Origin of the sequence: Pantoea latae (assembly GCF_002077695.1) — a bacterium.
Lineage (GTDB): Bacteria > Pseudomonadota > Gammaproteobacteria > Enterobacterales > Enterobacteriaceae > Pantoea > Pantoea latae.
On the sequence record NZ_MWUE01000016.1, the window covers coordinates 167,277 to 215,529 of the forward strand.

The 48,253-nt window shown below is 59.5% G+C and carries 49 protein-coding genes (1 of these 49 running past the window's edge); 20 read left to right on the forward strand and 29 right to left on the reverse strand.

The genetic code is table 11. The annotated features are described in order from the left end of the window. Positions 1–79, forward strand: partial view of a LysR family transcriptional regulator gene (locus tag B2J69_RS11245; protein WP_081139426.1) — the 3' portion only. Its footprint begins 839 nt before the window's first position; 79 of the gene's 918 nt are visible here — the last part of the coding sequence; its start codon lies beyond the left edge, outside the window; it ends in the stop codon at positions 77–79. Here B2J69_RS11245 and tcuC read toward each other — a convergent pair. Beyond that, positions 61–1,389, reverse strand: coding sequence for an MFS transporter (gene tcuC / locus B2J69_RS11250; protein ID WP_081139374.1), 1,329 nt, complete (start codon positions 1,387–1,389; stop codon positions 61–63). The genes B2J69_RS11245 and tcuC overlap by 19 nt on opposite strands. A 384-nt stretch (positions 1,390–1,773) precedes the next feature. Between tcuC and B2J69_RS11255 the strand changes: the two genes are divergently transcribed. Beyond that, positions 1,774–2,340, forward strand: a complete 567-nt coding sequence (locus tag B2J69_RS11255; RefSeq protein WP_081139375.1) for a UPF0149 family protein — start codon at positions 1,774–1,776, stop codon at positions 2,338–2,340. Between the two features lie 89 nt (positions 2,341–2,429). On the opposite strand, the gene B2J69_RS11260 is transcribed toward B2J69_RS11255, so the two are convergent. Continuing rightward, on the reverse strand, positions 2,430–3,554 hold the full coding sequence (locus B2J69_RS11260; RefSeq protein ID WP_081139376.1) for an AI-2E family transporter: 1,125 nt from the start codon (positions 3,552–3,554) through the stop codon (positions 2,430–2,432). A 358-nt stretch (positions 3,555–3,912) separates the two neighbouring features. Between B2J69_RS11260 and B2J69_RS11265 the strand changes: the two genes are divergently transcribed. From B2J69_RS11265 to B2J69_RS11285, 5 genes are all read left to right on the forward strand, one after another. After that, positions 3,913–5,208, forward strand: a complete 1,296-nt coding sequence (locus B2J69_RS11265) for an HAAAP family serine/threonine permease (RefSeq protein WP_081139377.1) — start codon at positions 3,913–3,915, stop codon at positions 5,206–5,208. Between the two features lie 107 nt (positions 5,209–5,315). After that, the gene (locus B2J69_RS11270; RefSeq protein WP_081139378.1) at positions 5,316–6,410 is read left to right on the forward strand and encodes an ABC transporter substrate-binding protein; all 1,095 of its coding nucleotides are present in this window, start codon (positions 5,316–5,318) and stop codon (positions 6,408–6,410) included. A 316-nt stretch (positions 6,411–6,726) separates the two neighbouring features. Beyond that, positions 6,727–7,443: an EAL domain-containing protein gene (locus tag B2J69_RS11275; RefSeq protein ID WP_158083429.1), complete on the forward strand. Its 717-nt coding sequence runs from the start codon at positions 6,727–6,729 to the stop codon at positions 7,441–7,443. 828 nt (positions 7,444–8,271) lie between these two features. Further along, positions 8,272–8,724: an RcnB family protein gene (locus B2J69_RS11280; protein ID WP_081139380.1), complete on the forward strand. Its 453-nt coding sequence runs from the start codon at positions 8,272–8,274 to the stop codon at positions 8,722–8,724. Between the two features lie 144 nt (positions 8,725–8,868). Beyond that, the gene (locus B2J69_RS11285) at positions 8,869–9,696 is read left to right on the forward strand and encodes a Cof-type HAD-IIB family hydrolase (RefSeq protein ID WP_081139381.1); all 828 of its coding nucleotides are present in this window, start codon (positions 8,869–8,871) and stop codon (positions 9,694–9,696) included. 16 nt (positions 9,697–9,712) lie between these two features. Here B2J69_RS11285 and B2J69_RS11290 read toward each other — a convergent pair whose 3' ends face one another. Further along, a complete protein-coding gene (locus B2J69_RS11290; protein WP_081139382.1) occupies positions 9,713–10,861 on the reverse strand; it encodes an iron-containing alcohol dehydrogenase in 1,149 nt (382 codons plus the stop codon). A gap of 291 nt (positions 10,862–11,152) precedes the next feature. On the opposite strand from B2J69_RS11290, the gene gntT reads away from it, so the two are divergent. Beyond that, positions 11,153–12,469 (forward strand): gluconate transporter, encoded by a 1,317-nt coding sequence (gntT, locus tag B2J69_RS11295; protein WP_081139383.1) that lies wholly within the window; start codon positions 11,153–11,155, stop codon positions 12,467–12,469. Positions 12,470–12,504: 35 nt separating this feature from the next. On the opposite strand, the gene B2J69_RS11300 is transcribed toward gntT, so the two are convergent. Next, positions 12,505–13,587, reverse strand: coding sequence for a malate/lactate/ureidoglycolate dehydrogenase (locus tag B2J69_RS11300; RefSeq protein ID WP_081139384.1), 1,083 nt, complete (start codon positions 13,585–13,587; stop codon positions 12,505–12,507). 112 nt (positions 13,588–13,699) lie between these two features. Continuing rightward, the gene (locus B2J69_RS11305; protein WP_081139385.1) at positions 13,700–13,945 is read right to left on the reverse strand and encodes a hypothetical protein; all 246 of its coding nucleotides are present in this window, start codon (positions 13,943–13,945) and stop codon (positions 13,700–13,702) included. A gap of 258 nt (positions 13,946–14,203) precedes the next feature. Here B2J69_RS11305 and B2J69_RS24600 point away from each other — a divergent pair, with 258 nt between their 5' ends. After that, on the forward strand, positions 14,204–14,287 hold the full coding sequence (locus B2J69_RS24600) for a small membrane protein YohP (protein WP_019105993.1): 84 nt from the start codon (positions 14,204–14,206) through the stop codon (positions 14,285–14,287). Between the two features lie 17 nt (positions 14,288–14,304). Here B2J69_RS24600 and B2J69_RS24605 read toward each other — a convergent pair whose 3' ends face one another. Continuing rightward, a complete protein-coding gene (locus tag B2J69_RS24605) occupies positions 14,305–14,514 on the reverse strand; it encodes an ECs_2282 family putative zinc-binding protein (protein ID WP_081139386.1) in 210 nt (69 codons plus the stop codon). 385 nt (positions 14,515–14,899) lie between these two features. On the opposite strand from B2J69_RS24605, the gene pagP reads away from it, so the two are divergent. The 3 genes from pagP (at position 14,900) to B2J69_RS11325 (ending at position 16,614) form a co-directional block, all read left to right on the forward strand. Next, entirely contained in the window at positions 14,900–15,472 is a 573-nt protein-coding gene (pagP, locus tag B2J69_RS11315; protein WP_081139387.1) for a lipid IV(A) palmitoyltransferase PagP, read from the forward strand. Positions 15,473–15,623: 151 nt separating this feature from the next. After that, positions 15,624–15,833 carry a transcription antiterminator/RNA stability regulator CspE gene (gene cspE / locus B2J69_RS11320; protein WP_033751857.1) on the forward strand — a complete coding sequence of 70 codons (210 nt, stop codon included), beginning with the start codon at positions 15,624–15,626 and terminating at the stop codon, positions 15,831–15,833. 355 nt (positions 15,834–16,188) lie between these two features. Next, the gene (locus tag B2J69_RS11325) at positions 16,189–16,614 is read left to right on the forward strand and encodes a GNAT family N-acetyltransferase (protein ID WP_081139388.1); all 426 of its coding nucleotides are present in this window, start codon (positions 16,189–16,191) and stop codon (positions 16,612–16,614) included. On the opposite strand, the gene B2J69_RS11330 is transcribed toward B2J69_RS11325, so the two are convergent. After that, positions 16,598–17,953, reverse strand: coding sequence for an aminotransferase class I/II-fold pyridoxal phosphate-dependent enzyme (locus B2J69_RS11330; protein ID WP_081139389.1), 1,356 nt, complete (start codon positions 17,951–17,953; stop codon positions 16,598–16,600). The genes B2J69_RS11325 and B2J69_RS11330 overlap by 17 nt on opposite strands. A 130-nt stretch (positions 17,954–18,083) precedes the next feature. Between B2J69_RS11330 and B2J69_RS11335 the strand changes: the two genes are divergently transcribed. The 6 genes from B2J69_RS11335 (at position 18,084) to tatE (ending at position 22,782) form a co-directional block, all read left to right on the forward strand. Then, positions 18,084–19,052, forward strand: coding sequence for a substrate-binding domain-containing protein (locus B2J69_RS11335; RefSeq protein ID WP_081139390.1), 969 nt, complete (start codon positions 18,084–18,086; stop codon positions 19,050–19,052). Further along, positions 19,052–19,846 (forward strand): deaminated glutathione amidase, encoded by a 795-nt coding sequence (locus B2J69_RS11340; protein ID WP_081139391.1) that lies wholly within the window; start codon positions 19,052–19,054, stop codon positions 19,844–19,846. Before B2J69_RS11335 ends, B2J69_RS11340 begins: the two co-directional genes overlap by 1 nt. A 20-nt stretch (positions 19,847–19,866) precedes the next feature. Then, positions 19,867–20,754: an ABC transporter substrate-binding protein gene (locus tag B2J69_RS11345; protein WP_081139392.1), complete on the forward strand. Its 888-nt coding sequence runs from the start codon at positions 19,867–19,869 to the stop codon at positions 20,752–20,754. Next, complete coding sequence (locus B2J69_RS11350; RefSeq protein ID WP_081139393.1) at positions 20,751–21,707, forward strand: amino acid ABC transporter permease; 957 nt, start codon at positions 20,751–20,753, stop codon at positions 21,705–21,707. The genes B2J69_RS11345 and B2J69_RS11350 overlap by 4 nt, the downstream gene beginning before the upstream one ends. Next, on the forward strand, positions 21,704–22,474 hold the full coding sequence (locus B2J69_RS11355) for an amino acid ABC transporter ATP-binding protein (RefSeq protein ID WP_081139394.1): 771 nt from the start codon (positions 21,704–21,706) through the stop codon (positions 22,472–22,474). The genes B2J69_RS11350 and B2J69_RS11355 overlap by 4 nt, the downstream gene beginning before the upstream one ends. A gap of 104 nt (positions 22,475–22,578) precedes the next feature. Beyond that, positions 22,579–22,782, forward strand: a complete 204-nt coding sequence (gene tatE, locus B2J69_RS11360; RefSeq protein ID WP_081139395.1) for a twin-arginine translocase subunit TatE — start codon at positions 22,579–22,581, stop codon at positions 22,780–22,782. 102 nt (positions 22,783–22,884) lie between these two features. On the opposite strand, the gene lipA is transcribed toward tatE, so the two are convergent. The 13 genes from lipA to leuS all read right to left on the reverse strand — a co-directional run bounded on the left by lipA (position 22,885) and on the right by leuS (position 36,379). Further along, the gene (lipA, locus tag B2J69_RS11365; protein ID WP_081139396.1) at positions 22,885–23,850 is read right to left on the reverse strand and encodes a lipoyl synthase; all 966 of its coding nucleotides are present in this window, start codon (positions 23,848–23,850) and stop codon (positions 22,885–22,887) included. A gap of 169 nt (positions 23,851–24,019) precedes the next feature. Next, positions 24,020–24,679, reverse strand: a complete 660-nt coding sequence (lipB, locus tag B2J69_RS11370) for a lipoyl(octanoyl) transferase LipB (protein WP_081139397.1) — start codon at positions 24,677–24,679, stop codon at positions 24,020–24,022. An 80-nt stretch (positions 24,680–24,759) separates the two neighbouring features. Beyond that, positions 24,760–25,023, reverse strand: coding sequence for a DUF493 family protein YbeD (ybeD, locus tag B2J69_RS11375; RefSeq protein WP_033751835.1), 264 nt, complete (start codon positions 25,021–25,023; stop codon positions 24,760–24,762). Between the two features lie 100 nt (positions 25,024–25,123). Next, positions 25,124–26,335 carry a D-alanyl-D-alanine carboxypeptidase DacA gene (gene dacA / locus B2J69_RS11380; RefSeq protein ID WP_081139398.1) on the reverse strand — a complete coding sequence of 404 codons (1,212 nt, stop codon included), beginning with the start codon at positions 26,333–26,335 and terminating at the stop codon, positions 25,124–25,126. Between the two features lie 118 nt (positions 26,336–26,453). Beyond that, a complete protein-coding gene (gene rlpA, locus B2J69_RS11385) occupies positions 26,454–27,545 on the reverse strand; it encodes an endolytic peptidoglycan transglycosylase RlpA (protein ID WP_081139399.1) in 1,092 nt (363 codons plus the stop codon). Between the two features lie 10 nt (positions 27,546–27,555). Further along, the gene (gene mrdB, locus B2J69_RS11390) at positions 27,556–28,668 is read right to left on the reverse strand and encodes a peptidoglycan glycosyltransferase MrdB (protein WP_048783134.1); all 1,113 of its coding nucleotides are present in this window, start codon (positions 28,666–28,668) and stop codon (positions 27,556–27,558) included. Between the two features lie 8 nt (positions 28,669–28,676). Next, positions 28,677–30,581, reverse strand: a complete 1,905-nt coding sequence (mrdA, locus tag B2J69_RS11395; protein WP_081139400.1) for a peptidoglycan DD-transpeptidase MrdA — start codon at positions 30,579–30,581, stop codon at positions 28,677–28,679. A 34-nt stretch (positions 30,582–30,615) separates the two neighbouring features. Beyond that, positions 30,616–31,086, reverse strand: a complete 471-nt coding sequence (rlmH, locus tag B2J69_RS11400) for a 23S rRNA (pseudouridine(1915)-N(3))-methyltransferase RlmH (protein ID WP_081139401.1) — start codon at positions 31,084–31,086, stop codon at positions 30,616–30,618. Positions 31,087–31,089: 3 nt separating this feature from the next. Next, the gene (rsfS, locus tag B2J69_RS11405; protein ID WP_081139402.1) at positions 31,090–31,407 is read right to left on the reverse strand and encodes a ribosome silencing factor; all 318 of its coding nucleotides are present in this window, start codon (positions 31,405–31,407) and stop codon (positions 31,090–31,092) included. Positions 31,408–31,526: 119 nt separating this feature from the next. Further along, positions 31,527–32,171 carry a nicotinate-nucleotide adenylyltransferase gene (gene nadD / locus B2J69_RS11410; protein WP_081139403.1) on the reverse strand — a complete coding sequence of 215 codons (645 nt, stop codon included), beginning with the start codon at positions 32,169–32,171 and terminating at the stop codon, positions 31,527–31,529. Continuing rightward, positions 32,164–33,195 (reverse strand): DNA polymerase III subunit delta, encoded by a 1,032-nt coding sequence (holA, locus tag B2J69_RS11415; RefSeq protein WP_081139404.1) that lies wholly within the window; start codon positions 33,193–33,195, stop codon positions 32,164–32,166. Before holA ends, nadD begins: the two co-directional genes overlap by 8 nt. Beyond that, positions 33,192–33,782: an LPS assembly lipoprotein LptE gene (gene lptE, locus B2J69_RS11420; RefSeq protein WP_081139405.1), complete on the reverse strand. Its 591-nt coding sequence runs from the start codon at positions 33,780–33,782 to the stop codon at positions 33,192–33,194. Before lptE ends, holA begins: the two co-directional genes overlap by 4 nt. Before the next feature lie 14 nt (positions 33,783–33,796). Continuing rightward, complete coding sequence (gene leuS, locus B2J69_RS11425; RefSeq protein WP_081139406.1) at positions 33,797–36,379, reverse strand: leucine--tRNA ligase; 2,583 nt, start codon at positions 36,377–36,379, stop codon at positions 33,797–33,799. A 224-nt stretch (positions 36,380–36,603) separates the two neighbouring features. On the opposite strand from leuS, the gene B2J69_RS11430 reads away from it, so the two are divergent. Continuing rightward, positions 36,604–37,092: a zinc ribbon-containing protein gene (locus tag B2J69_RS11430; protein ID WP_081139407.1), complete on the forward strand. Its 489-nt coding sequence runs from the start codon at positions 36,604–36,606 to the stop codon at positions 37,090–37,092. Positions 37,093–37,221: 129 nt separating this feature from the next. Here the strand turns inward: B2J69_RS11430 and B2J69_RS23615 are convergent, their stop codons facing one another. From B2J69_RS23615 to miaB, 9 genes are all read right to left on the reverse strand, one after another. Next, the gene (locus B2J69_RS23615; protein WP_033788919.1) at positions 37,222–37,947 is read right to left on the reverse strand and encodes an amino acid ABC transporter ATP-binding protein; all 726 of its coding nucleotides are present in this window, start codon (positions 37,945–37,947) and stop codon (positions 37,222–37,224) included. Next, complete coding sequence (gene gltK / locus B2J69_RS23620; RefSeq protein WP_094078502.1) at positions 37,948–38,625, reverse strand: glutamate/aspartate ABC transporter permease GltK; 678 nt, start codon at positions 38,623–38,625, stop codon at positions 37,948–37,950. It lies immediately after the preceding gene. After that, positions 38,625–39,365, reverse strand: coding sequence for an amino acid ABC transporter permease (locus B2J69_RS11440; protein ID WP_081139408.1), 741 nt, complete (start codon positions 39,363–39,365; stop codon positions 38,625–38,627). The genes gltK and B2J69_RS11440 overlap by 1 nt, the downstream gene beginning before the upstream one ends. A gap of 155 nt (positions 39,366–39,520) precedes the next feature. After that, the gene (locus B2J69_RS11445; protein WP_081139409.1) at positions 39,521–40,420 is read right to left on the reverse strand and encodes a glutamate/aspartate ABC transporter substrate-binding protein; all 900 of its coding nucleotides are present in this window, start codon (positions 40,418–40,420) and stop codon (positions 39,521–39,523) included. Between the two features lie 417 nt (positions 40,421–40,837). Then, complete coding sequence (gene lnt / locus B2J69_RS11450) at positions 40,838–42,361, reverse strand: apolipoprotein N-acyltransferase (RefSeq protein WP_081139410.1); 1,524 nt, start codon at positions 42,359–42,361, stop codon at positions 40,838–40,840. Between the two features lie 4 nt (positions 42,362–42,365). Next, entirely contained in the window at positions 42,366–43,247 is an 882-nt protein-coding gene (gene corC / locus B2J69_RS11455) for a CNNM family magnesium/cobalt transport protein CorC (protein WP_081139411.1), read from the reverse strand. Positions 43,248–43,329: 82 nt separating this feature from the next. Further along, the gene (ybeY, locus tag B2J69_RS11460) at positions 43,330–43,803 is read right to left on the reverse strand and encodes an rRNA maturation RNase YbeY (RefSeq protein ID WP_081139412.1); all 474 of its coding nucleotides are present in this window, start codon (positions 43,801–43,803) and stop codon (positions 43,330–43,332) included. Further along, on the reverse strand, positions 43,800–44,849 hold the full coding sequence (locus B2J69_RS11465) for a PhoH family protein (protein WP_081139413.1): 1,050 nt from the start codon (positions 44,847–44,849) through the stop codon (positions 43,800–43,802). Before B2J69_RS11465 ends, ybeY begins: the two co-directional genes overlap by 4 nt. Positions 44,850–45,054: 205 nt before the next feature. Continuing rightward, complete coding sequence (gene miaB, locus B2J69_RS11470) at positions 45,055–46,491, reverse strand: tRNA (N6-isopentenyl adenosine(37)-C2)-methylthiotransferase MiaB (RefSeq protein WP_081139414.1); 1,437 nt, start codon at positions 46,489–46,491, stop codon at positions 45,055–45,057. A 212-nt stretch (positions 46,492–46,703) separates the two neighbouring features. On the opposite strand from miaB, the gene ubiF reads away from it, so the two are divergent. Next, entirely contained in the window at positions 46,704–47,876 is a 1,173-nt protein-coding gene (ubiF, locus tag B2J69_RS11475) for a 3-demethoxyubiquinol 3-hydroxylase (RefSeq protein WP_081139415.1), read from the forward strand. Positions 47,877–48,253 lie beyond the last annotated feature (377 nt).

The window sequence follows — 48,253 nt, forward strand, 5'->3', positions numbered from 1 at the left end:
ACTGCCGCATCTTGCCGGTGAGCTGGAGCAGATGATTATCGCGGCCAACGCCGCGGAAGGTCAGGCGCTCTGCCTGTGACCCTCTGGGCCAGGCCTGGTCGCGTGACGAGGACGGGCCTCCTGCTTATAGAGAAACAGGGTCGCCAGCAGCGCGCACACGGCGGCGAAGCTCATCCACAACCCTGGCGCGGCTTTGTCGCCGGTCACTTCAATCAGCGCCGTAGAGATCGCGGGCGTGAAACCGCCGAACAGCGCCGTGGCCAGGCTGTACGCCAGCGAAAATCCCGCCACCCTGACCGATACCGGCATGATTTCGGTCAACGCCGGGATCATGGCGCCGTTATACAGGCCGTAGATAAATGACAGCCAGAGCAGCACGCCCAGCATGGTGTAAAAGCTCGCATCGGCCGCCAGATATTTCAGGGCAGGGTAGGAGGTGGCGATAGCGATCAGCGCCATGGCGATCAGCACCGGCTTGCGGCCGATACGATCGGACAACGCTCCGCCAATCGGCAGCCAGATAAAGTTAGATACCGCCACCAGCAAGGTTACCAGCAGGCTGTCCGACGCGCTTAACATCAGCACTTTTTTGCCGAAGGTCGGCGCGTAGACGGTAATGAGGTAGAACGCGGTAGTGGTCATCGCCACCATCAACATGCCGGCGATCACGATGCGCCAGTTGCCGAGTAGCGTATGGAATACCTGTTTCATATCCGGATGCTGACGGCGTTCGCTAAAGGCTTGCGTCTCTTCAAGCTTACGGCGCAGGAAAAAGATAAAGGGAACGATAAGGCAGCCGAAGACAAAGGGAATGCGCCAGCCCCATTCGCGAATAGTGCTCTCTTCCATTAATGCATTCAGCGCGAATCCCATCGCCGCCGCCACCATTATCGCCACCTGCTGGCTGCCCGATTGCCAGCTGGTATAGAAGCCTTTTCTGCCCGGCGTGGCGATTTCAGACAGGTAAACCGATACGCCGCCTAACTCCGCGCCGGCCGAAAAGCCCTGCAGCAGGCGTCCCAGCAGCACGATCAGCGGCGCCCAGTAGCCAATTGCCTCATAAGACGGGATCAATACGATAAGAAAGGTGCCCGTCGCCATAATCGAGAGCGTGACGATCAACCCTTTTCGTCTGCCGACTTTATCGATATAGGCACCCAGCACCACCGCGCCGATGGGCCGCATCAGAAAGCCGGCGCCAAAGGCGGCAAAGGTCATCATCAGCGAGGCGAACTCACTACTCGCCGGAAAGAAGGTGTGGGCGATATAGGTGGCGTAAAAGCCAAAGAGAAAAAAATCGAACTGCTCGAGAAAGTTTCCCGAGGTGACGCGCAAGATAGCGCCCGCGCGGGCGCGCAGCGTGTTAGCAGGTACAGAGGTTGTTTGCATAAAAGGCTCCAGCTGATACGTAATGTTAATGATTCATTACTTTGTTGTGATGCAAGACTGGAACAGGAAGGCGCAGTTAATAAGTGCTATTTCCGTATTGATTAATGCATAACACGCATCAATCTGCTCGCTGGATGCAGCGATCCCTGACAACGGCTGGCGAGCGGCGCCCAAAGCTCTGCGACAAGGCGCCGCCGCCGTTGATCAAATTCGTGACCGGCTTCATAGCGCGCGGGTTTTGTTGGCATCCCGGCCGCTCTCAGGCACACTACCCGCAGCTAAACTTACGCCTTACCGAGATTCTGTTCTCTCACCCAACTTTCTCGTGGGTCAGCCCGACAGCGCGACCACCCACATCTTCGACACACCACAAGAGGAATTACCATGGCTACAGGCCCACTGAACGCAGACGAAATCGAGTGGATGGAAGACGTGTTGATGGAGCACGACAGCGAAGACGGCTTGATCGACATCAGCGAGCTGGACGGTCTTTTTACCGCCGCGCTCTCCAGTCCGTCGCCGCTGGCGCTGGACGCGCTGAAGCCGGTTATCTGGGGCGAAACCGCGCCGGAGTGGGACGATCCGGCAGACGAGCAGCGCTTTAATTCGCTGGCGGCGCAGATGATGAATGATATCGCCGAGCGCCTCAGCCGCTATCCGGAACAGTTTGAACCGCTGTTCGGCTACCGCGAGATGGATGGTCGCGAGCTGCTGGTGGTGGAAGAGTGGTGTTTCGGCTATATGACGGGCGTGGCGCTGGCGGAGTGGCCCGCGCTGCCTGCCGAGCTGCAGCCGTCGCTGCAGGCGATTGCGCTGCATGGCGATGTCGACGAGGTGGAAAAACTCGACGGCATGGATGAGATCGCCTATCTGCAAAGCACCGATGAGATTCAGCCGGCGGCGCTGCGCCTCTATAACCACTGGCATGGCAACACCAGCGCGATTCACTAATAAGCAGGGCCGCTTACGCGGCCCTGAGTATGTCAGTGCGGGAGAGAGGGCAGGCATGAATGCCATTTGAGAGAATTCAGCTTCCCGCGCTACTTCTCGACCGCCGCCTCGTCCGACAGCTTTTTCCCTTCTTCGATAAACTCTTCGTCAATCTCTTCGACATTATCGCGGTTATCCTTGCCCGACAGCAGGTTCCAGCAGGCGATAAACAGCGCGGCGATCAGCGGACCAATCACAAAACCGTTAATGCCGTAGATCTCCATGCCGCCTAAGGTGGCGATCAGGATCAGGTAGTCAGGCATCTTGGTATCTTTGCCCACCAGCAGCGGACGCAGAATATTGTCCACCAGCCCGACGATCACCACAAAGAAGCCGACAAGAAATAGCCCTTTCCACAGCGCGCCGGTGGCGAAGAAAAACACCGCCGCAGGCACCCAGATAATCGCCGAACCCACCGCCGGGATCAGCGACAGAAAGGCCATCAGCGCGCCCCACAGCAGGCTGCCGTCGATATCCACAAACCAGAACGCCAGCCCGCCGAGAACGCCCTGCACCAGCGCCACCACCACCGTGCCTTTCACCGTGGCACGCGAGACGGCGGCGAATTTCATAAACAGGTGATGCTTAACGTAGGTCGAGAGCGGCAGCGCCTCCAGGATGAGATGCACCAGGTAAGAGCCATCTTTCAGCAGGAAAAAGAGCAGATAGAGCATAACGCCGAAGCCGACGGTAAAGGTAAAGGTCCCTTTGCCGATCAGGAAGACGCTGCCCGCCATGTACTGACCGCCTTTCAGCGCGAAAGAGGAGAGTTTCTGCTGGATCTGCGTCGCGTTATTCAGCTGATGCTCGGAGAGGAAGCTGCGCAGCCAGCCAGGCAGATGCTGCAGCAGATCGGCGAACACCGTCGGGAACTGCGCCGAATTGGTCTGCAGCTTGAGATAAACGGTGTTGATCTCGACTACCAGCGACGAGGCGATAATCGCCAGCGGCGTAAAGACGATCAGGCAGATAATCAGCAGCGTCACCAGCGACGCCAGACCATTGCGATCGCCCATCTTGTGGCGTAGCCAGGTTTTTAGCGGCGCAAAAATCACCGCCAGAATGGCAGCCCACAAAATAGGCGAGAAGTAGGGCGCCAGCACATCGAAAAACGCCACGGTGACTATCGCCAGGATCAGGATAAAGAAACCGAGTTTTAATCCTTTAACACGCATGCATAAACCTCAGGGTTAAGTGTTGCGGATGAACTATAGAACGCCCGACGAGGTTTGTAATGCCGAACCGTGGTTTCGTTTAAAAATTTAAGCCAGCCGCGTGCGGCAAAGGCGGCGTAGCGTTGTGATAACGGATTTTGCCTGAAATATGCACGATTAACGCATGCTGGTTGAAGCCTGTCGTCAAGGTGTGTAAAAATCCTGCGCAATCGTTTACACCCGCTGCGGTTAGGCGAATTTTTGCTGCGGCCGCCACTCCGCGCTGCCGCTCCGCGGCGAAGCAGGGCGGCGCGGCAATCTGGCCGTCGACGCCATCTCACCGTCGACGGCGTTGACGTACTCAAGACAGGACGGGCAGATGAAAACCACGCAAACCGGTACGCTCACCGCGGCCGCAGAGGCGCCAGCAGAACGCGGCTGGCGCAAAACCGACACCATCTGGATGCTGGGGCTCTACGGCACCGCTATCGGCGCAGGCGTGCTGTTTCTGCCGATTAACGCCGGCGTCGGCGGACTGCTGCCGCTGCTTGTTATGGCGCTGCTCGCCTTTCCGTTGACCTATTACTCCCATCGCGCGCTGACGCGCTTCGTGCTCTCCGGCAAGCAGGCAGGCGGCGATATCACCGACGTGGTCGAAGAGCACTTCGGCGCGGGCGCCGGCAAAATCATTACGCTGCTCTACTTCTTCGCTATCTTTCCCATTCTGCTGATGTACAGCGTGGCGATCACCAACACGGTAGAGAGTTTTATTACCCATCAGCTGGGGCTGGTCGCGCCGCCGCGCGTGCTGCTGTCGCTGATGCTGATTATCGGCCTGATGACGGTGGTGCGCTTCGGCGAACAGATGATCGTCAGGGCGATGAGCATTCTGGTTTTCCCGTTTGTCGCGGTGCTGATGCTGCTGGCGGTGTACCTGATCCCGCACTGGCACGGCGCGGCGTTGCATACCCTGTCGCTGCACCCTGACGGCGGCGGCAAAGGGCTGTGGATGACGCTGTGGCTGGCGATCCCGGTGATGGTGTTCTCGTTTAACCATTCGCCGATTATCTCCTCTTTCGCCGTGGCGAAGCGCGCGGAATATGGCGACGACGCGGAGCGGAAATGCTCGCGCATTTTGGCCTGTTCCCACCTGCTGATGGTGGCGACGGTGATGTTCTTCGTCTTTAGCTGCGTGCTCAGCCTGTCGCCTGCGGACCTGGCGGCGGCGAAGGCGCAGAACATCTCGATTCTCTCTTATCTCGCCAACCACTTTCAGGTGCCGGTTATCGCCTGGCTCGGCCCGCTGATCGCCATTGTCGCCATCACCAAATCGTTCCTCGGCCACTATCTTGGCGCGCGCGAAGGCTTTAACGGGCTGGTGAATAAAATGCTGCACAGCCGCGGCAAAACCCTGGCGCCGGCCACGCTGAACCGCGCCACGGCGCTGTTTATGCTGCTCAGCACCTGGCTGGTGGCGAGCTGGAACCCCGGCATTCTCGATATGATCGAAACCCTGGGCGGGCCGGTCATCGCCATTATTCTGTTTCTGATGCCGATGTACGCCATTCATAAAGTGCCCGCGATGCGCAAATACAGCGGGCAGCTCAGCAATCTGTTTGTGGTGCTGATTGGGCTGGTGGCAATCTCCGCCATTTTCTACTCTCTGGTCAGCTAAGCGTGACGGCCCGTTAAGCGCGGGCCGTTTAGCTTTTGTTTGGTTTTCTTTGCTGGCCGCGTGCTACCGTTGTTGAGAATACGTATTAGTTACCTGAGATCCCTCGCATGAAAAAAACGCTTTTGCTGGCTGGGCTGCTGCTGTCGACGGCGTGCGGCGCCACGCAATACCCGCTGCAGGTCACCGATTTGGACGGCAACGTTATCCGACTCGACCACGAGCCGCAGCATCTGATCCTGCAGGATGGCCGCGACGTGCTGGCGCTGGCGCTGCTGGATCGCGACAATCCCTTTCAGCGCGTCGTCGCCTGGAACAATCTGCCGAAAAAGCAGGACACCCAGACCTGGGATCTGCTGAAGCAGCGCTGGCCGCAGGCGGCGAACATCGTTGATATGGGGTTCAACGATCAGGGGCAGGTCAATCTTGAGAGCGTGCTGGCGCAGAAGCCGGACCTGATGATCGCGCAGCTGCGCGCAAAGTCGGCGCTGCAGCAGTCCGGCGTGCTGGAGACGCTAAAGGGGCTGCATATTCCGGTGCTGTTTATCGATTATGAGCTGCATCCGAAAGAGAACACCGCGCGCAGCGTGGCGCTGCTGGGCAAGGTGCTGAACCGTGAGCAAGAAGCGGGCGACTATACCGCCTTCTATCAGCAGCGCTTACAGCAGCTTGATGCGGCCATCGCGCAGGTGGCGCAGAAGCCGACGGTGTTTATCGAACCGATCGCCGGCAACAGCGATAACTGCTGCTTTACCCATGGCCACAACGGCTGGGGCGGGCTGGTGGAAGCGGTGGGCGGAAAGAATATCGGATCCGCGCTGCTGCCGGGCAACGCGGGCTTCGTCTCGCTGGAGAAGATTATCGCCATGAAGCCGGACGTCTATATTATGACCGGCTCAAAGCGGCCAAATGCAGGCGTGCTGCCGTTTGGCTATAACATCCCCGCGCAGGCGGTGTCAGCCACCTTTAGCGGTCTGCTCAACCGCACCGGCCTTAAGCAGATCGCGCCGGTAGAGAAGGGCCGCGTCTATGGCGTCTACCACCATTTCTATAACCATCCCTATAACATCATCGGGATGGAGATCCTGGCGAAAGATCTCTACCCGCAAACGTTCGCCCGGCTGGATCCCACCGCTGACTTCCACACTATCGTGACGCGCTTTACCCGTCTGCCGGACGCGCCCGTGACCCTGAGCTATCCCTGAACCTGCTGGCCGCGCGTTGACAAAACGCGCGGTTAATTTACCTTTTCACCGCGCCATCTTTCGCTACTCTTAAACCAACTGCTTTTTATTTTGATGCCGTACTTTTCCCCGCGTCTCTAACGCCACCAGCGAAAAAGCTTGCTAAAACCCAAAAACGTGGTGAAATCCGCGCGTTTATTTCGCACCGGGCGCAATAAACCAGGCAACAGGGAGTGCAAAAACAGACTTTTAATTTGGGCAGCGCGGCGTGCCGCCGGAAAAGATGACGCTTTTCCGACGCCAGCGTGCTGCCATTTGGGCTTTGCCCGAGGTGTTTATGACTCCACACACGTTGGCCTCCACGCTGAACAAAAAATTTATCCTTGAGCCGGTGATCTCTCCGACCGGCGGCTTTGTCGGTTTTGAACTGCTGACGCGCTATACGTCGGTGGCGGGTAAATCGCGCAATCCTTTTATGGTGATTGAAAATATGCCCTTCAGCGAGAAGCGCGATCTGCTGTTTGAGCAGCTGAACGCGCTGTCGCCGACCGTCGCGCTGCTGGAGCAGCGGGGCTTATTTGTCAGTATTAATATCGATCGCGATATGGTGCGCATGGTGGAAGAGGATGCGCAGCTGAGCTGGCTGTTCAGTATCGCCAGCGTACTGCGGCTGGAGGTTTCCGAGAATATTGATTTTTCGCACGATGTTGAGGCGCGTCAGGCGCTGCAGCAGCTCAAGGCGCGCGGCATGCACTTTTTCCTCGACGATCTCGGCACCGGCTTCGCCAATCTGGACGCGCTTTATACCGGCCTGTTCGACGCGGTGAAAATGGACAAACGCTTTTTCTGGGAACAAAAAGAGAAATCTATTTTTCCCGTGCTGATGGCGAATATTCAGCGCTACTGTCCGAAAATTATTGTTGAAGGAGTAGAAAATAAAGAAGATTTGGCGGCGCTGGAACATATTCCGCTTTACGGGCTGCAGGGTTACTATTTTCCTGCGCTGGAAATTGACGAACTGCCTCAGCATTTAAGCCAGGGTGACGCTATTTAAACACGAAGCAGGGCGAATAAGCTGTTTTTTTTCGTCCTGCCTTAACTATTCAGATTGTTATTATATTCGCGCGGGCGCAGGAAGTTAACGTCATAACCTGAAAAGCCCGCGGAAAAACGTAAAGAAAGCGAAAAGAGGCGGGGAAAGGCGTGGTTTTTTTCGCGGCGTAGCGCATATCAGCCCAGATATGACGCCATCCGGGCGCCGAAGCGTCACACTCTTTTAGCGCTGAAATATTTAGCAGGCATATTAATAGCGAAAATAATTAATTTGCTCGTCTGGTCCGACCCCAGACCTGTAAAATGCGCATGCGCTGCTGCATGCGGGAATATTTATCCGCTTTGTTGATTCACGATGAAAATTAACCTCGCGTGTAAACTGACTAATAGAGAAATATCCTAATCTGCGCCATTAATTATGCCAAAACAGAATCATCAGTGTTAAGATAACCGCTCAACACTCGTGATGTGGTGTTGTGTTCTCTAGTTTTTTTCCTTGATTTGGCAAGGATTAGCCGGTATTCGGTATTAAGGAATCGTATTCCCCCGATCGTTTACGATCGGGTTTTTCATTTTCACTCCGCTCTGTAGTCCGCTATTCTGATCTGAAATTTGCTCGCTTCCTGAACTGACGTTTTCCCTTTTTTGCCTGCGCCATATTCAGATCCAGCTCTCTCCACAATTTCTGCCGAGTGTTAAGGAAGCGCTAAGCAGAGTAATAGTCTGTAAGTTACCGATTTTTAAGACTTTAGGAGATGCGGAGCGCCCCCCATATCACCGATAGTACATCTTAACGGCGCGACTCTCGCTGTTGCTACTGGAGGTTATGATGAAAAAAACAACATTACGCGTTATCGCGACTTTTATTGCATGCAGCTCACTGATTTCCACCGTCTCCTGGGCTGATGGCCCGGGCGATCATCACGGCCAGCCGTGGCAGCAGCATGGCGGCGATCGCCATGACGATCGTCACGACGACCGCGGTCGCGGTCCGCAGGGCCATGGACCGGATCGTGACCGCTTCGCCGGCGGCCCGCGCGGCGATCGCCATGACGATCGCGGCCGCGATCATTTTGCCTGGAACGGCCATGACTTCCGTCGCGGTCATCCGATGCCGCCGGAATATCGCGGCCCGCACTATCGGGTAGATGACTGGCGCGCTCGCCGCCTGCCAGAGCCGCCGCGCGGCGAATACTGGTCCTATATCGACGGTAACTACGTGCTGATTGCCGCCGCGACCGGTGTGATCACCTCGCTGATCCTCAGCAACGCCTTTAACTAAACCAGCCTCCGGGGCGGCGCAGGCCGCCCCTTTCTCTCTTCTTCCTGATAAAAACCGGCTGCGCCGATGCGCGCCTGTTCCTCTTTTTTTCACGCTCCCCAGGCTATGCTTTGCTTCTTTCCTTTCGCCTGATAAGGAGTCGCAATGACAGTGGTAAAAATGGTGGCGGTTGATATGGACGGCACCTTCCTTGATGACCAGAAGCAGTACGATCGGCCGCGCTTCATGCGCTGCTATGCAGAGATGAAGGCGCGCGGCATTAAATTTGTCGTCGCCAGCGGCAATCAGTACTACCAGCTGAAATCGTTCTTTCCAACCCTCGCCAGCGACATCGCCTTTGTGGCAGAGAATGGCGCCTGGGTACTGGACGGCGAGCAGGAGCTGTTCTGCGGCGCCTTTTCCCGCGCGGACGTCAATGCGGTGCTCGATACGCTGCAAAACGGCCACTATCCCGGGCTGCGTTATATTCTGTGCGGACGAGAAAGCGCCTACTACTTTAGCGGCGCCGTTGAGGAGCAGTGGCTGAAAAAAATGCGTCACTACTGCCATCGGTTAAAGGCGATTAACACGCTGGAAGAGACCGGCAACGACCGGCTGTTTAAATTTGCGCTTAATCTCTCCGACGACTACGTCGAGCCGCTGATGGCGGATATTCAGCGTCTGCATGAGGGCGCGGCGGCCGCCACCTCCAGCGGACACGGCTCGGTGGATCTGATTGTGCCAGGCCATCATAAAGCCAACGGGCTGAATATTCTGGCGCAGCGCTGGGGCATCGATCATCAGCAGGTGCTGGCGTTCGGCGACGGCGGCAACGACCTGGAAATGCTGAAACAGTCTGGCTTTAGCTTTGCGATGGCGAACGCGCCGCAGCGGGTCAAAGCGGCGGCGCGCTACGCTGCGCCCGGCAACAACGACGCGGGCGTGCTGCAGGTGATTGAGGCGATGCTGGCGGGCGAACCGCCGTTTGCCTGAACGCCGCGCTGGCGAGCTAGGGAGTGACCTGCCACGCCTCGGTCAGCATTGCGCGCATCGCCTGCTGGCTATAGCTCACCAGCGAATTTTTACTGTTGGCGCGCGCCAGAATCCATTCGACATCCGCCTCGCTCAGGGTTTGCGTCTCCTGCCAGAAAGGGACGATCGCCTGCTGCTGTAGCCAGCTTTTCAGGAAGCGCGTCGGCTGCGCGTCCGGCGTGTTGAACAGCTGCTGGTGCAACGCCTGCATCAGCTGCTGCTGCTGCGCATCGCGGCTCTCCGCCAGCTGCTCGAGGAACGGAAACAGCAGGCGGCCGCACACTTCGCCGTGGTGATAGGGTTTGATCGCGCCCAGCTCTCCTGCGAGGCCGTGAATGACGCCCAGCCCGGCGCTGCTCAGACAGACGCCGCCGAGCCAGGAGGCGAGCATCATCGCCTCGCGCGCCGCGTCGCCCTGCGCATCAGTGCGGTTCAGCGCAGGCCACGCCTGCACAAACTGACGCAGCCCGGTCAGCGCCAGCTGACGGCTAAACAGATTGCCTTTGCTGGAGAGATAGGCCTCAAAAAGATGGGTGAAGGCGTCGATGCCGCAGGTTGCCAGCACCTTATCAGGCGCGCCTTTCAGCAGATCCGCATCGAGAATCGCCACCTGCGGCACAAATACCGGATGGCGCAGCGACGCCTTCACTTTGATGTCGAGCTGATCGGTCACCACGGCGTTCTGCGTGGCTTCGCTGCCGGTGCCCGCCGTAGTCGGCACGGCGATCAGCGGCAACGTCACCGCCTGCACCGGCGTATCGCCGACTTTTTCCAGATAGCGCGCCGTCGGCAGCGGATGCTGCATCATGGCGCTAAAGGCTTTGGCGCCATCCAGCACGCTGCCGCCGCCGATCGCCACCACACGATCGACATGGCCGCGCCAGCGTGTGACCCAGGCGTCAATCTCAGCCGGTGACGCTTCATGCGCGACGATTTCATAACCAATAATAAGATCGTTCAGGTCGCTTTTCAGCTGTGCATAGACAGGCCCGTTTAAAAACGAACGCCCGCAAAACAGCAGCGTGGGCTGAGGATCGGCGCGCAGCAGCGGCACCAGCTGACGGATGCTGCCGCGTCCAGAAAGGGTTCGTTGATTACTGTACAGCTCGATCAGATTCTCACTCACCGCGACATCCTTATGTAAAAAGAGAAAACAGGAGTGTAACCAAAAGCGGAAGCGCAACCGCGACAAACTTTCCTGTAACAGGGCGATGAAAAGTTGATCACCTTCGCAAAACAGAAATTCAGCGCAGGCGAGGAGGTGCTTTCCTGACGATGTTACCCTTAACATGTTACTGGTAACAGGTTGTGTCCGACTGTTAACCCGTTTTTCCGATGCTGTACCCAACGTCCGTTTCGGACCTACGATAACAACACGCTGCTGGCCGCTGGCCGGTCTGCAAGCTGGAGAACACCTATGCCATTACTTATTGTGGCGATCGGCGTGGCGTTGCTGCTGCTGCTGATGATTCGCTTCAAACTCAATGGATTCATCGCGCTGATACTGGTGGCGCTGGTGGTCGGCATGATGCAGGGCATGCCGGTCAATAAAGTTATTCTCTCGATTAAAAACGGCGTGGGCGGCACGCTCGGCAGCCTGGCGCTGATCATGGGATTCGGCGCCATGCTCGGCAAGCTGCTGGCGGACTGCGGCGGCGCGCAGCGCATCGCCACCACGCTGATTGACAAGTTCGGCAAGGAATATATCCAGTGGGCGCTGGTGCTGACCGGTTTTACCGTCGGCTTCGCGCTGTTTTACGAGGTCGGTTTTGTGCTGATGCTGCCGCTGGTGTTCAGCGTCGCCGCCTCGGCGCGCGTGCCGCTGCTCTACGTCGGCGTGCCGATGGCGGCCGCGCTGTCGGTAACGCACGGCTTTCTGCCGCCGCATCCCGGCCCAACGGCGATTGCGACGCTGTTCAACGCCGATATGGGCAAAACCCTGCTGTGGGGCACGCTGCTCGGCATTCCGACGGTGATCCTCGCCGGACCGGTTTACGCCCGCTTCCTGAAAAAAATCGATAAACCGATCCCGCAGGGGCTCTATAACCCAAAAACCTTTAGCGAAGAAGAGATGCCGGGCTTCGGCGTCAGCGTCTGGACCGCGCTGGTGCCGGTGGTGCTGATGGCGCTGCGCGCGCTGGCGGAAATGGTGCTGCCGAAAGGGCACGCGCTGCTGCCTTACGCGGAGTTTTTCGGCGATCCGGTGATGGCGACGCTGATTTCGGTGCTGATCGCCATCTTCACCTTTGGCCTGAATCGCGGGCGCACTATGGATGAGGTGATGGGCACCATTACCGACTCGATAAAAATCATCGCCATGATGCTGCTGATTATCGGCGGCGGCGGGGCGTTTAAGCAGGTGCTGGTGGACAGCGGCGTCGATAAATATATCGCCGCGATGATGCAGGAGAGCAACGTCTCGCCGATCTTTATGGCCTGGTCAATCGCCGCCGTGCTGCGCATTGCGCTGGGTTCCGCCACCGTGGCGGCGATTACGGCGGGCGGCATCGTCGCGCCGCTGATTGCCAGCAGCGGCGCCAGCCCAGAGCTGATGGTGATTGCGGTGGGCTCGGGCAGTGTGATCTTCTCCCACGTTAACGATCCGGGCTTCTGGCTGTTTAAAGAGTACTTTAACCTCACCATCGGCGAGACCATTCGCTCCTGGTCGGCGCTGGAGACCATTATCTCGGTGTGCGGGCTGGTGGGCTGTATGCTGCTGTCGTACGTGATTTAACCCATGCCGCCGGGCGCGCTGCCCGGCGGCGGATGTCAGCTGGCCTGCGCGCGAAACGCGGCCAGCTCCTCTTCGGGCATGCCCGCCTGCGTCGCTGCCAGGCAGATTTGCCGCCAGCTGTTGGCGTCCAGCGGGATCCCTTCGCGTTGGCGCAGCGCGCGGTTCATCTCTTCCCATTCTCCCGGCACCTGAATCGGCTCGCTGCCGCTCTGGGGCGATCGCTTCACCCAGTCCAGAAAAGCCTCTGCTTCCTCCTGCATCGCCGGCGCGTTGAACGCCTCCGGGTTGAGGATAATGGTGGTCATGCAGTTATAGATGGCGTCATGGCTGGCGAGCACCGTCTCTTCGTGGGTGGTGCGGCCGCCAGAGAGGGCGCCGCCGAGGATTTCGCACATCGTCGCCAGCGCGTAGCCTTTGTGCAGGCCAAACGGCAGCAGTGAGCCGTAGGGCGCTTCATGCATCACGCCAGGGTGCTGCGTCGGCTGTCCCTGATGATCGATAAGATAACCCGGCGGCACATCGACCCCTTTGTTCCAGGCGACGCGCGTTTTGCCGAAGGCGATGCCGCTGGTGGCGAAATCAAGCAATAGCGGTTTGCCCTGGCGGCGCGGAAAGATGGCGCAGAAGGGATTGGTGCCGAAACGGCGGTCGCTGCCGCCGAACGGCGCCACCATCGGATCGCCCATCACGTTAACGAAGTGAAAAGAGATAAATCCCGCCGCCGCGCACTGTTCGGCCCAGTGGCCGATACGGCCAATATGGTGCGAGTGATGCAGGCCGACCGCCGCAATACCGGTCTGCCGGGCGCGCGCGATGCCTTGCTGCATCGCCTCGAACGCGGCCACCTGACCAAATCCGCCACGGGCGTGAAAGGTCAGCACCGCGCCGGCGTCTTTTTCCAGCACCGGATGCTGATTAAGCTGCAGATGCCCCTGGCTGAATGAGGTCATGTAGCTGGGGATCATGCCGACGCCGTGGGAGTCGTGTCCGGCCAGATTGGCCGCCACCAGGTGATCCGCCACCAGGCGCGCCTCATCAGCGTTGCTGCCGGCGTGCAGCCATATCGCCTGCACGAACGCATGCAGCTGCGTGGGGTGAATACGGGTGAGTTCACTCATCTTGCTCTTCTCCTTTTTGAGGGCACACGGCATCCTGCGGCTAAAAAACCGCCACGGCAAGCGCGGATGTCAAAAAGCGAGAAGGGCCACAATGCGTGGCCCAATGCAGGGGTTAATGCGGCTGTTCAAAGCCGGCTTTGACCATTTGCTCGCGCAGCGCGCGGGTAATTTCGCGATTACCGCCGGTGACGGGGTAGATCACATTGTTGACGACATCATCAAGGTAGTGCTCGTCGAACTCTTGCATGGTGAGCTGTGAACCGCCTTCATCGTTGATAGCGAAAGAGCCTTTGATGTGATCGCCAGCATTTTTCGCCTTAAGGCTGTAGCGTCCCATACTGGTATTTATTGTGCTCATAATCTCTCCTTATTACTCGTCTTACGTTGGTACGCGCAGAGGCCTGCCTTTGCCGCTAAAAGTTTAGCGAGCAACGAGAGGAGAAACGAAGCGCAAGGCGGTTAAAAAAACAACAGCTGCGACCGGCGTCGCAGAAATTGCGTCGGCCTTTCGGCGCAGCCGCAGATCACAGCGGAGGGGAACGGGCACCGGCAAAAACGCAGCGATAAGCTATACTCTTATCCTGAAACGTTTTTTTACTGGCAGAGGAACAAGGATATGAAAATAATTTTGTGGATTATCGCCATCATTTTCATCGTAGGGTTACTGACGCTGACTGGGGTATTTAAGCTCATCTTCTGAATTAACAGGGGCACCGCTCAGGTGCCCTTATTCGTCTCCTTCTTCACACGCGAAACCAGACAGCGGGTTATGGGATCAAGCGGCGTATTCGGCAACAGATCCCGCGCTGTGAGCTTTTTATGACAGCTGGCGCAGCGCGCGCCGTGAAAGTCTGCGTCTGATGAAGGTTCATGGGTAAACGTAAACTTTGCGCTGCCGCAGGCGGTACAGCGAATTTTCATCACCATGTGTATGCTCTCCTTGCCCGAAACGAACAGCAGGCATTCTAACAAATCCCTCCATAAAATTTATCAAAAATACTAAACAATTAATGCGCGTTACCGTTTGGCTTTACTCATTTATTTCTTGTTAATTGCGCAGGGTGATGGTTTGCAGATGGAAGCAGACTTGCATCTGGGCCAGCGACAGCATTGACCTGGCTGAATCCTTTACAGCTGGAGGTTATGACTGCCTGCTTAAGAAAATCCAGCATTTTACCCGCTCGTTTTAGCACCGTTTTAGTTGGGGTGGGCATAATAACGCTCAATATATAGGATTTTTCTTAACCCGACAGGCGCGACCTTTAAGGAGCGAGCCGGTCTGACCGCCGTCGATCAGTACAGGAAAACTGTTGTGAACCGGAAAACTCTGAGCGCCCTTGCCGGAGCGTGCTCCGCGCTTGTTCTCACCTGCTCCGCGCAGGCTGCGACGCTAAGCGACCACCTGCAAAACGGCTGGCAGACCTTCAGCGATAACGTGCAGCAAACCTGGCAGCAGCCGCAGCATAAAGATTTTTATCTGCCCGCTATCACCTGGCATAACCGCTGGACCTACGACGACGATCATATTAATCGCTACAACGAACGCCCCTGGGGCGCTGGCGGCGGTATCTCGCGCTATGACGACAAAGGCAACTGGCATGGCCTCTATTTGATGGCGTTTAAGGATTCGTTTAATAAGTGGGAACCCTTTGGCGGCTACGGCTGGGAGGCGACCTGGCGTCCACTCAGCGACCAGCGTTTTCACCTTGGTGCCGGCTACACGGCAGGCGTGACGGCGCGCCATAACTGGGATTACGTTCCCGTGCCCGCGCTGCTGCCGCTGGCGTCGGTGGGATACGGCCCGGTAAACTTCCAGATGACTTATATTCCAGGCACTTACAACAACGGCAACGTCTATTTCGCCTGGATGCGCTTTCAGTTTTAGCGTCGCGCCGTGAAGGTCAGGGGTAAGGAAGCGTAAAAAAGGGGGAGATTTATCACTTTTTATTCAATTGGCGCTGGACAAATGTCACCGCAATTGCTGTACTAGACGCCGACACAGTTTAGTGTCCATTTTTCATGTAAAGGTAATATAGATGTCCAAGATCAAAGGTAACGTTAAGTGGTTTAATGAATCTAAAGGATTCGGTTTCATTACTCCAGAAGATGGCAGCAAAGACGTGTTCGTACACTTCTCTGCTATCCAGAGCAACGGTTTCAAAACCCTGGCTGAAGGCCAGCGCGTTGAGTTTGAAATCACCGAAGGCGCTAAAGGCCCATCTGCTGCTAACGTTATCAGCCTGTAAGTTAACAGTCAGAATTTCAAAAACCCGCCGCATGGCGGGTTTTTTTATGGCTGGAAAAAGGTGTAACACCCGCCGACCACGCTGCCTAACGCCAGCATCAGCGCCACGGCTTCCTCTATGCTGCGTGGGATCACAACGTTCATTTCACTCTCCTCGACCTGATGCGGTCATCCCAGCTTTACAGACGAAGATTAACGCCGCCTTAATTTCTGATGACGAATTGATGACCTGCTTCGATCTGCGGCGTCAGTCACATAAAAGCCTCGTAACATTATTATAACAACCCTTACTTGCAGCTTTTTTCCCGGCGACGCTATATAACAGAGCGGCAGCATAATCTTCTTCAGGAGGCGGGATGAACATAAGGCAGGCACAGGCGAAAGACAGCTTTGCGCTCAGCGCGTTGCTGGCGGAATTAGGCTACGGCGGCACCGAAAGCTTTATTGGCAAACGTCTGGCGCAGCTCAGCAGCGATCCCGATGAGATGCTGCTGGTAGCGGAGCACGGCACCCAGGTGCTGGGATTTTTGTCGATGCATTTTATCCCGCAGCTGGCGCTGGCGGGTGACTTTGCCCGCATCAGCTATTTTTGCATCGCTGAAGGGGAACGCAGCAAAGGGGTCGGCCAGCAGCTATTGCAACATGCCGAAGCGATGGCGGCGCAGCGCGGATGCGACCGGATGGAAGTGCACTGCCACGCCTCGCGGCTGAAGGCGAACCAGTTCTACCAGCGCGAAGGCTACGTCGAGTCGCCGCGCTATCATATCAAAGATCTGAGCTGAGCCTGGCCTCGCGCCCGGAGGCGATAGCCAGCGCGCTGGCCAGCATCTCCAGCTGCGTCTCCTGCAGGCAGGCGATGCTGACGCGAATAAACTGCGTCGGCCCCAGCCGGCAGCGCTCGCCCGGCAGGACGGCGATGCCGCGCGCCGCCAGGGTGATCATGGCGTACTGCTCCGACGCAACCGGAATGCAGATGCTCAGCCCGTCGCGCAGCGGCAGGGTCAGGCCGTGCGCCGCCAGCGCCGTCAGCATCTTTTCGCGCCGCTGACGATAGATAGCGCGCGCGGCCGCAACCTTCTCCTGCGTGGCGACATCCTGCAATAGCCAGGCGACGCTATCCTGCAAAATCCGGCTGGTCCAGCTGACGCCAAAATTGCGCCACGCCTGGATGCGCCTCACCATCTCGGCGGTGGCAGAAAGCACCGCCAGACGCAGATCGGGGCCATAGGCTTTGGAAAACGAGCGGACGTGGAGCGTGCGCTCGGGAAAAAGGCTGCCGAGACTCCAGGCGGGCGCCGCAGAGAGATCGCCGATGCCGTCATCCTCGACAATCAGCGTGGTGCTCTGTGCCAGCGTTTCCGCCAGCGCGGCCTGACGCGCCGCGCTAATGCTGTTGCCGGTCGCGGAGTGGGTGCGCGGCTGGTAGATCACCATCACCGGCGACTTTTGCAGCAGCGCGGCGAGCATCTCCGGCAGCGGTCCCTCCTCGTCACACGCCAGCGGCAGGATCTCCGCGCCCACGTTATCCAGCATATCCAGCAGCCGCGTCGCGGTGGGATCTTCAATTACTACCCGGTCGCCGGGGGAAACCAGCGTCTGCACCACCAGATTCATGGCGTCAAAGCCGCCGTCCGTCGCCAGAAAGGCTTCGGCGGCATAGGGCCAGCGCGGCTGAATCGCCGCCAGCAGCAGCGGCGAAATCGCCTCGCGCAGATAGCTGTTGAGGTGAGGAGAGCGCAGCGCGGCCTGCAGGGCGGGCTGCAGATCGGGCAGCAGCGTGGGATCGGGCGCGGCCATCGCCAGGTCGGCGCGAATGTTATCGCCGTAGTTGCCGATTTTCTCAAAGCGGATAGGGCGCGGCATGACCGTATTGCCGGACACCCAGACGCCACCGCGCCCTTTGCCCGCCAGCACCTTCTGCTTTTTCAGCTGCGCCCAGGCGGCTGAGACGGTTGCCGGACTGACGCCCAGCTGTTCCGCCAGATCGCGCACCGCCGGCATCTGCATGCCCACCGCAATTTTTCCCTCGCGGATCAGCGTAGAGGCGGCCAGCGCTATCCCCTTTACCGAACGCTCGGCGATGTGCTCGCTTAACCAGATAAGATCGACCGTTTGCGTCATAAGAAAATACTTTGTTCAGTAACAAATTAATGATTGTTCAGATAAGTATTCCCGAATTAGTATCAAATTCAAGCACTATTTGCTGAATAAATCATCGGCGCAGCAGGCGCCTCCTGAATATGGGGCAATCATGAGCAAACTACTCGTCAGACTGGCGGTGCGTGACTGGGACTACTTTACGCCGCTGGCGCTGGGCGACCTGAAACCAGACGGCTTTGAACTGGCTATCGACCGTGTCGGCACGCTGGTGGATAACCTGGCGACCAGCCCCGATTATGACGGCGGCGAAGTCTCCTTTAGCCGCTATGCGCAGGGCCGCGCCCGAGGCGACACCAGCCTGCTGGGGCTGCCGCACTTTCTGATGCGCGGCTTTCGCCAGCGCTGCATTATCACCACCGCCGACAGTCCGCTGACCACCCCTGCGCAGCTCAAGGGCAAACGCATCGGCGTCACCGGCTGGCAGGACTCCGGCAACACCTGGACGCGCACCGTGCTGCGCGAGGCGGGCGTGGAGATTGACGATGCTTACTGGTTTGCCGGCCGCCTGACGGAGGCGCATCCCATCGTCGATCGCCTCGCGGGCTTCGGCCGGCCGGGGCGTATTGAGGCCGCACCGGGCGAGCGTCCGTTGCTGGAGCTGCTGAAAGCGGGGGAGCTGGATGCGGTTTTCACCCCCTTTATGCCGGAGGGTTTCTTCCTGCCGGGCTCAGGGCTGCGTCAGCTTCAGGCCGATTTCTGGCAGGCGGAGCGCGACTACTTCAACCGCGTCGGCTATGTGCCGGGCATCCATATTCTGGCGCTGAAACCGGCGCTGGCGGAGGCGCACCCCTGGCTGCCGCAGGCGCTCAGCGCGCTCATCGACCGCTCCTGGCAGCTCTGGATGCAGAAGCGGGAGAAGTACGCCGACACCACGCCCTGGCTGCTGGACGATTTGCGACGCACTGCGCAGGAATTGCCCGCCAGCTGGAATCAAAACGGCTTTGAGGTTAACAAGAAGATGATTGCCGATTTTGCCGGTGAGCTTTACCAGCAGGGTCTGACAAAAACGCACCTGACGCCGGAAGCGATCTTCCCGGCGGCGAGCAAAGGGGAACTGTAATGAAAGTAGCGATGGGACAATTCGCGGTCAGCCGCGAATGGCAGGAAAACGCGGCTATCTGCCTCGACCTGATGGCGCGCGCCGAGGCGGGCGGCGCCGATCTGCTGGTGCTGCCGGAAGGCGTACTGGCGCGCGATATCGCCGACCCGGATCTGGTGCTGAAGGCGGCCCAGCCGCTGGACGGCCCCTTTCTGACGCAGCTGCTGGCGCAGAGCCAGGGCAGCGCGCTCACCACCATGATGAGCGTGCATGTGCCAGCCGAGGGCGACAAAGCGCTGAACGTGCTGGTGGCGCTGCGCAACGGCGAGATTATCGCCGCCTATGAGAAGCTGCACCTCTACGACGCCTTCGCGATGCAGGAGTCGCAGCGCGTCAATCCTGGCAATGCGATCCCGCCGCTGGTGGAGGTCGCCGGAATGCAGGTCGGCCTGATGACCTGCTATGACGTGCGCTTCCCGGAGCTGGCGCGGCGTCTGGTGCTGGACGGCGCCGAGGTGCTGGTGCTGCCCGCCGCCTGGGTAAAAGGACCGCTGAAAGAGATGCACTGGGAGCTGCTGACCACGGCGCGCGCGCTGGAGAACACCTGCTATATGGTGGCGGTAGGGGAGTGCGGTCCGCGCAATATCGGCAATAGCCTGGTGATCGATCCGCTTGGCGTCGCCATCGCCAAAGCGCCGGAATCTGCCGCGCTGGTCTTTGCCGACCTTGACCCGCAGCGCATCGCGTACGCGCGCAGCGTGCTGCCGGTGCTGGAAAATCGCCGCTTCGCCCGTCCGGAACTAAAAACAGAATAGGCACGCCTGGGAGACAAACCGTGAAAAAGAGTGCAACCGCCATCCTGCTGGCGCTTGGCCTGAGCGCCTCGCTGGCCCATGCCGCCGACGCGATTCCGACGCAAAAAGTCGACCCGGCGCTCCACGATCGCCTGCCCGACGCCATCAAAAAGTCGGGCAAGATGATCTCCGTGAACAACGGATCCTTTCCGCCCTATGAGATTGTCAACGGCCCGCACGCGATGGATGGCGCCTCTGCCGATCTCACCACGGCGCTGGGCCAGCTGCTGGGCGTCAACATCGAGCATGCCACGGTCAGCGGCCTGTCGGGCGTGCTATCCGGCATCAACTCCGGCCGCTACCAGCTGGCTATCGGCCCGATAGGCGACTACCCGGACCGCCAGCAGAAGGTGGACTTCGTCGACTTTGTGCAGGAGTTTGTGGTGTTTGGCGTGCAGAAAGGCAACCCGCAAAAAATCAACGGGCTGGAGGATACCTGCGGCAAACGTATCGCGGTCATGGCGGCGGGCTCGGCGGAGCAGGTGATCCGCAAGCAGTCGGACGCCTGCGTGGCGGCGGGCAAGCCCGCGGTGGTGGTGCAATCCTTTACCGATCAGCCTTCCTCGATTCTGGCGGTGCGCTCAAAGCGCTCGGACGCCTTCTTCTCCTCGCAGGCGCCGCTGACATACTTTATCGAGCAGGCGAGCGGCCAGCTTGAGCTGGCGGGCAAGGGGCAGAAAAACGGCTTCGGCGATATTTTCCAGGGCACGGTGGTGCCGAAAGGGTCGCCGCTGGGCCAGGTCGTGCTGGACGCCTATCAGGCGCTCTATCAAAACGGCACCTATGCCGCCATCATGAAAAAGTGGAAGCTGGACGGCAATATGATCGACGCGCCGGGTTTGAATATGGCGAAGGGGGCAGCTAAATGAGTTCAGCTAACCACGATACACGAGCCAGGGATAAGGCCGACGTGCAGCAGCGCGACGTGGCCTACGCCCGCAGCGCGCCCGCCTGGGGACGCTGGGTCTCCTGGGTTGTGGTGCTGATCGTCGCCTCGAATTTTCTCTGGCTGGTCGCCACCAATCCCAACTTCGAATGGAAGGTGGTGCTGCAGTGGTTTACCGAGGCCTCGGTGTTGAAGGGGCTGGAGATCACGCTCGGCTTAACCCTGGTGTCGATGATCCTCGGCACCCTGCTGGGGCTGCTGATGGCGGTGTGGCGCCTGTCGGAAAATCGGCTGCTGAGCGGCATCGCCAGCCTCTATATCTGGTTTTTCCGCGGCACGCCGCTGCTGGTGCAGCTGATCTTCTGGTACAACCTGTCGACGCTGTTTCCCACGCTGTCGCTGACGCTGCCCTGGACCTCGCTCACCTGGGCCAGCTGGAACACCAACGATCTGATCACGCCGCTGACGGCGGCGATCGCCGGGCTGGCGCTGAACGAAGCGGCCTATATGGCGGAGATTATTCGCGCCGGTCTGCTCTCGGTGGATAACGGCCAGGTCGAAACCACGCAGGCGTTCGGCATGAGCCGCAGCCGCGCGCTGCGACGCATCATCATTCCTCAGGCGATGCGTGCCATTATTCCGCCCAGCGGCAACCAGCTGATCAGCATGATCAAGGCGACCTCGCTGGTTAGCGTCATCGCGATGGGCGATCTGCTCTATTCGGTGCAGGCGGTCTATAACCGCACGTTCGAAATCATTCCGATGCTGATGGTGGCGGTGATCTGGTATCTGTTGATCACCTCGATCCTCAACGTCGGCCAGTCGGCGATTGAGCGCTACTATGCGCGCGGCACGCGCCGCACGGTCGACGTGGCGAAATCCCGGCCTGCCGCGCCGCTCTCTGGCGCACGCCTGATGCAGAAGGAGGATCTATGAGTGCTGTCACGCCGCTGGTGAGCGCCCGTAACGTGCATAAAAGTTACGGCCACAATGAAGTGTTAAAAGGGATCGATCTCGACGTTTTTCCCGGCGAAGTAGTGGTGATCCTCGGCCCGTCCGGCTCGGGTAAATCGACCTTTCTGCGCTGCATCAACCATCTCGAGGATATGAACGGCGGCTCGATAATGGTGGGCGATCAGCAGATTGGCTATGAGCTGAAAAAGGGCATCCTGCATCGGCTCTCGCCGCGCAAAATCGCGCATCAACGCCAGAAGATCGGCATGGTGTTCCAGCAGTTCAATCTCTACCCCCATATGACGGTGCTGCAGAACATTGTCGAGGCGCCGATTGGCGTGCATAAATTCCCGCGTCACGAAGCGATCGCCTATGCGCGCGCGCTGCTGGCGACGGTGGGCTTAAGCGACAAAGCGGACGCCTGGCCGCGTCATCTCTCCGGCGGCCAGCAGCAGCGCGTGGCCATCGCCCGCGCGCTGGCGATTAAGCCGACGCTGATGCTGTTCGACGAGCCCACCTCGGCGCTTGACCCTGAACTGGTAGGCGAAGTGCTGGCCACCATGCGCACGCTGGCGGATCAGGGGCTGACCATGATCGTGGTGACCCATGAGATTGGCTTCGCCAGAGAGGCGGCTGACCGGGTGGTGTTTATGGACGGCGGTGTGGTGGTAGAGCAGGGGCCGCCCGAGCAGGTGATTGCGGATCCGCAACATCCGCGCACCCAGGCCTTTCTTAGCCGTTTTATTTAACGAGGCGTAAACGATCTTACTCTGTTACAGAATCAAGTTGAGGTTAGCGCCGATCTGCGCGTAAATAGCGCTGTTCATTTTTCGCTTAGGTTGAAAGGTAAAGTATGGAAGGTATCAGTATTGCCAAACTGCTGATCATCGGTGCGCTTATCGTACTGCTTTTTGGCACCAACAAGTTACGTTCACTGGGTGGCGATCTGGGCTCCGCAATCAAAGGCTTCAAAAAAGCCATGAAAGATGAAGAACCCACCGCAGCCAAAACAACAGCTGAAGATGTTCCGGCAGAGCGCGTGACTCATAAAGAGTAATGCGTGAGCGATCGAGAGTAAATGTAACGATTTATTTCTCACGGACATAAAAAAACCAGACCTCGCGTCTGGTTTTTTATTGCCCAAATGATGCGCAGCGGCTTACTTCACTTCCAGCCCTTTCGCCTGCATATCGGCGTGATAGGAGGAGCGAACAAAGGGGCCGCAGGCGGCGTGGGTAAAGCCCATCGCCATCGCCTCTTCTTTCATCTCATCAAACTCGGCCGGGCTGACATAGCGCTGAACCGGCAGGTGGTGACGGCTCGGCTGCAGATACTGGCCCAGCGTCAGCATGGTGACGCCGTGACGGCGCAGATCGCGCATCACCTCGACAATTTCCGCGTTGGTTTCGCCGAGGCCGACCATCAGACCCGATTTGGTCGGGATATCGGGATGCGCCTCTTTAAAGCGCTCCAGCAGCTTCAGCGACCAGTCGTAGTTGGCGCCCGGGCGCACCTGACGATAAACGCGCGGCACGTTCTCAAGGTTGTGGTTGAAGACGTCCGGCGGCGTGGCGGTGAGGATCTCCAGCGCGCGATCCATACGGCCGCGGAAGTCGGGCACCAGGGTTTCGATTTTAATCGACGGGCTCTTTTCGCGGATAGCCGTGATGCAGTCGGCGAAGTGCTGCGCGCCGCCGTCTCGCAGGTCGTCGCGGTCCACCGAGGTGATCACCACATAGCGCAGCGCCATATCGGCGATGGTTTGCGCCAGCTTCAGCGGCTCGCCGGCATCCGGCGCGTTAGGACGGCCGTGCGCTACGTCGCAGAACGGACAGCGGCGGGTGCAGATGGCGCCGAGGATCATAAAGGTCGCGGTGCCGTGGTTAAAGCATTCCGCCAGGTTAGGGCAGGAGGCCTCTTCGCACACCGAGTGCAGGCCGTTTTTACGCATCGCCGCCTTGATGCCCTGGATTCGGCTGGAATCCGCAGGCAGCTTGATTTTCATCCATTCGGGCTTGCGTAACAGTTCCTGGCGTTCGGTCACCACGGTTTTTACCGGGATCAGCGCCATTTTATCTGCGTCACGATATTTGACGCCGCGTTCCATCTGAATTGGTTTACTCATAAGTCTGCAGGTTCCGGTCGGATTGCGTGATGAGAGCTTTCGCCTTCAGGCCAGCGGTAAAGCTTTCAACTTTTTTTGATAAAATTTCAAAAATTATATCAGTTCCGCCAGGCAGAAGCAGCCATCCGGCGGCGGGGAAAGTTACAATTTTGTAAATTCGCATGCGCGGTTAAGGCAGCGGCGCGTTTTCCGCCGCCAGCCACTCTACTTCGGCGAAGCCCAGCAGGCGCGCAAAGGCGGCGACCAGCAGCGGCTGCACGTCGGCCAGGCTGACGCCGGGCTGAAACGCGCTCAGCTGCGTCATGCGCATGCCGGCGTAGCCGCAAGGATTGATGCGCAAAAAGGGGGTTAAATCCATCGCGACGTTGAGCGCCAGGCCGTGGAATGAGCAGCCTTTGCGGATGCGCAGGCCAAGCGAGCAGATCTTCTCCTCGCCGACATAGACGCCAGGCGCGTCGGGACGCGCGCGCGCCTCGACGCCAAAGTGCGCCAGCGTAGCGATCACCGTCTCTTCCAGCGCCGTCACCAGCTGGCGCACGCCGATCTTGCGGCGCTTAACGTCAATCAGCACGTACATCACCTGCTGACCCGGCCCGTGATAGGTTACCTGGCCGCCGCGATCGCTCTGCACCACCGGAATATCGCCCGGCATCAGCAGATGCTCGGCCTTGCCGGCCTGACCCTGGGTAAAAACGGCGTGATGCTCCACCAGCCAGACTTCGTCGCGGCTGTCGCTGTGACGGCGATCGGTGAACTGATGCATGGCATCGGAGACGGGTTGCCAGTCGCGCTGGCCAAGCTGACGGATAAGAAGCGTATCTGCTGACAAAACGGCGGTCCGGTTAAGGGGAAAGGCTGAGTATAACGTCGGCAAAGGGCAAGACCAAGACCCTTTGCCGACGCCGGCACTTACAGCACCATGCGCACGATATCGATATTGCCCAGCTCTTCGTACAGGGTTTCCACCTGCTCGATGTGCGTGGCGTTAATGGTGATCGACACCGAGTGGTAGTTGCCTTTGCTGCTTGGCTTCACGTCGGGCGAATAGTCGCCTGGCGCATGGCGTTGCACCACTTCAACCACTTGATCAACCAGCTCCGGCTGCGCCAGACCCATCACTTTATAGGTAAAAGGGGTAGGGAATTCGAGCAGTTCATTCAGTTTGGTTTTCATATTGACTCCGGTGCATAAAAAACAGGCTCCCGCCGAAGCGGGAGCATTATCATAGCGTAGTTATGGTGACGACGTGGCGATTTTTCAACCGCCAGGTCGGTTAGCCGAACCAGTGATGGAACATCAGTTTGATGTAATCGATGATACGGCTGAAGAATCCGCCTTCCTGTACTTCATTCAGCACCACCAGCGGGCGCTGCTCCACGGTTTTACCGTCGAGCTGGAAGTTGATGCTGCCCACCACCTGATTTTTCTGCAGCGGGGCGTGCAGTTCACTGTTGTTCAGCACGTAGCTCGCTTTCAGATCTTTCATGCGGCCGCGCGGAATGGTGAGATAGGCGTCTTTCTCTACGCCGAGCTGCACGCGATCGCTGTTGCCGAACCAGACCGGCTCAGAGGCAAACTCTTTGCCCGCCTTCAGCGGCGCCACGGTTTCAAAGAAGCGGAAGCCCCAGGTGAGCAGCTTTTTGCTCTCGACTTCGCGGCCTTTGAAGGTGCGGCCGCCCAGCACCGCCGAGATCAGACGCATCTGGCCTTCGGTGGCGGAGGAGACGATGTTATAGCCCGCCGCTTCGGTATGGCCGGTTTTGATGCCGTCGACGTTAAGGCTGGTATCCCACAGCAGACCGTTGCGGTTGGTCTGGCGGATGTTGTTAAAGGTGAACTCTTTCTCTTTATAGACCGAATATTCGTCCGGCACGTCGCGGATCAGCGCCTGACCGATCAGCGCCATGTCGCGCGCCGAGCTGTACTGGCCGTCCGCATCCAGGCCGTGTACCGTCTGGAAGTGGGTATTCTGCAGGCCCAGCGCCTTGACGTAATTGTTCATCAGGCCGACAAAGGCGTCCTGGCTGCCGGCGACGTAGTCCGCCATCGCCACGCAGGCGTCGTTGCCCGACTGCAGCACGATGCCGCGCGTCAGCTGCGACACCGGCACGCGGTCGCCTGGCTTGAGGAACATCAGCGAAGAGCCTTTGAACACCGGGTTGCCGGTCGCCCAGGCGTCTTTACCGACGGTGACAACGTCTTCCTGATGGATTTTGCCCGCTTTGACCGCCTGGCCAATCACGTAGCTGGTCATCATTTTGGTCAGGCTGGCGGGATCGCGGCGCGCATCCGCGTTCTTTTCGGCCAGCACTTTGCCTGAGTTGTAATCGATCAGAACATAGGCTTCCGCATCGATATCCGGCACGCCAGGGATCATGGTTTTGAGGTTGACGTCATCAGCAAGCGCTACATGGCTGAGCGAGAAAGCGATCAGTGATCCCACTGTCAGGCGTTTCAGGAAACGAGAAGATTTCAGCTGGTTCATGTTATGGACTACAACATCCGTGAAGTTAGGGTTAAAAAAAGTGACTCATCATAGCAAATGCCTGTTTTACAGGCATCTTGCTTCTGCCTTCGCTTGTTAACAGAGAGGTCCCGTCGCGTTACCGGCGCGCGCTGGTGATAAACGCCGCCTGGCCGTTTGCACTCAGGCGCTGCTGCAGCGCAGCGGCGTCGGCGCGGCTGCTAAAGCCGCCGAGCTGAATGCGATAGACGTTGTTGCCGGCGTTCTCGACCGAGCCTGGCACGCCATATTTCTGCCCGAGGCTTTTCGCCAGCTGCTGCGCACGCGCCGCGTCGTTGATGGCGCCAACCTGCACCACCCAGGCGCCGGCAGAGGCGGCAACCGGGCGGCTGGCGGCAGGCGCGGCGGCCGCAGGGGCGGCAATCACGGGCGCGGCAGCCGGCTGCGGCTCAGGCTCGCTGCCCTCCAGCACGCCGTTCGCCAGCGGCTGCGGCGCGCCGAGGAAGCCGCTGCTGCTGACCGGCGCGCCCAGATTGCCGTTGCTCTGCAGCGTGCTGTTGTCCACGGCGCGAATATCCTGCGCCGGCACCGGCGCGGCAGTCGGTTCGCTGGCGCCGTTCATCACGCCGTTGCCGCCGAGATCGGGCCGTGCGGGCAGGGCGTAGCTCTGCTTCGCCACCGTGGTGCCGATGGTGCCGGGACCCGAGAGCGAGCCGTCCGGCGCCACCTGAATGTAGTCGACGCGCACGCGGGTGTTGTTAGAGATGTTGAGGCGATCGCCCGCCGCACGCGACAGGTCGATAATGCGTCCCGGCATATAGGGGCCGCGATCGTTGACGCGCACCACAATCTGACGACCGTTCGCCAGGTTAGTGACGCGCACATAGCTCGGCAGCGGCAGCGTCGGATGCGCCGCGCTCAGCGCGTCGGGATCGTAGCTCTCGCCCGTGGCGGTGCGCTTGCCCTGCGCTTCGTCGCCATACCAGGTGGCTAATCCCACTTCGCTGAAGTTCGAGGGATCTTTAACGATGCGATAAGATTTGCCGTTGGCGCTGTAATCCTGGCTGGTGGCGGGATTAATCGGCTCATATTTCGGCTCGACGCCCGGAATTTCCACCACCGGGCCGTTATAGGCCGGCTGCGGCGGCGCGGTGTTTTGCGTTTCCGGTGTGGTGGTACAGGCGGTCAAAACCAGTAGTGCCAGAGCAACGGCAGGCCATTCCTTACGCATGTGCAGCCTCTTAGACGCTTTTAGATAACATTTTTCTGTGGGTGTGGATCGACATCACGATGCCAAATCCCGCCATAAGCACGATCAGCGCCGAGCCGCCATAACTCACCAGCGGCAAGGGAACGCCAACCACCGGTAAGATACCACTTACCATGCCAATATTAACGAAAACATAGACAAACAAAATCAGCATTAATCCGCCCGCCATCACGCGGCCAAAGGTGGTCTGGGCGCGCGCGGCGATCACCAGACCGCGCAGGATCAGCAGCAGATAGAGCACCAGCAGGATCAGCACGCCCACCAGACCCAGCTCTTCGGCCAGCACGGCGAAGATAAAGTCGGTGTGGCGCTCCGGCAAAAACTCCAGCTGCGACTGGGTGCCGTGCAGCCAGCCTTTACCGCGCAGTCCGCCGGAGCCGATGGCGATTTTGGACTGAATAATATGGTAGCCCGCGCCGAGCGGATCGCTTTCCGGGTCGAGCAGCATCATCACGCGATCGCGCTGGTAGTCGTGCATCAGGAAGAACCAGAGCACCGGAATAAACGCCGCCACCAGCAGCACCGCCACGCCGATCAGCTTCCAGCTCATGCCGGAGAGAAACAGCACAAACAGCCCCGACGCGGCGATCAGGATCGCGGTGCCGAGGTCGGGCTGCGCCGCCACCAGCAGCGTCGGCATAAAGATCAGGATCAGCGCGATGCCGGTATTCTTTAAGGTCGGCGGACAGACGTCGCGGTTGATAAAGCGCGCCACCATCAGCGGCACGGCGATTTTGGCGATCTCCGAGGGCTGAAAGCGCACCACGCCGAGGTCGAGCCAGCGCTGCGCCCCTTTACTGATATGGCCAAAGGCGTCCACCGCGATCAGCAAGATGACGCAGATAATATAGAGATAGGGCGCCCAGCCCTCGTAGACGCGCGGCGGCACCTGCGCCAGCACCAGCATCATCACCAGCCCCATGGCGATCTGGCCGATTTTACGCTCCATCATGCCGGGATCTTGTCCGCTGGCGCTCCAGATCACGATGGCGCTGTAGGCGAGCAGCGCCAGGATCACCAGCATAAACAGCGGATCGATATGGATACGCGTCCAGATCGATCGTTTCTGCGGGCTATCGTTCATCGACATCGTTATTCACCTTCATAGCCAGGCGGCACAGGGGCCGCATCCGGCAGAGCCGTATTGTTATCGCCCAGCATAATGTGGTCGAGGATCTGTCTCATTACCGTGCCGACCGCCGGGCCCGCGCCGCCGTTTTCCAGAATCATGGTGACGGCGACGCGCGGTTTGTCGTAGGGCGCGAAGGCGGTCATCAGTTTATGGTCGCGCAGCCGCTCGGCAATTTTGTGCGCGTTGTAGGTCTCATTCTCTTTCAGGCCGAAGACCTGCGCGGTGCCCGACTTGGCGGCGATTTTATAGGGCGCGTCGGCAAAGCTTTTATGGGCGGTGCCGTTAGCGCGGTTCGCCACGCCGTACATGCCGTCTTTGGCGATCTCCCAGTAGCCGGAGTGCACGTCACCGATCGGCTCGCCCGGCGGCTGGCGCCACGGCACCATGGTGCGGCCTTCGCGCGTGGCGCGCAGCAGGTGCGGCACTTTCACCACGCCGTCGTTAATCAGGATCATCATCGCCTTGTTCATTTGCAGCGGCGTTGCGGTCCAGTAGCCCTGGCCGATACCGACCGGGATGGTGTCGCCCTGATACCACGGCTTTTTAAAGCGCTTCATTTTCCAGTCGCGCGTCGGCATGTTGCCGGCGCTCTCCTGCGGCAGATCGATGCCGGTGCGATGGCCGTAGCCAAATTTGTTCATCCACTCCGACAGGCGATCGATGCCCATGTCATAGGCCACCTGATAGAAGAAGGTGTCCGCCGACTCCTCCAGCGATTTGGTGACGTTAAGACGGCCGTGGCCCCATTTTTTCCAGTCGCGGTAGCGCTTTTCCGAGCCAGGCAGCTGCCACCAGCCGGGATCGAACAGGCTGGTGTTACGGTTTATCACGCCTGCGCTCAGTGCAGAGACCGCGACATAGGGCTTCACCGTCGACGCGGGCGGATAGGAGGCCTGAATGGCGCGGTTGTAGAGCGGACGGTTTTCGTCGCTCAGCAGCGCCCGGTAATCTTTACCTGAAATGCCGTCGACAAAAAGATTCGGATCGTAACTGGGTGTGGAGACCATCGCCAGGATTTCCCCGGTGCGCGGATCGCTCACCACCACCGCGGCGCGGCTGCCGGTCAGCAGGGTTTCGATATATTGCTGCAGCTTGAGATCGATAGTCAGCCAGATATCGCGTCCGGCCTGCGGCGACTGCTCGTGCAGCTGGCGGATCACGCGGCCGCGGTTGTTGACCTCGACCTCTTCATAGCCGGTGATGCCGTGCAGCACATCTTCGTAGTAGCTCTCGATGCCCAGCTTGCCGATATCGTGCGTCGCGGCGTAGTTGGGCCATTTGCCCTCTTTGTCGAGGCGCGCCACGTCGCGGTCGTTGATTTTAGAGACGTAGCCGACGACGTGCGTCAGGGTAGGGCCGTAGGGGTAGTAGCGGCGCTGATAGCCTTTGACCTCAACGCCGGGAAAACGGTACTGATTGACGGCGAAGCGCGCCACCTGCACGTCGTTAAGGCCGATTTTGACCGGAATCGAGGTAAAGCGACGCGAGCGTTTACGCTCTTTGTCGAAGGCGTCGAGATCCTCGTCGGTAATATCGAGCACCGGGCGCAGATCCTCGAGCGTTTGCTTGAGGTTGTCGACCTTCTCCGGCACCAGCTCCGCCTGATAGATGGTACGGTTAAGCGCCAGCGCGGTGCCGTTGCGGTCGTAGATAATGCCGCGGCTCGGCGCCACCGGCACCAGCTTGATGCGGTTTTCGTTGGAGCGGGTACTGTAATCTTCAAAGCGCAGGATTTGCAGGTGGTAAAGATTGACCACCAGTACGCTGGAAAGCACCAGAATTCCGAAGAAAGCAATTAATGCCCGACGGACAAAGAGTTTCTGCTCGGCGCTGTAATCGCGAAAGGCGTTGCTTTGTAATTTCATCCGCTACTTAAAATGTCGGGGTTGGCCTTACCGTTTATTCACGATGATAAGGATGATTGGCGGTGATGCTCCAGGCGCGATAGAGGCTTTCGGCGACCAGCACGCGCACCAGCGGATGAGGCAGCGTCAACGCCGACAGCGACCAGCTCTGCTCGGCGGCGGCTTTGCAGGCGGGCGATAGCCCTTCCGGACCGCCAATCAACAGGCTGACGTCGCGGCCATCCTGCTTCCAGCGCTCCAGCTGCTGCGCAAGCTGGGGCGTTTCCCACGGCTGGCCGGGAATATCCAGCGTGACGATGCGATTGCCTTTGCCGGTTGCGGCCAGCATCGCCTCGCCCTCTTTTTCGAGGATGCGCTTGATATCGGCGTTTTTCCCGCGTTTTCCCGCCGGGACTTCGACCAGCTCCAGCGGCATATCTTTGGGAAAACGACGCAGATATTCAGTGAAGCCGGTCTGCACCCAGTCGGGCATTTTGGTGCCTACGGCAACAAGCTGCAGTTTCACGCATCAGCTCCAGAGTTTTTCCAGCTCGTAAAGCTGGCGGCTCTCTTCCTGCATCACATGGACGATGACGTCGCCCAGATCGACCACCACCCAGTCAGCGGCGCTTTTACCGTCCACGCCGAGCGGCTTCAGGCCTGCGGCGCGCGACTCCTGCACCACGTGGTCGGCGATCGACGAGACGTGACGCGTGGAGGTGCCGGTACAGATGATCATGCAGTCGGTGATGCTGGATTTGCCCTGAACGTCGAGCGCAACGATATCCTGACCTTTAAGATCATCAATCTTATCAATAACGAACTCTTGGAGTGCTTTGCCTTGCAAAAGGTTCCCCTTCAATACGGATAGTGGCGGGCCGGCTGCTGGCCCCGATAGGGCAGCCAAAAAATTAAGCCGCGCAGTATAGCATGTCTTTGCCTGCGCGATATATGCCCGGATCGCGGTTATTTCAGGTAGAGGCCCGCGCGATCGATATAGTCGATCACCGCCGCCGGCAGCAGGCTGTCGCAGGAGAGCCCCGCGCGGCGGCGGCGGCGAATTTCCGTGGCGGAGATATCCACCAGCGGCGTATCGGCCAGCCAGATGGCGCCGGCGGGCTGCTGATGCAGCTGCGCCACGTCGCGCGCCAGATGGGTTTCCAGCCAGCGCTGCATCTCTGGCGACCCCATCTCAGCGGGATAGCCCGGACGCTTGCACACCAGCAGATGGGCGAAAGACAGCAGATCCTGCCAGCGATGCCAGCCTGACAGGTTCAGCAGCGAATCCTGGCCAATGATAAACGCCAGCGGCTGCTGCGGGCCACGCTCGGCGCGCAGCGCTTCCAGCGTTGCCACCGTCCATGACGGCGTGTCGCGCTGCAGTTCGCGCGTATCGATGGCGAACAGCGGCCGATCCTGAATGGCGCAGCGCAGCATCTCGACGCGCTGCGTCGGGCTGGCTTCCGGCTGCGGGCGATGCGGCGGCACGTTGTTCGGCAGCAGCAGCACGCGGGCCAGGCCGGTCTGCTGCGCCAGCGCCTCCACCGGGCGTAAATGGCCGAAGTGCACCGGATCGAAGGTGCCGCCAAACAGGGCGTGAAGGTCAGACACTGGCAAAACTCGCAGGAAAGTGGCGATGACACAGCAGCAGCGACAGGGTTTCCAGCTGTGGCCAGATACGCTGCCCGTAATCCTGTTTCAGGGTTAATTCAATCTGCGCCAGCAGGTGAATGGCGCGCTGCAGGCGAGCGGCGTCGACGCGCTGCAGCGCCTCGGTAAACAGCGCGCGGCGGTTCTGCCAGATGCGCTGCTGATCCATTAAGGCGCGCAGCGGCTGCTGCGCCTGGTGGCGCTGCAGGTGCAGCAGCGTCAGCAGATCGCGCTGCAGGGTGCGCAGCAGGATCACCGGCTCGCTCTCCTCTTTTTCCAGCTGATGCAGGATATGCAGCGCGCGCTTGCTTTTGCCGGCTAACAGCGCGTCGACCCAGTGGAAAGGGGTGAAGTGCGCCGCGTCGCTGACCGCCTCTTCCACGCGCGGCAGCGTGAGCGTGCCGTCGGGCCAGAGCAGCGAGAGACGCTCCAGCGCCTGCGCCAGCGCCAGCAGATTGCCTTCATAGCAGTAGCAGAGCAGCTGGATCGCCGCGTCGTCCACGGAGAGCTTCATGCTTTTCGCGCGCGCCGCGACCCAGCGCGGCAGCTGCGCCTGTTCCGGCGTCTGGCAGGGCACCAGCACGCCGTGCGCGGCCAGCGCCTTGAACCAGGCGCTGTTCTCCTGCGCTTTGGTCAGCTTCGCCATGCGGCAAAGCAGCAAAATATCGGGGTGCAGCAGGCTCGCCAGCTTGTTCAGCTGTTCGGCCATGGCGGCGTTGGGGCCGTTTTCCGGGAACTGCAGCGTCATGGTCTGGCGCTGGGCGAACAGGCTGAGCGACTGGCAGCTGGCAAACAGGCTTTCCCAGTCGGTCTGCGCGTCGAGGGTAAAGCTGAAGTGCTCTTCAAACCCCTGCGCGGCGGCGGCGGCGCGCACCGCGTCGGCGCTCTCCTGCAGCAGCAGCGGCTCGTTGCCGGCTAACAAATAACAGGCGCGCAGCCCCTCACGGAGCTGCGCGCCAAGTTGCTCAGGATAGATCCTGATCATTGCAGAGGCGTAGCGGAAGAGGAAGCCGCCGCGGGCACCGCAGGTTCGCTGGCCGACGCGGGCAGCGTCTCTTTGTGGTTCATCTGCGCCGCATGCACGGTCAGCAGCTTACGCACCAGCTGCTCCGCGGCGCGCTGGCGCATCTCCTGCACGATCATATCCTGCTCGGCATCTTTCGCCAGCGCCGCGTTCGGGTTGTCGAAGAACGAGCGATAGACCGTGGTGCTGATCGGGTAGAGGCCTTTGCCAGGCAGTAGCACCTGTGCCGACACGCTCATCATCAGCGAATACTCCGCCGTAGTACCGCTGATAAACACCGAGGCGGTATCGCGACCCTGCACTTCGCCGCCGAGGCGCAGCGTAGGGATATCGGTGCGATTTTGCTTCGTATCTTCAACGATGGTGACGTTGTTGAGACGCAGCTGCTGACGCACCGTGCGCGCCAGCGGACCATAAGGGTCGCCGCTGTTTACGATCAGGGTTTTCAGCTCGGTCGGCACCTGAGTGGTGCCGCGCGGATGGAAACCACAGCCAGCGGTGATCGTCACCGCCAGCAGGACAAACAGCCTGATAATCAGATGTCGCACAGTTCCTCCTGAACTTAACCTACGACCAGGTTAAGCAGTTTGCCGGGTACATAAATCACTTTGCGGATGGTGACGCCGTCAAGGTACTTCGCCACCAGGTGTTCCTGCGCCGCGCGAGCCTGAACCTGCTCCTGCGTCGCGTCGGCAGCCACGGTAATTTTACCACGGACTTTGCCGTTTACCTGTACCACCACCAGCAGCGACTCTTCCACCATCGCCGCGTCGTCCGCCACCGGCCAGTCAGCGTTGTCTACGCTGCCTTCGCCGCCCAGCTCCTGCCACAGCACATAGCTGGCGTGCGGGGTGAACGGATAGAGCATACGCACCACGGCCAGCAGCGCTTCCTGCATCAGCGCGCGATCCTGCTCGCTTTCCTGCGGCGCGCGCGCCAGTTTGTTCATCAGCTCCATAATCGCCGCGATGGCGGTATTGAAGGTCTGACGACGGCCGATGTCATCGGAGACTTTGGCGATGGTTTTGTGCAGATCGCGGCGCAGCGCTTTCTGATCGTCATTAAGGCTGCTGAGATCCAGCGGCGTGGTCGCGCCTTTCGCCGTGTGCTCGTAAGCGAGTTTCCACACGCGCTTCAGGAAGCGGTTGGCGCCTTCAACGCCTGACTCCTGCCACTCCAGCGTCATTTCCGCCGGCGAGGCGAACATCATAAACAGGCGCACCGTGTCGGCGCCGTAGCGCTCGACCATCAGCTGCGGGTCGATGCCGTTGTTTTTCGACTTCGACATTTTGCTCATGCCGGCGTAGATCACCTCGCGGCCCTGCTTATCGGTCGCCTTGATGATGCGGCCTTTCTCGTCGCGCTCGACGGTGACGTCAACCGGCGAAACCCAGTTGCGTTCGCCGTTGGCGCCGACGTAGTAGAAGGCGTCCGCCAGCACCATGCCCTGACACAGCAGGCGCTTCGCCGGCTCGTTCGAGGTCACCAGACCCGCGTCGCGCAGCAGCTTGTGATAGAAGCGGAAGTAGAGCAGGTGCATGATGGCGTGCTCGATACCGCCGACATACTGATCCACCGGCAGCCAGTAGTTGGCCGCCGCTGGATCCAGCATGCCTTCATCATAGTGGGTGCAGGTGTAGCGCGCGTAGTACCAGGAGGACTCCATAAAGGTGTCGAAGGTGTCGGTTTCACGCAGCGCCGGCTGGCCGTTGACGGTGGTTTTCGCCCACTCCGGGTCCGCTTTGATCGGGCTGGTAATGCCGTCCATCACCACATCTTCCGGCAGGATCACTGGCAGCTGGTCTTCCGGCGTCGGCATTACGGTGCCGTCTTCCAGCGTCACCATCGGGATCGGCGCGCCCCAGTAGCGCTGACGGGAAACGCCCCAGTCGCGCAGGCGGTAGTTGACCTTGCGCACGCCGACGCCTTTAGCGGCCAGCGCGTCGGCGATGGCGTTGAAGCCCGCTTCATGGCTCAGGCCGTTGAATTCGCCAGAGTTGAACAGGGTGCCTTTTTCGGTCATGGCGGCGGCGCTGACGTCCGGCTCGCTGCCGTCCTGATTCAGCACCACCGGCGCGATTGGCAGATCGTATTTGGTGGCGAACTCCCAGTCGCGCTGGTCGTGCGCCGGCACCGCCATCACCGCACCGGTGCCGTACTCCATCAGCACGAAGTTGGCGACCCACACCGGCACCTTATCGCCGGTCAGCGGATGGATGGCGAACAGGCCGGTGGCCATGCCTTTTTTCTCCATCGTCGCCATATCGGCTTCGGCCACTTTGGTGTTGCGGCATTCGGCGATAAAGTCAGCCAGCACCGGGTTGCCCATCGAAGCCTGCAGCGCCAGCGGATGGCCGGCGGCGACCGCGACGTAGGTGGCGCCGAGGAAGGTGTCCGGGCGCGTGGTGTAAACGGTGACCTTCTCTTCGCTGTCGGCGACGTCAAAGGTGATCTCAACCCCTTCAGAGCGGCCGATCCAGTTACGCTGCATGGTTTTGACCTGCTCAGGCCACTCTTCCAGCGTGTCGAGATCGTTGAGCAGCTCATCGGCATAGTCGGTAATTTTCACGAACCACTGCGGGATCTCTTTACGCTCAACTTTGGTGTCGCAGCGCCAGCAGCAGCCGTCGATTACCTGCTCGTTGGCCAGCACCGTCTGATCGTTCGGGCACCAGTTCACCGCCGAGGTTTTTTTATAAACCAGGCCTTTCTCATACAGTTTGGTGAAGAACCACTGCTCCCAGCGGTAATATTCCGGCTTGCAGGTCGCCAGCTCGCGGCTCCAGTCATAGCCGAAGCCCAGCAGTTTCAGCTGGTTCTTCATGTATTCGATATTGTCGTAGGTCCAGGGAGCGGGCGCGGTGTTGTTTTTTACCGCGGCGCCTTCCGCCGGCAGGCCGAACGCATCCCAGCCGATCGGCTGCAGCACGTTTTTGCCGAGCATACGCTGGTAACGGGCGATGACGTCGCCGATGGTGTAGTTACGCACGTGGCCCATATGTAGGCGGCCGGAAGGATAGGGCAGCATGGAGAGGCAGTAATATTTCTCTTTGCTCTCATCTTCGGTCACTTTGAACGTTTGGTTCTCGTCCCAGTGTTGCTGGACGCGGGATTCTATCTCTTCCGGGCGGTATTGCTCTTGCATGGCAGCCTGTGGTCCTTAATGAATAACGCTTAGCTTACTTTAAGATCCGCATAGCATACCCATATGGCTGCCGGTCAACAACACTTCACCGCCCTGATGCGGCGATTTCTCGCGGAAGGCCGCATCCCTTTGCGCGATTCCGATCCGCTTTCCGAAACAACCAGGCAAGCGGCGCAAAGCGGCTAAACTTAAAGCTGGCTTATCCGCGCAGAAAGGAGAACAAAATGAACAAAGTGGCGCAAATTTACCGTGAGTCCCTGGCCGCGCTGACCGAGCGTCTGCGCCACGGCGATCGGGATATCGACGCGCTGGTGACCGCGCGTCGTCAGCAGCTGATGGCGAGCGAGTCCGCAACGCCGGGCGAGATCGATCAGGCGCTGGCGGCGGTTCGCCGCGATTTAGAGGAGTTTGCACGCAGCTATCAGGAGGTGCATCAGCCAGAAAGCGTCAGCGATTCGCTGTTTATGCGCGTGATACGTGAGAGTCTGTGGAAAGAGCTGGCGGATATCACCGACAAGAGCCAGCTGGAGTGGCGCGAGGTGTTTCAGGATCTGCATCATCACGGCGTGTATCAGAGCGGCGAAGTGGTCGGGCTGGGCAATCTGGTGTGCGAGAAGTGTCACTTTACCCGCGCGATTTATACCCCAGAGACGTTAACGCGCTGCCCGGAGTGCGGACACGATCAGTTCCAGCGCCAGCCGTTTGAGCCGTAAGACGATGCGCGCGAGACGATTGTGCTAACGCGGATAAGATGGCCCGATTGCAAAGGCGTTCGGGCCATCTCCTCCACTTGCCAGGCGAATGCGCCGTCGTTCAGTGCTTAACGACGCGCGCCGGGTTAATTAGTGCAGAATTTTCGCCAGAAAATCCTTCGCGCGATCCGACTGCGGATTATTAAAGAAGTCATCTTTACGCGTGTCTTCGATAATCTTCCCTTCATCCATAAAGATCACGCGGTTGGCCACTTTACGGGCGAAGCCCATTTCGTGCGTCACCACCATCATGGTCATGCCTTCCTGCGCCAGCTCCACCATCACGTCGAGCACTTCATTGATCATTTCTGGATCGAGCGCCGAGGTTGGCTCGTCGAACAGCATGGCGATAGGATCCATGCAAAGCGCGCGGGCGATCGCTACGCGCTGCTGCTGGCCGCCCGACAGCTGGCCGGGAAACTTCTGCGCATGCGCGGTCAGCCCGACGCGATCCAGCAGCTTCAGACCTTTATCCCGTGCGGCGGCCTTGTCGCGCTTTAGCACTTTCACCTGCGCCAGCACCAGGTTGTCGATGATGCTGAGGTGGGGAAACAGCTCGAAGTGCTGGAACACCATGCCGACCTTGCTGCGCAGCTGCGCCAGGTTGGTTTTCTTGTTATTCACCTCGGTGCCGTTCACCAGAATATTGCCTTGCTGAATCGGCTCCAGCCCGTTAACGGTCTTTATCAGGGTCGATTTGCCCGAGCCGGACGGCCCGCACACCACCACCACTTCCCCTTTCTGAACTTCGGTCGTGCAGTCGGTCAGCACCTGAAAGTGACCATACCACTTAGAAACGTTTTTCAGGTTAATCATTTAAACCGTCCTTTTTCTTTTTAGATAGCCGACCAACAATGACGCGCTCAGGCTGATAACGAAATAGACCAGACCGGCGAAGAGAACCATTTCTACCTGGGTGCCGTCGCGCTCGCCGATGGTCGAGGCGGTGCGGAAGAAATCGGCCAGGCTCAGTACATACACCAGCGAGGTGTCCTGAAACAGCACGATGCCCTGCGTCAGCAGCAGCGGCACCATGGCGCGAAACGCCTGCGGTAGAATAATCAGCTGCATCGACTGCCAGTGCGTCATACCCAGCGCCAGCGCGGCGTTACCCTGTCCACGTGAGATACTGATGATGCCGGCACGAATAATTTCTGAGTAGTACGCCGCTTCAAACAGCGAAAAAGCGACCATGGCTGAAATCAGTCGGATATCGGTTTTCGGCGACAGGCCCAGCACCTGCTGCAGGAAACTCGGCACCACCAGATAGAACCACAGCAGCACCATCACCAGCGGCACCGAGCGGAACAGGTTGACATAAATTTTGGCGAACCAGCTGATTGGCTTAAAGGTCGACAGCCGCATCACCGCCAGCAGCGTGCCCCAGATAATGCCGAACACCACCGCGGTCACGGTGATCTTCAGCGTAATCACCATGCCGTTAAGCAGGTAGGGCAGGCTGGGAGGAATCGAACTCCAGTCAAACTCGTACATTATTTTCCTCCCAGATTACCCGGCAGGCGCACCTTGCGCTCCACCAGACTCATAATCAGCATGATCACCAGGTTAATGGCGATGTAGGCCAGGGTAATCGCGGTAAACGACTCGTAGGCGTGCGCCGAATAGTCGAGCAGCTTGCCCGCCTGCGCCGCCATATCCACCAGACCGATGGTCGAGGCGATAGCGGAGTTTTTCACCAGGTTAAGCATTTCCGAGGTCATCGGCGGCACAATCACGCGGTAGGCGTTGGGCAGCAGCACGTAGCGATAGGTCTGCGGCAGGGTCAAACCCATCGCCAGACCGGCGTTCTTCTGCCCGCGCGGCAGCGATTGAATGGCGGCACGCACCTGCTCGCAGACGCGGGCGGCGGTAAACAGGCCGAGACAGATCACCGAGGCGGTAAAGAACTGGATATTGGGATCCAGCTCCGATTTAAACCACATGCCGAGCTTTTCGCCCACCAGCTCCGGCACCACCAGATACCAGAAGAAGAACTGCACGATCAGCGGAATGTTGCGGAACAGCTCTACGTAGCAGGTGCCGATCGCCGCCAGCAAGCGGTTAGGCGCGGTACGCAGAATGCCAAATAAGGAACCTACAAAAAAGGCGATAATCCAGGCGCAGCAGGAGACCGCAATGGTCACCTGAAATCCGGACCACAGCCAGCCAAGGTAGGTCGTGTTGCCGAACGGGGCCTGTTCGAGAAAAATGCCCCAGTTCCAGTCGATACCCATAACGAGCTCCGGTAAAAAAGGGTAGCGAAGCTACCCTGAAGATTGATGAACGGCGTCTGTGTGGCCTGCTTCAGGGGAACGACCTGAGCAGGGTGTCTGTCCGCGCCGGGTTTTCAGCAATCGAGAGGGCAGCGAGGCCGCCCTTGTTGTCGTTGTTAGTTCAGTGCTTTGTCATTCGGCGTTTTAAACAGCGCCTGCATATCCGCTGACAGATCGAAGTTCAGGTTCAGGTTCTTCGGCGGGATCGGCTGTTTAAACCAGGTGTCGAACCACTTCGCCGCCTCGCCCGAGGTCTGCGCTTTGGCGATGGTGTCGTCTACCAGGGTTTTGAACTGCGGATCGTCTTTACGCAGCATACAGCCGTAGGCTTCTTTCGACTGCGGCGTGCCGAGGATCTCCCAGTTGTCCGGCTTCTTCGCCTTGGCGCGTTCGCCTGCCAGCAGGGCGTCATCCATCATAAAGGCGACGGCGCGGCCGGTTTCCAGCGTGCGGAACGAGTCGCCGTGATCTTTGGCGCTGATGATGCGCAGATCCATTTTCTTCTCGTCGTTCAGCTTATGCAGCAGCACTTCCGAGGTGGTGCCGGAGGTGACGACCACGGTTTTGCCTTTCAGGTCGTCGAAATCTTTGATGTCGCCGCCTTTTTTCACCAGCAGACGGGTGCCGATAACAAAAATGGTGTCGGAGAAGGCAGCCTGTTTCTGGCGCTCAAGGTTATTGGTGGTTGAGCCGCACTCAAAATCGTAGGTGCCGTTCTGCAGCAGCGGAATACGGTTCTGCGAGGTGATCGGGATCATCTTGACCTGCAGATCCGGCTTGTTCAGCTTCGCTTTAATGGCGTCCACGATGGCGTTGGAGTAAGCCTGCGAATAGCCGACCACTTTTTGCTGGTTGTCATAATAAGAAAAAGGAACAGAGGACTCGCGATGCCCCACGACGATAACGCCATTGTCGCTGATTTTTTTCAGGGTGCCGCCGAGATCTTCCGCCTGGGCCGCGCCCGCTGCTGCTACGCCTGCCAGCAAAAGCGATAATGCCACTTTGCGTATCTGCATGGTCCAACTCCTTCAAGAGATATTGCACAGAATAAAAACTGCGCAGATGTGTGATGTTGTGTGTATTTCCTGCTGCTTTTTATGTTTTCCCGGCGGGTGAGCGCGCTGAGAACAGGCTCTAACATAGCGGATTGTTAACGTTATGAAACGAAAAAGTTTCTCTTTTTGAGAAGTGTTCCGCACCAAATTGAGGCGTCTTTTCAGCGTTGCGCGCTAAAGGTGCGCCGCCTTGCCTTTTTACGGTGCAGCTCGTTCTGCGTTAACCGGTTGCGCCGCTAGCTTTACCGGAAACGGTGTTACAGATAGCAAGCATCGTGCCAGTTAACCGGCATAGCAGAAAATGGGGGGAGAAGGCGAAAAAGCAGGCAGAAAATGGCGCAGCGGCGGCGAGAGGGTTCCCGCCGCCGACAGGAAACGTCAGGCTTTGCGACGCCACAGCGCCAGCAGCGCGGCGGCCAGCGTCAGCAGCCAGACCGGCCACAGGCCGGCATGAGCGTAAGGGGTTTCGCCGGTGGTTGGCGTCACCTTATCCAGCAGCACGTCGCGGGTAAACTGCGGCAGGATTTTCTGCACCTCGCCCTGCGCATTCACCACGGCGGTGACGCCGTTGTTGGTGCTGCGCAGCAGCGGACGGCCCAGCTCCAGCGCGCGCATCCGCGCCATCTGGAAATGCTGCCACGGGCCGATTGAGTGGCCGAACCAGGCGTCGTTGGAGACGGTCAGCAGGAAATCGGTGTCGGGACGGAAGTTGGCGCGCACCTGCTCGCCCAGCACGATCTCATAGCAGATGGCGCTGGTGAGGCGATAGCCCGCCACCTGCAGCTGCGGCTGCAGATAGCTGCCGCGGCTAAAGGAGGACATCGGCAGATCGAAGAAGGGCGCCAGCGGACGTAGCAGGCTCTCCAGCGGCACGAACTCGCCAAAGGGCACCAGATGGTTTTTCTGGTAGCGGTTCATGCTCTGGTAGCTGTAGGGCGTCTTGCCGCCCAGCACGATCACCGAGTTGTAATCGTGATAGCGATTCTGCTCCAGACGGGAATCGACGATGCCGGTGATCAGCGCGCTGCCGCGCTGGCGCAGCTCGCTGTCCAGCGCGTGCAAAAACGGCTGCTGGTTGCTTTCCAGATCGGTGATTGCCGACTCGGGCCAGACGATCAGCGGCGCGTTGCCCATCAGCGGCTGCGTCAGGCCGTTATAGGCGCGCAGCGTGTTAATTAGCTGCTGCGGATCCCACTTCATCGACTGCGGAATATTGCCCTGCACCAGCGCCACCTCAATGCTGCGCGTCGGCTGCGGCTGGGTCCAGTGGATATTACGCAGCGGCCAGGGCAGCGCCAGCAGCAGCAGCGCGGCGATGGCGCTCTTTGCGCTGCGCTGGTGAAGGGCGAACGCCAGCAGGCCCGCGACCATCATCAGAATAAAGGTCAGGGTTTCCACGCCCGCCAGCGGCGCCAGGCCTTTCAGCGGGCCGTCAATCTGGCTGTAGCCGAACTGCAGCCAGGGAAAGCCGGTCAGCACCCAGCCGCGCAGGAATTCGCTCAGCTGCCACAGCGCGGGCGCCGCCAGCGCCAGGCGCCACAGCGTGGCGCGCGGCCAGAAGCGGTTAAGCACGCCGGCGAACAGCGCCGGATAGAGCGACAGATAGGCCGCCAGCAGGATCACCAGAAACACGTTGACCGGGCCGGGCATGCCGCCGAAGGTGGCGATGCTGACGTAAACCCAGTTGACGCCGCTGCCGAACAGGCCGAAGCCCCAGGCGAAGCCGATGGCGGTGGCCTGGCCGCTGCGACGATCCAGCGTCAGCAGCTGCAGGCCGCCCAGCGACAGCAGCGCGGCGGGCCAGAAATCATAGGGAGAGAAGGCGAGGGTGCCGAGGGCACCCGTTAACAGTGCCAGCAACAAACGTACCCGCTGGCGCGGGTAAAGTCGGGCCAAAGACATAGGGTTATTCGTCATCCAGTTGAGGTAACGGCGAATTGTCCGGAATTTTTACATGCACCTGGATGATGCGACGGCTGTCGGCCATGGCGACCTTGAAAAGATACCCGTCGATGTCAATGCTCTCTCCCCGTCCGGGAAGGTGGCCGAATCCCTGCATGACCAGTCCGCCAATCGTGTCCACTTCTTCGTCGCTGAACTGCGTGCCGAACACCTCGTTGAAATCTTCAATCGGGGTCAGAGCGCGCACCGTATAGGTCTGACGGTTCAGCTGACGGATATCGCGATCTTCTTCGTCATCATATTCATCTTCGATTTCTCCGACGATCAGCTCAAGGATATCCTCAATCGTGACCAGGCCGGAGACGCCGCCGAATTCATCAATGACGATCGCCATATGGTAGCGCTGGGAACGAAACTCTTTCAGCATGCGGTCGACGCGCTTGCTCTCCGGCACCACAACCGCCGGGCGCAGCACTTTTTCCATGCTGAACGGCTCTGATTCGCTGCTCATAAACGGCAGCAAATCTTTCGCCATCAAAATGCCTTCAACATGATCTTTGTCTTCGCTGATCACCGGGAAGCGGGAGTGGGCGGATTCGATAATCACGTCCAGGCACTCGTCCAGCGTCTGGTTGCGCTTCAGGGTAATCATTTGCGAACGCGGGATCATGATGTCGCGCACGCGCTGCTCAGCAATATCCAGCACCCCTTCGAGCATGTCGCGGGTATCTTCGTCAATCAGCTCTTTTTGTTCGGAGTCGCGGATCAGCTCCAGTAGTTCGTCACGGTTTTGCGGTTCGCCGTGAAACAGTTGGTTGATAAGCAGGGAAAAGAATCCCTTTTTACTACTGGGTGCATCGCTGTTTTGAGAATGGTCGTCGCTCATGGCGTTATTTTAGAGATCTCTCTGGTGAGGGGATATCGCTGTCGGCGTCCTCGCCGACAGCAGCGTAATCTGAGCCAGCGGCTCAGGCGTCTTCTTTTTCCGAAATGTACGGATCGGGATAACCAAGAGCAAGCATTATCTCCGTCTCCAGCGCTTCCATCTCTTCGGCTTCCTCATCTTCGATGTGGTCGTAGCCGAGCAGATGCAGGGTGCCGTGCACCACCATATGCGCCCAGTGCGCCTCAACGCTTTTCCCTTGCTCCTCCGCCTCTTGCTCAACCACCTGACGGCAAATAATCAGGTCGCCCAGCAGCGGCAGCTCAATGCCCGGCGGCGCTTCGAAGGGAAAAGAGAGCACGTTGGTCGGCTTGTCCTTGCCGCGATAAGTCAGATTAAGCTCATGGCTCTCCGCCTCGTCTACCAGGCGAATGGTGACTTCGCTCTCTGGCTGAAAAGGGGCGACCGCCGCGTCCAGCCAGCGCTGAAACGCGGCCTCGTCAGGCAGGCCGCCGGTCTGTTCGCAGGCGAGCTGCAAATCGAGAATCGCTACGCTCATTTAGGCTCCTGTGCCGCCAGCGCGTCGCGCTTGCGCTCTTCCGCCAGCTTGTCGCGACGTTTTTGATCCGCCTCTTCCCAGGCTTCATAGGCGGTGACGATGCGCGCCACCACCGGGTGTCGCACTACGTCTTCGCTCTGGAAGAAGTTAAAGCTCAGCTCTTCCACCTCCGACAGCACCTCGATGGCGTGGCGCAGGCCTGATTTGGTGCTGCGCGGCAGGTCGATCTGCGTGACGTCGCCGGTGATCACCGCTTTGGAGTTGAAGCCGATACGGGTCAGGAACATCTTCATCTGTTCGATGGTGGTGTTCTGACTCTCATCAAGGATCACAAAGGCGTCGTTGAGCGTGCGGCCGCGCATATAGGCGAGCGGCGCGACTTCGATAACGTTGCGCTCCATCAGCTTTTCCACGCGCTCGAAGCCGAGCATTTCAAACAGGGCGTCATAGAGCGGACGCAGGTAGGGATCGACCTTCTGGCTCAGGTCGCCAGGCAGGAAGCCGAGCTTTTCGCCCGCCTCTACCGCCGGACGCGTCAGCAGAATACGGCGGATCTCCTGGCGCTCCAGCGCATCCACCGCCGCCGCCACCGCGAGGTAGGTTTTACCCGTACCGGCCGGGCCGATGCCGAAGGTAATGTCGTGGTCGAGAATATTGGCGATGTACTGCGCCTGATTCGGCGTGCGCGGCTTGATAACGCCGCGCTTGGTCTGGATATGCACCGCTTTGCCGTAGTCCGGCACGCTGTCGGCGGTCTGCTCCAGCACCCGGCTCTCTTTAATCGCCAGATGGATCTGCTCCGGCTCGATGTCCGGAATGACGCCGCGCACCGGCGCGGTGTCGACATAGAGCGTGCGCAGAATATTTTCGGCGGCGTTAACGCAGAGGGCGCGGCCCACCAGCTTGAAGCTGTTGTCGCGACGGTTGATTTCGATGCCCAGACGACGCTCAAGCTGTTTCACGTTGTCGTCGAACGGACCGCACAGGCTCATCAGCCGGCGGTTATCAGCCGGTTCAAGGGCGATTTCACGAGTTTCGATATTCAAACGAATCCTTTGGGTCACTCAGGGCCAGTTGGAATGGGTGTCTGATGCCGTATTGGCTAACGACGGCACTTTAAGGAATTATTTATGGCATGTCGCCAGGGCGCAAGCGTTGCTAAGGATATTTGGGCAGCGCCTCCAGAAACCAAGGGCGCGCAGAAGAAAAGGGCGGCAGCGCTGCACGCGCCGCCGCAGAGGAAAACAGCTCTCAAGGCTGGAAGGTGCCGACGCCGATCTCGTTCTCTTTGCGCGTGCGCGCGATAACCGATGCCGGGCTTTCGACGATGCGCAGGCCCATCTCCTCCTCGGTGCGCACCACTTTGCCGCGCAGCGAGTTAGTGTAGACGTCGACGATTTCGACATCGACAAACTTGCCGATCATCTCTGGCGAACCTTCGAAGTTCACCACGCGGTTGGTTTCCGTGCGGCCTGACAGCTCCATTACGTTTTTACGCGAGGTGCCTTCCACCAGGATGCGCTGCACGGTGCCGAGCATACGGCGGCTCCAGGCCATCGCCTGCTGGTTAATGCGATCCTGCAGGATGTAGAGGCGCTGTTTTTTCTCTTCTTCCGAAACGTCGTCCGGCAGATCCGCCGCCGGCGTGCCGGGGCGCGCGGAGTAGATAAAGCTGAAGCTCATGTCGAAGTTGACGTCGGCGATCAGCTTCATGGTCTGTTCGAAGTCCTGCTGGGTTTCGCCCGGGAAGCCGATGATGAAGTCGGAGCTGATTTGAATCTCCGGGCGCGCGGCGCGCAGCTTGCGGATAATCGCCTTGTACTCCAGCGCGGTGTGGGCGCGCTTCATCAGCGTCAGGATGCGATCCGCGCCGCTCTGCACCGGCAGGTGCAGGAAGCTTACCAGCTCCGGCGTGTCGCGGTAGACCTCGATAATGTCGTCGGTGAATTCGATCGGATGGCTGGTGGTGAAGCGAATGCGGTCGATGCCGTCAATCGCGGCCACCAGACGCAGCAGTTCGGCGAAGGTGCAGATTTCGCCGTCGAAGGTCGCGCCGCGATAGGCGTTGACGTTCTGTCCCAGCAGGTTCACTTCACGCACGCCCTGCGCCGCCAGCTGAGCGATCTCCAGCAGGATGTCGTCGCAGGGGCGGCTGACCTCTTCGCCGCGCGTGTAGGGCACCACGCAGAAGGTGCAGTATTTGTTGCAGCCTTCCATGATGGAGACGAACGCGGTCGGGCCTTCCGCGCGCGGTTCAGGCAGGCGGTCGAATTTTTCGATTTCCGGGAAGCTGATATCGACGATCGGGCTTTTGCTGCCGCGCACGCTGTTGATCATTTCCGGCAGGCGATGCAGGGTCTGCGGGCCGAATACGATATCTACGTAGCTGGCGCGCTGGCGAATATGATCCCCTTCCTGCGACGCCACGCAGCCGCCGACACCGATAATCAAATCAGGGTTGCGCTCTTTCAGCGTTTTCCAGCGGCCCAGCTGGTGGAACACTTTCTCCTGCGCCTTCTCGCGAATGGAACAGGTGTTGAGCAGCAGAACGTCCGCCTCGTCAGCTTCCTCGGTCAGCGTGTAGCCGTGGGTGCTGTTCAGCAGGTCGGCCATCTTCGATGAATCATATTCATTCATCTGACAGCCCCAGGTTTTGATATGCAGTTTTTTCATTGTCGAACTAGCCATTGATTCAGTGCAGTGAGGTGCAGGGCGCGTATTGTAATGCTTTGACGCTGTTGTGACCAGCGCATAGCCGTCATACTTCCCGCGAGGGCGCGCAAAGTCTGAACATTATCCGCGCGCTGGCCGGGCTTTTCTGTCGGTCAGGCGTTTTTCCGGTACACTTTGCGCCAGTTAACCCGCCTCTGAGGCGGGCAGAGATCAGAAGGAGATGAGCAATGCAGGATAACCGCTTTGATGTGGTGGTGGTGGGCGGCGGCATGGTCGGCGCGGCGCTGGCGTGCAGTCTGGCGCTGCAGCGGTTTCGCGTCGCGGTGGTGGATCGCGCGGAGCCTGCGCCTTTCGACGCCAGCAGCGATCCCGACGTGCGTATCTCCGCCATTGGCAGCGCGTCGGTTGGGCTGCTGAAGCAGCTGGATGTCTGGCCGCGCGTCGAGGCGATGCGCTGCGCGCCCTATCGCAAGCTTGAGACCTGGGAGTGGCAGACGGCGCACGTCAGTTTTGACGCCGCGTCGCTGGGCCTGCCGGAGCTGGGCTTTATGGTTGAAAACAGCGTGCTGCAGCGCGCGCTGTGGGAGCGTATGGTGCAGCTCGATATTGCATTACGCTCTCCTGCGACGCTGGCCGATTTGAGGCAGGAGAATGGCGGCTGGCGGCTCGATTTAGGCGACGGCGAAGCGCTGCATACCCGGCTGGTGGTGGGCGCCGACGGCGCGAATTCGCAGGTGCGGCAGATGGCCGGCATCGGCATTGACGGCTGGAGCTATGCGCAATCCTGTTTGCTGGTTAGCGTGACCTGCGAGCATCCGGCGGGCGACGCCACCTGGCAGCAGTTTACGCCGCACGGCCCGCGCGCCTTTTTGCCGCTGTATGACAACCGCGCCTCGCTGGTGTGGTATGACGCGCCGGCGCGCATCCGTCAGCTGCAGGCGATGGGACTGCCGCAGCTGGAGAAAGAGATTGCAGCGACGTTCCCGGCGCGGCTGGGGCGTTTTAAAGCGCATGCGGCAGGCGGTTTTCCGCTGGTGCGGCGGCATGCTCAGCGCTATGTGCTGCCGGGGCTGGCGCTGATCGGCGATGCGGCGCACACCATTAATCCGCTGGCGGGGCAGGGCGTTAATCTGGGCTATCGCGACGTCGACGCGCTGGTGGAGGTGCTGGTGGAGGCGCGCGGCAATGCGCAGGACTGGGCGTCGGAAAGCGTGCTGCGCCGTTATCAGTCGCAGCGTCGTCGGGATAATTTGCTGATGCAGAGTGGGATGGATCTGTTCTATTTCGCCTTTAGCAACCGGCTGCCGCCGCTGAAGTTCGCGCGTAATCTGGGGCTGATGGCCGCTGAGCGGTCGGGCGTGCTGAAGCGCAAGGTGCTGCGGTACGCGCTGGGATTGTAGGTAAGAGGCAGGCGCGGCTGCGAGTGTCGTGCGCGGCCGCCGCGCCTCTCCCCGATCGCAAAGTCGCTGTTCGTCATCCATGACCGCTCGGCCCGCGCAGATACGCACCTCATCCCTGAGGTGCGCCCGTAAACGGGCCAACGCGCTGCGTTGTTCAAAAACGCTCCCGGCGTTTTTGTCCTTGTCGCGGGACGCTTTGCTCTTCGGGGAGAGGTGCGCCAGCCGATTAACAGCTGCGTTGCGGTTTGAAATAATGTTTGCCAGACGACAAAAACAACAAAGCCCGCAAAAGCGGGCCTGTTGTCAATTTGGCTGGGGTGCAGGGATTCGAACCCCGGAATGCCGGAATCAGAATCCGGTGCCTTACCGCTTGGCGA

Bases quoted from the DNA above. Each gene is read 5' to 3' on its own strand.
- tcuC (WP_081139374.1), bottom strand. From the start codon at position 1,389: ATGCAAACAACCTCTGTACCTGCTAACACGCTGCGCGCCCGCGCGGGC.
- B2J69_RS11255 (WP_081139375.1), top strand. From the start codon at position 1,774: ATGGCTACAGGCCCACTGAACGCAGACGAAATCGAGTGGATGGAAGAC.
- B2J69_RS11260 (WP_081139376.1), bottom strand. From the start codon at position 3,554: ATGCGTGTTAAAGGATTAAAACTCGGTTTCTTTATCCTGATCCTGGCG.
- B2J69_RS11265 (WP_081139377.1), top strand. From the start codon at position 3,913: ATGAAAACCACGCAAACCGGTACGCTCACCGCGGCCGCAGAGGCGCCA.
- B2J69_RS11270 (WP_081139378.1), top strand. From the start codon at position 5,316: ATGAAAAAAACGCTTTTGCTGGCTGGGCTGCTGCTGTCGACGGCGTGC.
- B2J69_RS11275 (WP_158083429.1), top strand. From the start codon at position 6,727: ATGACTCCACACACGTTGGCCTCCACGCTGAACAAAAAATTTATCCTT.
- B2J69_RS11280 (WP_081139380.1), top strand. From the start codon at position 8,272: ATGAAAAAAACAACATTACGCGTTATCGCGACTTTTATTGCATGCAGC.
- B2J69_RS11285 (WP_081139381.1), top strand. From the start codon at position 8,869: ATGACAGTGGTAAAAATGGTGGCGGTTGATATGGACGGCACCTTCCTT.
- gntT (WP_081139383.1), top strand. From the start codon at position 11,153: ATGCCATTACTTATTGTGGCGATCGGCGTGGCGTTGCTGCTGCTGCTG.
- B2J69_RS11300 (WP_081139384.1), bottom strand. From the start codon at position 13,587: ATGAGTGAACTCACCCGTATTCACCCCACGCAGCTGCATGCGTTCGTG.
- B2J69_RS11305 (WP_081139385.1), bottom strand. From the start codon at position 13,945: ATGAGCACAATAAATACCAGTATGGGACGCTACAGCCTTAAGGCGAAA.
- B2J69_RS24600 (WP_019105993.1), top strand. From the start codon at position 14,204: ATGAAAATAATTTTGTGGATTATCGCCATCATTTTCATCGTAGGGTTA.
- B2J69_RS24605 (WP_081139386.1), bottom strand. From the start codon at position 14,514: ATGGTGATGAAAATTCGCTGTACCGCCTGCGGCAGCGCAAAGTTTACG.
- cspE (WP_033751857.1), top strand. From the start codon at position 15,624: ATGTCCAAGATCAAAGGTAACGTTAAGTGGTTTAATGAATCTAAAGGA.
- B2J69_RS11325 (WP_081139388.1), top strand. From the start codon at position 16,189: ATGAACATAAGGCAGGCACAGGCGAAAGACAGCTTTGCGCTCAGCGCG.
- B2J69_RS11330 (WP_081139389.1), bottom strand. From the start codon at position 17,953: ATGACGCAAACGGTCGATCTTATCTGGTTAAGCGAGCACATCGCCGAG.
- B2J69_RS11335 (WP_081139390.1), top strand. From the start codon at position 18,084: ATGAGCAAACTACTCGTCAGACTGGCGGTGCGTGACTGGGACTACTTT.
- B2J69_RS11340 (WP_081139391.1), top strand. From the start codon at position 19,052: ATGAAAGTAGCGATGGGACAATTCGCGGTCAGCCGCGAATGGCAGGAA.
- B2J69_RS11350 (WP_081139393.1), top strand. From the start codon at position 20,751: ATGAGTTCAGCTAACCACGATACACGAGCCAGGGATAAGGCCGACGTG.
- B2J69_RS11355 (WP_081139394.1), top strand. From the start codon at position 21,704: ATGAGTGCTGTCACGCCGCTGGTGAGCGCCCGTAACGTGCATAAAAGT.
- tatE (WP_081139395.1), top strand. From the start codon at position 22,579: ATGGAAGGTATCAGTATTGCCAAACTGCTGATCATCGGTGCGCTTATC.
- lipA (WP_081139396.1), bottom strand. From the start codon at position 23,850: ATGAGTAAACCAATTCAGATGGAACGCGGCGTCAAATATCGTGACGCA.
- ybeD (WP_033751835.1), bottom strand. From the start codon at position 25,023: ATGAAAACCAAACTGAATGAACTGCTCGAATTCCCTACCCCTTTTACC.
- dacA (WP_081139398.1), bottom strand. From the start codon at position 26,335: ATGAACCAGCTGAAATCTTCTCGTTTCCTGAAACGCCTGACAGTGGGA.
- rlpA (WP_081139399.1), bottom strand. From the start codon at position 27,545: ATGCGTAAGGAATGGCCTGCCGTTGCTCTGGCACTACTGGTTTTGACC.
- mrdB (WP_048783134.1), bottom strand. From the start codon at position 28,668: ATGAACGATAGCCCGCAGAAACGATCGATCTGGACGCGTATCCATATC.
- mrdA (WP_081139400.1), bottom strand. From the start codon at position 30,581: ATGAAATTACAAAGCAACGCCTTTCGCGATTACAGCGCCGAGCAGAAA.
- holA (WP_081139404.1), bottom strand. From the start codon at position 33,195: ATGATCAGGATCTATCCTGAGCAACTTGGCGCGCAGCTCCGTGAGGGG.
- leuS (WP_081139406.1), bottom strand. From the start codon at position 36,379: ATGCAAGAGCAATACCGCCCGGAAGAGATAGAATCCCGCGTCCAGCAA.
- B2J69_RS11430 (WP_081139407.1), top strand. From the start codon at position 36,604: ATGAACAAAGTGGCGCAAATTTACCGTGAGTCCCTGGCCGCGCTGACC.
- B2J69_RS23615 (WP_033788919.1), bottom strand. From the start codon at position 37,947: ATGATTAACCTGAAAAACGTTTCTAAGTGGTATGGTCACTTTCAGGTG.
- gltK (WP_094078502.1), bottom strand. From the start codon at position 38,625: ATGTACGAGTTTGACTGGAGTTCGATTCCTCCCAGCCTGCCCTACCTG.
- B2J69_RS11440 (WP_081139408.1), bottom strand. From the start codon at position 39,365: ATGGGTATCGACTGGAACTGGGGCATTTTTCTCGAACAGGCCCCGTTC.
- B2J69_RS11445 (WP_081139409.1), bottom strand. From the start codon at position 40,420: ATGCAGATACGCAAAGTGGCATTATCGCTTTTGCTGGCAGGCGTAGCA.
- lnt (WP_081139410.1), bottom strand. From the start codon at position 42,361: ATGTCTTTGGCCCGACTTTACCCGCGCCAGCGGGTACGTTTGTTGCTG.
- corC (WP_081139411.1), bottom strand. From the start codon at position 43,247: ATGAGCGACGACCATTCTCAAAACAGCGATGCACCCAGTAGTAAAAAG.
- ybeY (WP_081139412.1), bottom strand. From the start codon at position 43,803: ATGAGCGTAGCGATTCTCGATTTGCAGCTCGCCTGCGAACAGACCGGC.
- miaB (WP_081139414.1), bottom strand. From the start codon at position 46,491: ATGGCTAGTTCGACAATGAAAAAACTGCATATCAAAACCTGGGGCTGT.
- ubiF (WP_081139415.1), top strand. From the start codon at position 46,704: ATGCAGGATAACCGCTTTGATGTGGTGGTGGTGGGCGGCGGCATGGTC.